General features: G+C 75.3%; 53 protein-coding genes (1 of these 53 running past the window's edge). 40 read left to right on the top strand and 13 right to left on the bottom strand.

The window, feature by feature from the left end:
- On the bottom strand, positions 1-168 hold the beginning of the coding sequence (locus tag EDC57_RS01315) for a M3 family metallopeptidase (RefSeq protein ID WP_123399475.1). 1,887 nt of this gene lie to the left of the window's left edge; the window shows 168 of its 2,055 coding nt (coding positions 1-168); its start codon is at positions 166-168; the stop codon falls past the left edge of the window.
- Between the two features lie 69 nt (positions 169-237).
- On the opposite strand from EDC57_RS01315, the gene gorA reads away from it, so the two are divergent.
- Positions 238-1,584 carry a glutathione-disulfide reductase gene (gorA, locus tag EDC57_RS01310; RefSeq protein ID WP_123399473.1) on the top strand — a complete coding sequence of 449 codons (1,347 nt, stop codon included), beginning with the start codon at positions 238-240 and terminating at the stop codon, positions 1,582-1,584.
- Between the two features lie 10 nt (positions 1,585-1,594).
- Positions 1,595-2,131 carry a gamma carbonic anhydrase family protein gene (locus EDC57_RS01305; RefSeq protein ID WP_123399471.1) on the top strand — a complete coding sequence of 179 codons (537 nt, stop codon included), beginning with the start codon at positions 1,595-1,597 and terminating at the stop codon, positions 2,129-2,131.
- Here the strand turns inward: EDC57_RS01305 and aroE are convergent.
- Complete coding sequence (gene aroE, locus EDC57_RS01300; protein ID WP_123399469.1) at positions 2,125-2,955, bottom strand: shikimate dehydrogenase; 831 nt, start codon at positions 2,953-2,955, stop codon at positions 2,125-2,127. The genes EDC57_RS01305 and aroE overlap by 7 nt on opposite strands.
- Positions 2,956-3,034: 79 nt before the next feature.
- Between aroE and ppx the strand changes: the two genes are divergently transcribed.
- The 5 genes from ppx to EDC57_RS01275 are packed head-to-tail and all read left to right on the top strand — an operon-like array spanning position 3,035 to position 8,943.
- On the top strand, positions 3,035-4,546 hold the full coding sequence (gene ppx, locus EDC57_RS01295; RefSeq protein ID WP_342768964.1) for an exopolyphosphatase: 1,512 nt from the start codon (positions 3,035-3,037) through the stop codon (positions 4,544-4,546).
- Positions 4,547-4,602: 56 nt separating this feature from the next.
- Positions 4,603-5,553, top strand: coding sequence for a glycine--tRNA ligase subunit alpha (gene glyQ / locus EDC57_RS01290; RefSeq protein WP_123399467.1), 951 nt, complete (start codon positions 4,603-4,605; stop codon positions 5,551-5,553).
- Positions 5,546-7,624: a glycine--tRNA ligase subunit beta gene (gene glyS / locus EDC57_RS01285; protein ID WP_123399465.1), complete on the top strand. Its 2,079-nt coding sequence runs from the start codon at positions 5,546-5,548 to the stop codon at positions 7,622-7,624. Before glyQ ends, glyS begins: the two co-directional genes overlap by 8 nt.
- A 12-nt stretch (positions 7,625-7,636) precedes the next feature.
- On the top strand, positions 7,637-8,188 hold the full coding sequence (gene gmhB / locus EDC57_RS01280) for a D-glycero-beta-D-manno-heptose 1,7-bisphosphate 7-phosphatase (protein WP_123399463.1): 552 nt from the start codon (positions 7,637-7,639) through the stop codon (positions 8,186-8,188).
- A complete protein-coding gene (locus EDC57_RS01275) occupies positions 8,179-8,943 on the top strand; it encodes a lysophospholipid acyltransferase family protein (protein ID WP_342768963.1) in 765 nt (254 codons plus the stop codon). The genes gmhB and EDC57_RS01275 overlap by 10 nt, the downstream gene beginning before the upstream one ends.
- A gap of 9 nt (positions 8,944-8,952) precedes the next feature.
- Here the strand turns inward: EDC57_RS01275 and gyrB are convergent, their stop codons facing one another.
- From gyrB to dnaA, 4 genes are all read right to left on the bottom strand, one after another.
- Entirely contained in the window at positions 8,953-11,361 is a 2,409-nt protein-coding gene (gene gyrB / locus EDC57_RS01270; RefSeq protein WP_123399461.1) for a DNA topoisomerase (ATP-hydrolyzing) subunit B, read from the bottom strand.
- Between the two features lie 31 nt (positions 11,362-11,392).
- A complete protein-coding gene (recF, locus tag EDC57_RS01265) occupies positions 11,393-12,457 on the bottom strand; it encodes a DNA replication/repair protein RecF (RefSeq protein ID WP_123399459.1) in 1,065 nt (354 codons plus the stop codon).
- A 3-nt stretch (positions 12,458-12,460) separates the two neighbouring features.
- Positions 12,461-13,564 (bottom strand): DNA polymerase III subunit beta, encoded by a 1,104-nt coding sequence (dnaN, locus tag EDC57_RS01260; RefSeq protein WP_123399457.1) that lies wholly within the window; start codon positions 13,562-13,564, stop codon positions 12,461-12,463.
- A 191-nt stretch (positions 13,565-13,755) separates the two neighbouring features.
- The gene (dnaA, locus tag EDC57_RS01255) at positions 13,756-15,093 is read right to left on the bottom strand and encodes a chromosomal replication initiator protein DnaA (protein WP_245995097.1); all 1,338 of its coding nucleotides are present in this window, start codon (positions 15,091-15,093) and stop codon (positions 13,756-13,758) included.
- A gap of 202 nt (positions 15,094-15,295) precedes the next feature.
- Here dnaA and rpmH point away from each other — a divergent pair, with 202 nt between their 5' ends.
- From rpmH to mnmE, 5 genes are read left to right on the top strand one after another with little or no spacing between them, the layout of a single operon-like run.
- A complete protein-coding gene (gene rpmH, locus EDC57_RS01250) occupies positions 15,296-15,430 on the top strand; it encodes a 50S ribosomal protein L34 (protein WP_123399453.1) in 135 nt (44 codons plus the stop codon).
- Positions 15,411-15,800 (top strand): ribonuclease P protein component, encoded by a 390-nt coding sequence (gene rnpA, locus EDC57_RS01245; protein WP_123399451.1) that lies wholly within the window; start codon positions 15,411-15,413, stop codon positions 15,798-15,800. The genes rpmH and rnpA overlap by 20 nt, the downstream gene beginning before the upstream one ends.
- Positions 15,785-16,033: a membrane protein insertion efficiency factor YidD gene (yidD, locus tag EDC57_RS01240; RefSeq protein WP_123399449.1), complete on the top strand. Its 249-nt coding sequence runs from the start codon at positions 15,785-15,787 to the stop codon at positions 16,031-16,033. The genes rnpA and yidD overlap by 16 nt, the downstream gene beginning before the upstream one ends.
- Positions 16,026-17,630 carry a membrane protein insertase YidC gene (yidC, locus tag EDC57_RS01235; RefSeq protein WP_123399447.1) on the top strand — a complete coding sequence of 535 codons (1,605 nt, stop codon included), beginning with the start codon at positions 16,026-16,028 and terminating at the stop codon, positions 17,628-17,630. The genes yidD and yidC overlap by 8 nt, the downstream gene beginning before the upstream one ends.
- A complete protein-coding gene (mnmE, locus tag EDC57_RS01230) occupies positions 17,591-18,976 on the top strand; it encodes a tRNA uridine-5-carboxymethylaminomethyl(34) synthesis GTPase MnmE (protein ID WP_245995095.1) in 1,386 nt (461 codons plus the stop codon). The genes yidC and mnmE overlap by 40 nt, the downstream gene beginning before the upstream one ends.
- A 7-nt stretch (positions 18,977-18,983) precedes the next feature.
- On the opposite strand, the gene EDC57_RS01225 is transcribed toward mnmE, so the two are convergent.
- The 3 genes from EDC57_RS01225 to EDC57_RS01215 are packed head-to-tail and all read right to left on the bottom strand — an operon-like array spanning position 18,984 to position 22,739.
- Entirely contained in the window at positions 18,984-20,903 is a 1,920-nt protein-coding gene (locus EDC57_RS01225; protein WP_123399445.1) for a transglutaminase TgpA family protein, read from the bottom strand.
- On the bottom strand, positions 20,891-21,808 hold the full coding sequence (locus tag EDC57_RS01220; RefSeq protein WP_123399443.1) for a DUF58 domain-containing protein: 918 nt from the start codon (positions 21,806-21,808) through the stop codon (positions 20,891-20,893). Before EDC57_RS01220 ends, EDC57_RS01225 begins: the two co-directional genes overlap by 13 nt.
- A 1-nt stretch (position 21,809) precedes the next feature.
- Positions 21,810-22,739, bottom strand: coding sequence for an AAA family ATPase (locus EDC57_RS01215; protein WP_123399441.1), 930 nt, complete (start codon positions 22,737-22,739; stop codon positions 21,810-21,812).
- 60 nt (positions 22,740-22,799) lie between these two features.
- Here EDC57_RS01215 and EDC57_RS01210 point away from each other — a divergent pair, with 60 nt between their 5' ends.
- The 28 genes from EDC57_RS01210 to EDC57_RS01075 all read left to right on the top strand — a co-directional run bounded on the left by EDC57_RS01210 (position 22,800) and on the right by EDC57_RS01075 (position 53,468).
- Complete coding sequence (locus EDC57_RS01210) at positions 22,800-23,957, top strand: cation:proton antiporter domain-containing protein (protein WP_123399439.1); 1,158 nt, start codon at positions 22,800-22,802, stop codon at positions 23,955-23,957.
- A 39-nt stretch (positions 23,958-23,996) separates the two neighbouring features.
- Positions 23,997-24,977 (top strand): metallophosphoesterase family protein, encoded by a 981-nt coding sequence (locus tag EDC57_RS01205; RefSeq protein ID WP_123399437.1) that lies wholly within the window; start codon positions 23,997-23,999, stop codon positions 24,975-24,977.
- Positions 24,974-26,959, top strand: coding sequence for a PAS domain-containing sensor histidine kinase (locus EDC57_RS01200; protein WP_123399435.1), 1,986 nt, complete (start codon positions 24,974-24,976; stop codon positions 26,957-26,959). The genes EDC57_RS01205 and EDC57_RS01200 overlap by 4 nt, the downstream gene beginning before the upstream one ends.
- Before the next feature lie 52 nt (positions 26,960-27,011).
- Positions 27,012-27,860, top strand: a complete 849-nt coding sequence (locus tag EDC57_RS01195) for a DMT family transporter (RefSeq protein ID WP_123399433.1) — start codon at positions 27,012-27,014, stop codon at positions 27,858-27,860.
- Entirely contained in the window at positions 27,857-29,722 is a 1,866-nt protein-coding gene (gene mnmG, locus EDC57_RS01190) for a tRNA uridine-5-carboxymethylaminomethyl(34) synthesis enzyme MnmG (protein WP_123399431.1), read from the top strand. Before EDC57_RS01195 ends, mnmG begins: the two co-directional genes overlap by 4 nt.
- Before the next feature lie 84 nt (positions 29,723-29,806).
- A complete protein-coding gene (gene paaI / locus EDC57_RS01185) occupies positions 29,807-30,262 on the top strand; it encodes a hydroxyphenylacetyl-CoA thioesterase PaaI (RefSeq protein WP_170165002.1) in 456 nt (151 codons plus the stop codon).
- A gap of 4 nt (positions 30,263-30,266) precedes the next feature.
- On the top strand, positions 30,267-32,105 hold the full coding sequence (locus EDC57_RS01180) for a thiamine pyrophosphate-dependent enzyme (protein ID WP_123399427.1): 1,839 nt from the start codon (positions 30,267-30,269) through the stop codon (positions 32,103-32,105).
- A complete protein-coding gene (locus EDC57_RS01175; protein WP_123399425.1) occupies positions 32,102-32,713 on the top strand; it encodes an indolepyruvate oxidoreductase subunit beta in 612 nt (203 codons plus the stop codon). Before EDC57_RS01180 ends, EDC57_RS01175 begins: the two co-directional genes overlap by 4 nt.
- Positions 32,697-33,347: a 16S rRNA (guanine(527)-N(7))-methyltransferase RsmG gene (gene rsmG, locus EDC57_RS01170; RefSeq protein WP_123399424.1), complete on the top strand. Its 651-nt coding sequence runs from the start codon at positions 32,697-32,699 to the stop codon at positions 33,345-33,347. The genes EDC57_RS01175 and rsmG overlap by 17 nt, the downstream gene beginning before the upstream one ends.
- A 61-nt stretch (positions 33,348-33,408) precedes the next feature.
- The gene (locus tag EDC57_RS01165) at positions 33,409-34,188 is read left to right on the top strand and encodes a ParA family protein (protein WP_123399422.1); all 780 of its coding nucleotides are present in this window, start codon (positions 33,409-33,411) and stop codon (positions 34,186-34,188) included.
- An 11-nt stretch (positions 34,189-34,199) separates the two neighbouring features.
- Entirely contained in the window at positions 34,200-35,045 is an 846-nt protein-coding gene (locus EDC57_RS01160) for a ParB/RepB/Spo0J family partition protein (RefSeq protein WP_123399419.1), read from the top strand.
- A gap of 39 nt (positions 35,046-35,084) precedes the next feature.
- A complete protein-coding gene (locus EDC57_RS01155) occupies positions 35,085-35,534 on the top strand; it encodes a CBS domain-containing protein (protein WP_123399417.1) in 450 nt (149 codons plus the stop codon).
- A 161-nt stretch (positions 35,535-35,695) separates the two neighbouring features.
- Positions 35,696-36,034, top strand: coding sequence for an ATP synthase subunit I (locus tag EDC57_RS01150; protein ID WP_123399415.1), 339 nt, complete (start codon positions 35,696-35,698; stop codon positions 36,032-36,034).
- 18 nt (positions 36,035-36,052) lie between these two features.
- Positions 36,053-36,922 (top strand): F0F1 ATP synthase subunit A, encoded by an 870-nt coding sequence (atpB, locus tag EDC57_RS01145; RefSeq protein WP_123399413.1) that lies wholly within the window; start codon positions 36,053-36,055, stop codon positions 36,920-36,922.
- 42 nt (positions 36,923-36,964) lie between these two features.
- Positions 36,965-37,204, top strand: coding sequence for a F0F1 ATP synthase subunit C (gene atpE, locus EDC57_RS01140; protein ID WP_123399411.1), 240 nt, complete (start codon positions 36,965-36,967; stop codon positions 37,202-37,204).
- A gap of 46 nt (positions 37,205-37,250) precedes the next feature.
- The gene (locus EDC57_RS01135; protein ID WP_123399409.1) at positions 37,251-37,721 is read left to right on the top strand and encodes a F0F1 ATP synthase subunit B; all 471 of its coding nucleotides are present in this window, start codon (positions 37,251-37,253) and stop codon (positions 37,719-37,721) included.
- 12 nt (positions 37,722-37,733) lie between these two features.
- A complete protein-coding gene (locus tag EDC57_RS01130; protein ID WP_123399407.1) occupies positions 37,734-38,270 on the top strand; it encodes a F0F1 ATP synthase subunit delta in 537 nt (178 codons plus the stop codon).
- A gap of 14 nt (positions 38,271-38,284) precedes the next feature.
- On the top strand, positions 38,285-39,826 hold the full coding sequence (gene atpA / locus EDC57_RS01125) for a F0F1 ATP synthase subunit alpha (protein ID WP_123399405.1): 1,542 nt from the start codon (positions 38,285-38,287) through the stop codon (positions 39,824-39,826).
- Between the two features lie 8 nt (positions 39,827-39,834).
- A complete protein-coding gene (atpG, locus tag EDC57_RS01120; RefSeq protein WP_123399403.1) occupies positions 39,835-40,701 on the top strand; it encodes a F0F1 ATP synthase subunit gamma in 867 nt (288 codons plus the stop codon).
- A gap of 47 nt (positions 40,702-40,748) precedes the next feature.
- The gene (gene atpD / locus EDC57_RS01115; RefSeq protein ID WP_123399401.1) at positions 40,749-42,128 is read left to right on the top strand and encodes a F0F1 ATP synthase subunit beta; all 1,380 of its coding nucleotides are present in this window, start codon (positions 40,749-40,751) and stop codon (positions 42,126-42,128) included.
- Positions 42,129-42,168: 40 nt separating this feature from the next.
- Positions 42,169-42,594: a F0F1 ATP synthase subunit epsilon gene (locus EDC57_RS01110; RefSeq protein ID WP_123399399.1), complete on the top strand. Its 426-nt coding sequence runs from the start codon at positions 42,169-42,171 to the stop codon at positions 42,592-42,594.
- Positions 42,595-42,658: 64 nt separating this feature from the next.
- Complete coding sequence (locus tag EDC57_RS01105; RefSeq protein WP_123399397.1) at positions 42,659-43,150, top strand: FKBP-type peptidyl-prolyl cis-trans isomerase; 492 nt, start codon at positions 42,659-42,661, stop codon at positions 43,148-43,150.
- Positions 43,147-44,529, top strand: a complete 1,383-nt coding sequence (glmU, locus tag EDC57_RS01100) for a bifunctional UDP-N-acetylglucosamine diphosphorylase/glucosamine-1-phosphate N-acetyltransferase GlmU (RefSeq protein ID WP_211331848.1) — start codon at positions 43,147-43,149, stop codon at positions 44,527-44,529. Before EDC57_RS01105 ends, glmU begins: the two co-directional genes overlap by 4 nt.
- Positions 44,530-44,570: 41 nt before the next feature.
- Complete coding sequence (glmS, locus tag EDC57_RS01095; protein ID WP_123399395.1) at positions 44,571-46,397, top strand: glutamine--fructose-6-phosphate transaminase (isomerizing); 1,827 nt, start codon at positions 44,571-44,573, stop codon at positions 46,395-46,397.
- Between the two features lie 157 nt (positions 46,398-46,554).
- Positions 46,555-47,925 (top strand): KamA family radical SAM protein, encoded by a 1,371-nt coding sequence (locus EDC57_RS01090; protein WP_245995094.1) that lies wholly within the window; start codon positions 46,555-46,557, stop codon positions 47,923-47,925.
- Positions 47,926-47,932: 7 nt separating this feature from the next.
- Entirely contained in the window at positions 47,933-48,847 is a 915-nt protein-coding gene (locus EDC57_RS01085; RefSeq protein ID WP_123399394.1) for a PfkB family carbohydrate kinase, read from the top strand.
- Positions 48,844-51,081 (top strand): HAD-IIB family hydrolase, encoded by a 2,238-nt coding sequence (locus EDC57_RS01080; protein WP_123399392.1) that lies wholly within the window; start codon positions 48,844-48,846, stop codon positions 51,079-51,081. The genes EDC57_RS01085 and EDC57_RS01080 overlap by 4 nt, the downstream gene beginning before the upstream one ends.
- Positions 51,078-53,468: a sucrose synthase gene (locus EDC57_RS01075; protein ID WP_425454780.1), complete on the top strand. Its 2,391-nt coding sequence runs from the start codon at positions 51,078-51,080 to the stop codon at positions 53,466-53,468. The genes EDC57_RS01080 and EDC57_RS01075 overlap by 4 nt, the downstream gene beginning before the upstream one ends.
- A 5-nt stretch (positions 53,469-53,473) precedes the next feature.
- Here the strand turns inward: EDC57_RS01075 and EDC57_RS01070 are convergent, their stop codons facing one another.
- The 4 genes from EDC57_RS01070 to EDC57_RS01055 are packed head-to-tail and all read right to left on the bottom strand — an operon-like array spanning position 53,474 to position 55,133.
- Positions 53,474-54,004 carry a DUF3106 domain-containing protein gene (locus EDC57_RS01070; RefSeq protein WP_123399388.1) on the bottom strand — a complete coding sequence of 177 codons (531 nt, stop codon included), beginning with the start codon at positions 54,002-54,004 and terminating at the stop codon, positions 53,474-53,476.
- Positions 53,994-54,200 (bottom strand): hypothetical protein, encoded by a 207-nt coding sequence (locus EDC57_RS01065; protein WP_123399386.1) that lies wholly within the window; start codon positions 54,198-54,200, stop codon positions 53,994-53,996. Before EDC57_RS01065 ends, EDC57_RS01070 begins: the two co-directional genes overlap by 11 nt.
- Entirely contained in the window at positions 54,190-54,519 is a 330-nt protein-coding gene (locus EDC57_RS01060) for a hypothetical protein (protein WP_123399384.1), read from the bottom strand. Before EDC57_RS01060 ends, EDC57_RS01065 begins: the two co-directional genes overlap by 11 nt.
- Positions 54,516-55,133, bottom strand: coding sequence for an RNA polymerase sigma factor (locus EDC57_RS01055; protein ID WP_245995093.1), 618 nt, complete (start codon positions 55,131-55,133; stop codon positions 54,516-54,518). The genes EDC57_RS01060 and EDC57_RS01055 overlap by 4 nt, the downstream gene beginning before the upstream one ends.
- Between the last annotated feature and the right edge of the window lie 238 nt (positions 55,134-55,371).

The raw sequence follows: 55,371 nt of genomic DNA, 5'->3' as shown, positions 1-55,371 counted from the left end.
CAGCGGCACCACCAGGGACGCCCAGGTGGGCCGCACCTGGCCGGCCAGCTCCGCCACGCGACGGCGGTTCTCCGCCAGCACCTGGTCGATGGCGGGCTCGGCGTGCTCGGGCCGGATGGCGTCGAAGGGCGGGTAGGGGGCGTCGCGCAGCAGGGGGTTGTCGCTCATGGGCGGCTCCGGGGACCGGCACGGCCGCCCAGTATACAATCGGCACTCCACGGCACCGGAGGGTGGAGCATGCCCGAGCAGTTCGACCTCATCGCCATCGGCGGCGGCAGCGGCGGCCTGTCGGTGGCCGAGCGCGCCGCCGCCCACGGCGCCCGCTGCGCCCTCGTCGAGCGTGCCCGCCTGGGCGGCACCTGCGTCAACCTCGGCTGCGTTCCCAAGAAGATGATGTGGTACGCCGCCCACGTCGCCGAGACCCTGGAGGACGCGCGCGGCTACGGCTTCGACGTCGAGCTCCGCGGCCACGACTGGAAGGCGCTGAAGGCGGCCCGCGACCGCCACATCCAGGGGATCAACGACTGGTATCGCAACTACCTCGCCGACAGCGACATCACCCTCGTCGAGGGCGAGGCGCGGCTGGTGGACGCGCGCACGGTGGAGGTGGACGGGCGACGGCTGGCGGCCGAGCACATCGTCCTCGCCCCGGGCGGGCGCCCCGCGGTGCCGGCGGTGGAGGGCGCCCAGCTCGGCCTCACCTCCGACGGCTTCTTCGCCCTCGAGGCGCTGCCGCGCCGCGTCGCGGTGGTGGGCGCAGGCTACATCGCGGTGGAGATCGCGGGGGTGCTCAACGCCCTCGGCGCCGAGGTCACCCTGCTGCTGCGCGGCGAGCAGCTCCTGCGCCGCTTCGACCCCATGCTGCGCGAGGCCCTCATGGAGGAGATGCTCGCGCAAGGCGTCAACATCATCCCGCGGGCCCAGATCGGGTCCCTGCGCCGCGACGGCGACGGGCTCGCCATCTGCTGCGTCCAGGGCCAGGTGCTCGGCGGCTTCGACGCCGTCATCTGGGCCATCGGCCGGCGGCCCAACACCGAGGGCCTCGGCCTCGAGGCCGCGGGGGTGGAGGTGGACGCCGACGGCCACATCCCCGTGGACGCCTACCAGAACACCAACGTCCCCGGCATCTACGCCGTCGGCGACGTCACCGGCCGCGCCATGCTCACGCCGGTGGCCATCGCCGCCGGGCGGCGGCTCGCCGACCGCCTCTTCGGCGGCCGCCCCGACGCCCGCCTGGACTACGAGCTCATCCCCACGGTGGTGTTCAGCCACCCCCCCATCGGCACCGTGGGCCTGTCCGAGGACGAGGCCCGCGACCTCCACGGCGAGGCGGTCAAGTGCTACACGACCCGCTTCACCCCCCTCTACCACGCCCTCTCCGGACGCGACACCCGCACCGCCATGAAGCTCGTGTGCGTGGGCGCGCAGGAGCGGGTGGTGGGCCTGCACGTCATCGGCCGAGACGCCGACGAGATCCTGCAGGGCTTCGCGGTGGCGCTGCGCATGGGCGCCACCAAGGCCGACCTCGACCGCACCGTCGCCATCCACCCCACCAGCGCCGAGGAGCTGGTGACCATGCGCTGAGGGCACCGCCGTGACCGTGGCCGCCTTCGCGGGGCGCAGCCCCCGCATCGACCCCGAGGCCTTCGTCCACCCCCTCGCCTACGTCGTGGGCGACGTCACGGTGGGCGCCGCCAGCTCGCTCTGGCCCGGCGTGGTCGCCCGCGGCGACGTCCACGCCATCCGCATCGGGCGGCGCACCAACGTCCAGGACGGCACCGTGCTCCACGTCACCGGCCCCCACGGCGACCGCCCCGGCCACCCCCTCGCCATCGGCGACGAGGTCACCATCGGCCACCGCGCCGTGGTCCACGGCTGCACCGTGGGCAGCCGCGTCCTCGTGGGCATCGGCGCCATCGTCCTCGACGGCGCCGTGATCGAGGACGAGGTGATCGTCGGCGCCGGCGCCCTCGTGCCGCCCGGGGCCCGCCTCGCCTCCGGCCATCTCTACCTGGGCTGCCCGGCGCGGGCGGCGCGCCCCCTGCGCGCCGACGAGCGCGAGGGGCTCGCCCGCTCCGCCGAGCACTACGTCGCGCTCGCGCGGCGCCACGCGGAAGTAAGCGCCTACTGACCCGCGGCGCCGCCCCTGAGGGCCGCGAGCACGGGGGCGGTCTCGGGCCGCACCCCGCGCCAGAGGGCGAAGGCCTCGGCCGCCTGCTCCACCAGCATGCCGAGGCCGTCCTCGGCGCGCAGGCCCCGCCCGCGCGCCCAGGCGACGAAGGGGGTGAGGCCGTCGCGGGCGTAGGCGAGGTCGTAGCAGAGGGGCGCGCCCGCGAGCACGACCTCGTCGAGGGGCGGCACCTCGCCGGCGAGGCTGGCCGCGGTGGCGTTGAGGACGAGGTCGTAGGGCCCCGGGGGGATCGCCGCGAGGCCGCAGGCGCGGACGCGGCCGAGGCCGCCGAAGGCCCGCTCCAGGGCGCGCGCCCGCGCCTCGGTGCGGTTGGCGACGACGATCTCGGCCGCGCCCTCGAGCAGCAGCGGGCCGAGCACCCCGCGGGCGGCGCCGCCGGCGCCGAGAAGGAGGATGCGGGCGCCGCCGAGGTCGAGGCCGAGCCGCTGCGTGAGGTCGCGCACGAGCCCGGCGCCGTCGGTGTTGTCGCCCACCACCGCGCCGCCGGCCTCGAAGGACAGGGTGTTCACCGCCGCGGCGCGCTGGGCGCGCTCGCTCACCCGCGCGCACAGGGCGTAGGCCTCCTCCTTGAAGGGCACGGTGACGTTGGCGCCGCGGCCGCCGGCGTCGCGGAAGGCGAGCACCGCCTCGCGGAAGCCCCCCACCGGGGCCTCGACAGCCTCGTAGGTCAGGTCCTGCCCCGTGGCCGCGGCGAACAGCGCGTGGATGCGGGGCGAGAGGGAGTGCCTCACGGGGTTGCCGAACACGGCGTAGCGGTCGCTCATGGTGCCCCTCCGGGTGACGCGGCCCGGCCGCAGCGGCTAAGCTGGCCCGCCAGTATAGACCCTGGGAGGGAACGGCGCGGTGGCCGTCGCCCCGATGCCCGCTGCGCGGCGCACCCTCGCCGCCGTGGACCTGGGCTCCAACAGCTTCCACCTGGTGATCGCCCGCGCCGAGGGCGGCACCCTGCGGGTGCTCGACCGCCTGCGCGAGATGGTCCAGCTCGGCGCCGGCCTCGACGACGACGGGCGCCTGCGCCCGCAGGCCGAGGCGCGCGCCCTCGCCTGCCTCGAGCGCTTCGGCCAGCGCCTGCGCACCATGGCCCCCGGCACGGTGCGGGCCGTCGGCACCAACGCCCTGCGCCGCGCCCGCCACCCGGAGGGCTTCCTCGCCCGCGCCGAGGTCGCCCTCGGCCACCCCGTGGAGGTGGTCTCCGGGATCGAGGAGGCCCGCCTGGTCTACCTGGGCGTCGCCCACACCCTGCCCGACCCGCACCTGCGCACCCTGGTGGTGGACATCGGCGGCGGCAGCACCGAGCTGGTGATCGGCGAGGGCTACCGGCCGCTGGAGCTGGAGAGCCTCTACATGGGCTGCCTGAGCTGGAGCGAGCGCTTCTTCCCGAAGGGGCGGATCGGCGAAGAGGCCATGCGCGAGGCCGAGCTCGCGGCGGAGGTGGAGGTGGAGGGCGCGCTGGGGCGGCTGCGGCGGCTCGGCTGGGCGCGGGCGGTGGGCTCCTCGGGGACGGCGCGGGCCGCCCTCGCCGCCGCCCGCGCCCTCGGCTGGGCGCGGGGGGGGCTGACGGCGCAGGCCCTCCGGCGGCTGCGCCGCAGCCTGGTGGAGGCGGGCCGCGTCGAGGCCCTGCGTCTTCCGGGGGTGCGCCCCGCCCGCGCCCGCGTGCTCCCGGGCGGCATCGCGATCCTGCATGCGGTCTTCGAGGTCCTCGGGCTCGAGGAGATGACGGTGTCGGCGGGGGCGATGCGGGAGGGGATCCTCTACGACCTCCTCGGGCGGCTGCACGACGAGGACGCGCGCGAGCGGGCGGTGGCGGCGATGATGCGCCGCTACCACGTGGATCCCGAGCAGGCGGCCCGCGTCGAGGCCACCGCCGAGGCCCTGCGCCGCGGCGTCGCCGCCGCCTGGGGGCTCGCCGACCCGCAGGCCCCGCGGCTGCTCGCCTGGGCGGCACGCCTGCACGAGGTGGGCCTCGCCGTCGCCCACGCCCAGTACCACAAGCACGGCGCCTATCTGGTGGCCCACGCCGACCTCGCCGGATTCTCGCGCCAGGAGCAGGAGGCGGTGGCGGCGCTGGTGCGGGGCCACCGGCGCAAGTTCCCGCGGGCGGTCTTCGCCGCCTTCCCCAAGGGCGAGCGGCGCCGGCTCGAGCGCCTGTGCGTGCTGCTGCGCCTTGCGGTGCTGCTGCACCGGGACCGCGCCGGCGGCGGCCCGCTGCCCCGCCCCGAGGCCCGCGGCCGCCGCCTGCGGCTGCACTTCCCCCCGGGGACGCTGGCGCGCCGCCCCCTCACCGCGGTGGCGCTGGAGCAGGAGCGGGCGCTGCTCGCCGCCGCCGGCTGGAAGCTCGCGGTGGAGGAGGGCTGAGGGGCGCGGGCGCCCTCCGGTATACTGTGCGGCCTTGGTTTGCCCGGGGGGAGCCGATGAGCGGGCAGGTGCGCGCCGAGGAGATCGCGCGGCGCTACGACCTCTCCACGTTCCAGGGCTTGGTCCAGGCCCTGCAGGCCTACTGGGGGGCGCTGGGCTGTGTCCTGGTGCAGCCCTACGACATGGAGGTGGGGGCCGGGACCTTCCATCCGGCCACCTTCCTGCGCGCCATCGGACCCGAGCCCTGGGCCGCGGCCTACGTCCAGCCCTCGCGCCGGCCCACCGACGGCCGCTACGGCGAGAACCCCAACCGCCTGCAGCACTACTACCAGTACCAGGTGGTGATCAAGCCCTCGCCGCCGGACATCCAGGAGCTCTACCTCGCCTCCCTGCGGGCCCTGGGCATCGACCCCCTGGTGCACGACATCCGCTTCGTGGAGGACAACTGGGAGTCGCCGACCCTGGGCGCCTGGGGGCTGGGCTGGGAGGTCTGGCTCAACGGCATGGAGATCACCCAGTTCACCTACTTCCAGCAGGTGGGCGGCCTCGACTGCCGGCCGGTGACGGGGGAGATCACCTACGGGCTCGAGCGCATCGCCATGTACCTGCAAGGGGTGGAGAGCGTGTTCGATCTGGTCTGGTCGCGCGGGCCGCTGGGGACCGTCACCTACGGCGACGTCTACCACCAGAACGAGGTGGAGCAGTCGGCCTACAACTTCGAGCACGCCAACGTGGAGGCCCTGTTCGGCTGGTTCGAGACCTGCGAGGCGGAGTGCCGGCGCCTGCTGGAGCTGGGCCTTCCCCTGCCCGCCTACGAGCAGGTCCTCAAGGCCTCCCACACCTTCAACCTCCTCGACGCCCGTCGCGCCATCTCGGTCACCGAGCGCCAGCGCTACATCCTGCGCGTGCGCGCGATGGCGCGGGCGGTGGCCGAGGCCTACCACGCCGCCCGCGAGCGCCTGGGCTTCCCCATGCTGCGGGCGGCGACGGAGGCGGCCCATGGCTGAGCGGCGCGACCTGCTGGTGGAGATCGGCACCGAGGAGCTGCCGCCGAAGGCGCTGGCGGGGCTGGCGCAGGCCCTTCTCGAAGGGGTCGTGGCGGGGCTCGACGAGGCCGGCGTCGGCCGCGGCGAGGGCCGCTGCTTTGCGACCCCGCGGCGGCTGGCGGTGCGCGTCGCGGCGGTGGCCACGGCCCAGCCCGACCGCGTCGTGGAGCGGCGCGGCCCGGCGCTGCGCGCCGCCTTCGACGCCGAGGGGTGCCCCACCCGCGCCGCCGAGGGCTTCGCCCGCGCCTGCGGGGTGGCGGTGGAGGCCCTCGAGCGCCTGGAGACGCCGCAGGGGGCCTGGCTCGTGCACCGGCGCATCGAGCGGGGCCGTCCCACCGCCGAGCTCCTGCCTGGGATCGTCTCCCGCGCCCTCGACCGCCTCCCGGTCCCCAAGCGCATGCGCTGGGGCGACCTGGAGGAGGCCTTCGTGCGGCCGGTCCACTGGATCGTCCTCCTCCTCGGCGGCGAGGTGGTGCCCATGCGCCGCTTCGGGATCGCCTCCGGCCGCGCGAGCCGCGGCCACCGCTTCCACCACCCCGGCCCCGTGGAGCTCGCCGCACCGGCCGAGTACGAGCAGCGCCTCGAGACCGAAGGCCGCGTCCTCGTCGACCTCGCGCGGCGCCGCGCCCGCATCCGCGAGCAGGTGGAGGAGGCGGCGCGGGAGGCCGGCGGCCGCGCCCTCGTGGACGAGGCCCTGCTGGACGAGGTCGCGGCGCTGGTGGAGTGGCCGGTGGCGGTGGCGGGGCGGTTCGAGGAGCGCTTCCTCGCGCTGCCGCGGGAGGTCCTGGTGAGCACCATGCAGGACCACCAGCGCTACTTCCCGGTGGAGGGGGAGGACGGCGGCCTCCTGCCCTGGTTCGTGACCGTGGCCAACATCGAGAGCCGCGATCCGGCCCGGGTGCGGGAGGGCAACGAGCGGGTGATCCGCCCGCGCCTGGCCGATGCCGCCTTCTTCTGGGAGCAGGACCGCCGCCGGCCCCTGGCCGCGCGCCGCGAGGCCCTCGCCGGCGTGGTCTTCCACGAGCGCCTGGGGAGCCTGCTCGAGCGCAGCGACCGCATCGCCCGGCTCGCCGCCGCCATCGCCGAGCGCCTCGGCGGCGACGCCGACGCCGCGCGGCGCGCCGGCGAGCTCGCCAAGTGCGACCTCGTCACCGAGATGGTGGGCGAGTTCCCGGAGCTTCAGGGGATCATGGGCCGCTACTACGCGCTGCACGACGGCGAGCCGGAGGCGGTGGCCGAGGCCATCGCCGAGCACTACCGCCCGGCCCACGCCGGCGACCGCCTACCGGCCACCGCGGCCGGGCGCGCCCTCGCCCTCGCCGACCGCATCGACACCCTGGTGGGCATCTTCGCCGCCGGCGAGCGCCCGAGCGGCGAGAAGGACCCCTACGGCCTGCGCCGCGCCGCCATCGGCGTGCTGCGCATCCTCATCGAGGGGGAGCTGGCGCTGGACCTGCGCGAGCTCCTCGCCGAGGCCGCGGCGGGGCTCGCCGGGCGGGTGCCGGCGCAGGAGGTGGTGGACGAGGTCCTGGACTACTGCCTGGAGCGGCTGCGCGCCTACTACGCCGAGGCGGGCTGCGGCGCCGACGCCTACGACGCGGTGCGGGCGGTGCGCCCCACCGCGCCGCTGGACTTCCACCGCCGCCTCGAGGCGGTGGAGGCCTTCCACGGGATGGAGGCGGCGGCCGCCCTCGCCGCCGCGCACAAGCGCATCCGCAACATCCTGCGCAAGGCCGCCCCCGCGCCGGAGCCGGGATGGGACGATGGGCTGCTCGCGGAGGAGGCTGAGCGCGCCCTCGCCGACGCGCTCGCCGCCTGCCGCGAGGCGCTGGCGCCGCTCCTCGCCGCGGGGCGCTACCGCGAGGCGCTGGAGCGCCTGGCGGCGCTCCGGCCGGCGGTGGACCGCTTCTTCGACGAGGTCCTGGTGATGGCCGAGGACGAGGCCGTGCGGCGCAACCGCCTGGGTCTGCTGGCTGCCCTCGGCCGGCTCCTCGACAGCGTCGCCGACATCTCGCGCCTGCGCACCGCCTGAGGGGCCCGCCCCGTGGCCCTGGTGATCCTCGATCGGGACGGCGTCCTCAACCACGACTCCGAGGCCTTCATCAAGTCGCCGGCGGAGTGGGTGCCGATCCCGGGCAGCCTCGAGGCGGTGGCGCGCCTGCACCAGGCCGGGCACACGGTGGTGGTGGCCACCAACCAGTCCGGGATCGCGCGGGGGCTGCTGGATCTGGAGGCGCTCACCGCGATCCACGCCGTGATGCGGCGGGCGCTGGCGGCGGTCGGCGCCGCCGTGGATCTCATCCTCTTCTGCCCCCACGGCCCGCGCGAGGGTTGCGCCTGCCGCAAGCCGCGGCCCGGGATGCTGCTGGAGGCCGCCGCCCGCACCGGGCTGCCCCTCGCCGGGGCGCCGGTGGTGGGGGATGCGGCGCGCGACCTCGAGGCCGCGCGCGCCGCCGGGGCGACCCCGGTCCTCGTGCGCACGGGCAAGGGGGCGGCCACCGAGGCCGAAGGCGGACCGGAGCTCGCCGGGGTGGCGGTCTTCGACGACCTCGCGGCCTTCGTGACGCACTGGCTGGGGGAGGCCCGATGCGGCTGATGCAGCTCCTGCGCTCGGCGCTCTTCCAGCTCTTCATGGTGGTCACGGTGCTCCTGTGGGCGCCCGCGGTGGTGCTGCTGGCCCCGGCGCCGTATCGCTGGCGCTACGCGGTGGCGCGCTCCTGGGCGCGGATCAACATCGCCGCCGCGGCGCGCCTCTGCGGCATCCGCTACCGCGTCCGCGGCGCCGAGCACCTGCCGCCCGGGCCCGCCATCGTCTTCAGCAAGCACCAGTCGGCGTGGGAGACCCTGGCCCTGGTGGTGCTGCTGCCGCCGCAGACCTGGGTCCTGAAGCGGGAGCTGCTGTGGATCCCGGTCTTCGGGTGGGCGCTCGCGCTGCTGCGGCCGGTGGCCATCGACCGCTCCGCCGGGCGGCGCGCGGTGGAGGCCATCGTCCGCCGCGGCCGCGAGCGGCTGCGCCAGGGGCTCTGGATCGTGGTCTATCCCGAGGGGACACGGGTGGCGCCCGGGACGCGGCGCCGCTACGGCATCGGCGGCGCCGTCCTCGCCGAGCGCACCGGCGCCCCCGTGGTGCCGGTGGCCCACAACGCGGGGCTCTTCTGGCCGCGGCGCGCGCTCCTGCGCCGCCCCGGCACGGTCGAGGTGGTGATCGGCCCGGTGATCGAGACCCGGGGGCTCGCCGCGGCCGAGATCAACGCCCGCGCCGAGCGCTGGATCGAGACCGAGTCGGCGCGCCTGCTGCCGCCGGAGCTCGCCGCGCGCGTCGAGGCGCTCCCCGCCGGGCGGCGCGGCTGAGGCGCAGGCTCAGACGTCGAGGTTGGCCACGAGCAGGGCGTTGCGCTCGATGAAGGCGCGGCGCGGCTCCACCTGATCGCCCATGAGGGTGCTGAAGATCTCATCCGTCGCCACGGCATCCTCGATCCGCACCTGCAGCAGGCGCCGCGTCTCCGGATCCATGGTGGTCTCCCAGAGCTGCTCCGGATTCATCTCGCCGAGCCCCTTGTAGCGCTGGATGTGCTGGCCGCGGCGGGCCTCGGCGAGCAGCCACGCGTAGGCCTCGCGCAGATGGGCGACGGCGGCGCGGCGCTCGCCGCGCGCGACGAAGGCGCCGGGCTCGAGCAGGCCGTCGAGGCGCCGCGCGAGGGCGGCGATGGCGGCGTACTCGGCGGAGTCGAAGAAGTCCGCCGGCAGCACGGCGCGCTGGCGCACGCCGTGGGCGGTGCGCTGGATCGCGAGTCCGTGGCGGTCGTCCTCGAGCACCGGCAGGAGCCGGTAGCGGGTGGTGGGATCGCAGCCGGCGTTGACCGCCGCCTCCAGGGCGCGGGTCCAGGCGGCGAAGGCCTCGGCATCGCGCTGCAGCGCCTCGTCCACGGGGGCGACATCCAGGAGCCGCTCGAGTAGCAGCGGGTCGTGGCGGCGGCGCAGGCGCTCGACGATGCGGTGCACGCGCTGGTAGTCGCGAAGCAGCGCCTCGAGGGCGGACGGCGCCAGGGCCGGCGCCTCGGCCGCCGGGTGGAGGCGGGCTCCCTCCAGGGCCTGGGCGAGGAGGTAGTCCTGCAGCTCGGCGTCGTCCTTGACGTAGTGCTCCTGCTTGCCCTTCTTCACCTTGTAGAGGGGCGGCTGGGCGATGTAGACGTGGCCGCGCTCGATCAGGGCCGGCATCTGGCGGTAGAAGAAGGTCAGGAGCAGGGTACGGATGTGGGAGCCGTCCACGTCGGCGTCGGTCATGATGATGATGCGGTGGTAGCGCAGCTTGTCGGGGTCGAACTCCTCCGGGCCGATGCCGCAGCCGAGGGCGGTGATCAGGGTGGCCACCTCCGCCGAGGACAGCATCTTGTCGAAGCGGGCCTTCTCGACGTTGAGGATCTTGCCCTTCAGCGGCAGCACCGCCTGGTAGCGACGGTCGCGGGCCTGCTTGGCCGAGCCGCCGGCGGAGTCGCCCTCCACCAGGAAGAGCTCGGAGGCCGCGGGATCCTTCTCCTGGCAGTCGGCGAGCTTGCCGGGGAGGCCGGCGACGTCGAGGGCCCCCTTGCGGCGGGTCATCTCCCGCGCCCGCCGCGCGGCCTCGCGGGCACGGGCGGCGTCGATGATCTTGCCGACGATGGCGCGGGCGTCCGCCGGATGCTCCAGGAGGAAGTCGCGCAGGTGCTCGGCGACCGCGGCCTCCACCGGGGCGCGCACCTCGGAGCTCACCAGCTTCTCCTTGGTCTGGGAGGAGAACTTCGGGTCGCGCACCTTCACCGAGAGGACCGCCGTGAGCCCCTCGCGGGTGTCCTCGCCGCTCAAGGGGGCGGCGAGCTTCTTGGCCAGGCCCTGCTCCTCGATGTACTGGTTGAGGGTGCGGGTGAGGGCCGCGCGCAGCCCGGCGAGGTGGGTGCCGCCGTCGCGCTGCGGGATGTTGTTGGTGTAGCAGAAGACGCTCTCCTGATAGCCGTCGTTCCACTGCATCGCGACCTCGATGCCGATGCCCGCGCGCTCGGTGGCGACGTGGAAGACGGTGGGGTGGACGGGCGTCTTGTTGCGGTTGAGGTGCTCGACGAAGGCGCGGATGCCCCCCTCGTAGGCGAAGACGTCCTCGCGGTCGGTGCGCTCGTCGCGCAGGACGATGCGCACCCCCGAGTTGAGGAAGGAGAGCTCGCGCAGCCGCCGGGCGAGGATGTCGTAGTGGAACTCGGTGCTGGAGAAGACCTCGCGGCTCGGCCAGAAGCGGATCTCGGTGCCCCGCCGGGGGGTCTCGCCGACCACCTCCAGGGGGCCCTGGGGCTCGCCCATGCGGTACTCCTGGCGGTAGACGCGCCCGTCGCGGCGGATCACCAGGCGCAGCCGCTCGGAGAGGGCGTTCACCACCGAGACGCCGACGCCGTGCAGCCCGCCCGAGACCTTGTAGGCGTTGTCGTCGAACTTGCCGCCGGCGTGCAGCACGGTCATGATCACCTCCGCCGCCGGGCGCCCCTCCTCGGGATGGATGTCCACCGGAATGCCGCGGCCGTCGTCCCGCACCGTCACCGAGCCGTCGCTGTGCACGGTGACCTGGATCTCGGTGCAGTAGCCGGCGAGGGCCTCGTCGACGGCGTTGTCCACCACCTCGAAGACCATGTGGTGGAGACCGGTGCCGTCGTCCGTGTCCCCGATGTACATACCCGGCCGCTTGCGCACGGCGTCGAGGCCGCGCAGGACCTTGATGCTGCTGGAGTCGTAGGTGGCGTGGGTCATCGTGGCGCGGAATTCCAGGAAAGACGCGTCATTATAGCATCGGCCGGACGCGGCCCTGTTCCACGTGGAACCACGCCGCCGGCGCCTCGGGAGGGATCGCGGCACGCTCCGTGGTGGTGATCCAGACCTGGACCCGAAGCTCGCGCAGCAGCGCCAGCACCGCCGCGCGGGCGGCGGCGTCGAGCTCCGAGGCGAACTCGTCCACCAGAACCACCGGCGGCTCCCGTCCCAGCTCCCGCGTGAGCAGGACCTGACCCAGGACGAGGGCGTAGGCGAGACGCCGCGCCTGGCCCCTGGAGGCGAGCCGCCGCGCCTCTGCCCCCGCCCAGCGCACGGCGAGGTCGGCCCGGTGCGGACCGGCCTGCGTGCTCCCGAGGAGCGCATCCCGCGCCCGCCCGGCGGCGAGCGCCTCGGCAAGGGCGCCGCGCCAGCCCGGCTCCAGCGCCAGCGTCACCTCGGCCCCCGCGAGGAGCCTCACCCCCAGCCTGCGCACCGCCTCCGCCCACCCCGCCACGTAGCGCGCGCGCGCCGCCGCCACCGCCTCCGCCGCCTCCGCCAGCGGCGCCTCCCAGGCCGCGGCCGCGGCGAGATCTCCGCTGCGCAGGGCGGCGTTGCGCTGGCGCAGGGCGCGCCGGTAGCGGCGCATCCACACCGCGTAGCCCGGTTCCACGTGGAACACGCCCCAGTCCAGGAGCTCGCGCCGCAGCGCCGGCGGCCCCTCCACCAGCTGATAGCTCTCGCCGAGGATCCACACCACGGGCAGCCGCCCGAGGAGCGCCCCCGCCCCGCGGTGGCTCCGCCCCTCCACGCGAACGGTGGTGCCGGCGCGGTCGCGGCGCAACCCCAGCCGCTCCCGCCGCCCCTCTTCCCCCTCCACCTCCGCCGCCACAGTGGCCGCCCCGGCGCCGCGGCGCACCAGCGCGAGCCCCCGCGGATCCCGGAAGGACCGTCCCCGTCCCAGCAGCGCCAGCGCCTCCAGGAGGCTGGTCTTGCCCGCCCCGTTGGCCCCCCAGAGGACGTTGATGCCCGACCCGGGCTCCAGCCGCGCCGCCTCCAGGATGCGCAGGTCGCGGACCTGGAGCGCCCGCACCCGCATCGGCTACAGCCGCATCGGCATCACCACGTAGCGGCTGTCCTCGCCCCCCACGGGCACGATGAGGGCGCTGCTGTTGGCGTCGGTGAAGTGCATGCGCACCCGCTCGCCCGGCAGGGCGTTGAGGGCGTCGAGGATATAGGCGGCGTTGAAGCCGATCTCCAGCGGATCCCCCTCGTAGGCCACCTCCAGCTCCTCCTCCGCCTGCTCCTGCTCCGGGTTCTGCGCCTCCATCCGCAGCACCCCGTCGCCCATACGGAAGCGCACCCCCCGGAACTTCTCGCTGGAGAGGATCGAGGCCCGCAGCAGCGCCTCGCGCAGGGCCTCCCGGTCGGCCTCCAGGAGCCGCTCGCCTCCCGCCGGCAGCACCCGCTCGTAGTCCGGAAAGCGCCCGTCGATGAGCCGGCAGGCCAGCCGCAGCCCCGGCTCCTCCAGCTCCAGGTGGGTGCTGCCGAGCCCCAGGCGGACGGTGCCGTCCTCGCCCTCGCCGAGGATCCGGGCCAGCTCCGTGACCCCCTTGCGCGGTACGATGACCTGCATCTGCTCCTCCACCCCGGTCTCCGCCGGCCGCTCCGCCAGCGCCAGCCGGTGCCCGTCGGTGGCCACCGCCCGCACCGCCCCCGGCCGCAGCTCCAGGAGCAGCCCGTTGAGGTAGTAGCGCACGTCCTGGTGCGCCATGGCGAACTGGGTCCGCTCGATGAGCTGGCGCAGCGTCGCCCGCTCGAGCTCGAGGCTGCGGACCGTGGCGCCCGCCTCGAAGCGCGGGAACTCCTCCGGCGGCAGGCTCACGAGGACGAAGCGGCTGCGCCCGGCCCGCACCACCACGCGCCCGTCCGCCGCCTCCAGCCGCATCACCGCCCCTTCCGGCAGGCTGCGGCAGATCTCGTGCAGCTTGCGCGCCGGCACCGTGACCTCGCCCGGGACCTCGGTGTGCACCGCCACCTCGGCCATCATCTCCAGCTCCAGATCCGTTCCCACGAGGGTCAGCCGCTCGCCCTCCGCGCGGCACAGGAGATGGCCGAGGATGGGCTGGGTCTGGCGGCGCTCCACCACCGCGCTGAGCCGCTGCGCCGGGCGCAGCAGGGTATCGCGCACCACCTCGATCTTCATTTCTTCTTCCCCCAAGAGCGTTCGTTGTATTCAGGTCCCGGCGAGGTCGGTGGACAACCCCGCGTTCTCCTTTTCGATCAACGAGTTCGGTGCCTCGGGGCGGGCCCCCGATGCTGTGCGCCGGCGTTGTCCGTCCTGTGGACAGGCTGTGACTGCCCGCGGGGCGCGCCGTCCTCCACCGGTTGTCCACATCATGCGCTGAGGATCCTCAACAGGTTGCGGTAGTCCTCGGCGAGCTGCGGCTCGCGCTCCACCAGCTCGCGCACCTTGCGGCAGGCGTGGAGCACGGTGGTGTGGTCGCGGCCGCCGAAGGCGGCCCCGATCTCGGGCAGGCTGTGGCTGGTGAGCTCCTTGGCCAGCGCCATCGCGATCTGGCGCGGCCGTGCGATGGAGCGGGTGCGGCGGGCCGAGGTGAGGTCGGCGACGCGGATCTTGAAGTAGTCGGCCACCGTGCGCTGGATGTTGTCGATGGTGATGCGCCGCTCGTGCACCGCGAGCAGGTCGCGCAGGGCCTCGCGGGCGAACTCCAGGGTCACGCCGCGGCCGGTGAAGCGGGCGTGGGCCACCACCCGCCGCAACGCCCCCTCCAGCTCGCGGACGTTGGAGCGGATGTGCTTGGCGATGAAGAAGGCCACCTCGTGGGGCAGCTCCATGCCCATCTGCTCGGCCTTGGCGGCGAGGATCGCCACCCGCGTCTCCAGCTCCGGGGGCTCGATGGCCACCGTCAGGCCCCAGCCGAAGCGCGACTTGAGCCGCTCCTCCAGGCCCTCCACCTCCTTCGGGTAGCGGTCGCAGGTGAGGATCACCTGCTGGCGGTTCTCCAGCAGGGCGTTGAAGGTGTGGAAGAACTCCTCCTGCGAGCGCTCCTTGCCGGCGAAGAACTGGATGTCGTCGATGAGCAGCGCGTCCGCGCCGCGGTAGAACTGCTTGAACTCGTTGATCCGGTTGTGCTGCAGGGCGCGGATCATGTCCCCGACGAAGCGCTCGGAGTGCAGGTAGATGACCCGCGCCTCGGGGCGGCGCCCGCGCAGGGCGTTGCCCACCGCGTGCATGAGGTGCGTCTTGCCGAGGCCGGTGCCGCCGTAGATGAAGAGCGGGTTGTAGGCGGTGCCGGGGTTCTCCGCCACCTGCAGCGCCGCCGCTCGCGCCACCTGGTTGGACTTGCCCTCGACGAAGGTCTCGAAGGTGAACTCCGGGTTGAGGGTCCCCTCGGCCCAGCCCGCGCCGTCGCGGCCCCGCCCCTCGCCGGGCGCCTCGCGCGGGGGCTGCGCCGCCGCCGAGCCCACCTCCAGGCGCACGGTGGGGGCCGCCTCGCCGCCGAGCCCGCGCAGATGGCGCTGGATCTGTTCCAGGTAGTGCTCGCGCACGTGGTCGAGGACGAAGCGGTTGGGGGCCAGGAGCCGCAGCGCCGCGCCGTCCCCCACCGCCTGCAGCGGCCGGATCCAGGTGTTGAACTGCTGGGCCGAAAGCTCGCCCTCGAGGCGCGCGGCGCAGCGTTTCCAGAGCGAGACGCCGTCCTGGTGCTCCACGATGCGGGGCCCCCGTCCGCCGAGTCCTGAGGTGGGTCGCCGGCGCCTCCGGCGGGCGCCTTCGAGGCCGCCCATCTTAGGGCAAAGCCCGCCGCCTTGGCCAGCCGGCCCCGGCGGCTGCGGTTGACCCGCCGCCGCGCGCGCCGCTACCATTCCGCCCTTTTCCGAGCACGGCATTGGCAGAGGGATTCCGGGGAACGCCATGAAGCGAACCTTCCAGCCCAGCAACATCCGCCGCAAGCGCACCCACGGCTTCCGCGCCCGCATGCGCACGAGGGCGGGGCGGCGCGTGCTCGCCGCCCGCCGTGCCAAGGGGCGTGCGCGGCTCACCCCCTGAGGGCGACGCCCGGGCGGCACCGAGGCGGCGTCTCCCGCGTGCGGCGCGCCTGCGCAGCCGGGGCGAGTTCGAGCGCGTCTTCGCCGCGGCGCGAAGGCGGGCCTCGGCCCGCTCCTTCACCGTCCTCGCCCTTCCCAACGGCACCGCCCAGGCGCGGATCGGCCTCGCGGTCTCGCGCCGCGCCGCCCGCCGCGCCGTGATGCGCAACCGCATCCGCCGCATCGTGCGCGAGAGCTTCCGCCTCCACCGCCACCGCCTCGGCGGCCTCGACTGCGTCGTCATCGCCCGCCCGGGGGCGGCCGAGCGGAGCAACCGCGAGCTCTTCGGCGAGCTGGAGCAGCTGTGGCAGCGTCTGTGCGACAGGGCCTGACCCGCATCGCGACGGCGCCCCTTCGCGCCTACCGCTACGCCGTGAGCCCGCTGCTCGGGCCCCGCTGCCGCTTCGAGCCGAGCTGCTCGGCCTACGCCATCGAGGCGCTGGAGCGGCACGGCCCGGCGCGGGGCGCCTGGCTCGCCCTGAGGCGGCTGCTGCGCTGTCACCCCTTCCACCCGGGGGGCTACGATCCGGTGCCCCCGGCCCCCGACAGGAGCGCCGATGGATAACCAGCGCCTGTTCCTCTTCGTCGCCTTCTCCCTCGTCGTCCTCCTGCTCTGGGAGGCCTGGCAGCGCGACTACGCCCCGCGCCCGCAGGCCCCGGCGCCGGTCGCCGAGGCCCCGCGCGCCGCCGAGCCGCCGGCGCCTTCCGCGCCGCCGCAGACCGCCCTGCCCCGCGGCGAGCGGGTGCGGGTGGTCACCGACGTCCTCGACCTGGAGATCGACACCCTCGGCGGCGACCTGCGCCGCGCCGACCTGCGCCGCTACCCGGTGAGCCTCGACCGCCCCGAGGTCCCCTTCCGGCTCCTCGACGACGCCCCGGAGCGGCTCTTCGTCGCCCAGGCGGGCCTCGTCGCCGCCGACCTGCCGCGGCCGCGTATTCCCTACCGCGCCGAGGCCGCCACCTACCGGCTCGCCGACGGCCAGGACCGGCTCGAGGTGCGGCTGCGCTGGCAGGGTCCCGGCGGGCTCGAGGTGGACAAGGTCTACACCTTCCGCCGCGGCAGCTACGTGGTGGAGCTGGCCTTCGAGGTGCGCAACCGCGGCGCGGCCCCCCGCACGGTGCGGCCCTATCTGCAGCTGCAGCGCGTCCCTGTGGCGCAGGGCTCGCGCTACACCGGCGCCTACACCTTCGCCGGCGCCGCCTACTACAGCCCCGAGACCAAGTACGAGAAGCTCGATTTCGAGGACATCGCGCGCGGCGCCCAGCCCCAGCCCGCCGAGCTCACCGACGGCTGGGTGGCCATGGTCCAGCACTACTTCTTCGCCGCCTGGATCCCGCCCGGCGGCACGCCGCACCGCTACTACACCCGGGCCGTGGGCGACGGGCCGCGCTACCTCATCGGCGTCACCGCCCCGGATCTTCAGGTCCCGCCCGGGGGGGCGGCCCGCTACGCCGCCCGCGCCTACGTTGGGCCCAAGCTCCAGGAGGTCATCCCGGAGGTGGCCGAAGGGCTCGAGTTCACGGTGGACTACGGCCTGCTGACGGTGCTCGCCAAGCCCATCTTCTGGCTCCTGCGCCACATCCACGACCTCGTCGGCAACTGGGGCTGGGCGATCGTGATCCTGGTGGTGCTCCTCAAGGCGGCCTTCTACAAGCTGTCGGAGGCGAGCTACCGCTCCATGGCCAACATGCGCCGCCTCGCGCCGCGCCTGCAGGCCCTGCGCGAGCGCTATGGCGACGACAAGCAGCGCCTCAACCAGGCCATGATGGAGCTCTACAAGAAGGAGCGCATCAACCCCCTCGGCGGATGCCTCCCGATCCTGGTGCAGATCCCGTTCTTCATCGCCCTCTACTGGGTCCTGCTGGAGAGCGTGGAGCTGCGCCACGCCCCCTTCGTCCTCTGGATCCGCGACCTCTCGGCGCGCGACCCCTACTTCGTGCTGCCCATCCTCATGGGCGCCACCATGTTCCTGCAGCAGCGGCTCAACCCGCAGCCGCCGGACCCGATCCAGGCCCGGATCATGATGGCGATGCCGGTGGTGTTCACGGTGTTCTTCCTCTTCTTCCCCTCGGGCCTCGTCCTCTACTGGCTCGTCAACAACCTCCTCTCCATCGCCCAGCAGTGGGTGATCACGCGCCGCATCGAGCAGGCGAGCCGCTGAGCCCGCCCGCGGGCGAGACCATCGCCGCCGTCGCCACCCCGCCGGGGCGCGGCGGCATCGGTGTCGTCCGCGTCTCGGGCCCGGCGGCGGGGGCGGTGGCGCGGGGTGTGCTCGGGCGGCTGCCGCCGCCGCGCACGGCCTGGCTCGCCGCCTTCCGCGACGCCGACGGGGCCGTCATCGACCGCGGCCTCGCCCTGTGGTTCCCGGCGCCGCGCTCCTACACCGGCGAGGACGTGCTGGAGCTGCACGGGCACGGCGGTCCGGTGGTGCTGGACCTGCTGCTCGCCCGCTGCCTCGCCCTCGGCGCGCGCCCCGCCCGCCCGGGCGAGTTCACCCTGCGCGCCTTCCTCAACGGCAAGCTGGATCTGGCCCAGGCCGAGGCCGTCGCCGACCTCATCGACGCCGCCAGCGCCGAGGCCGCCCGCGGCGCCCTGCGCAGCCTCGAGGGCGCCTTCTCGGCCGAGGTGCGCGCCCTCGCCGAGGCCCTCGCCGCCCTGCGCGCGGAGGTGGAGGCGGGCCTCGACTTCGCCGACGAGCCCCTGGAGCTCGCCGCGGAGGCCGAGACCGCGCGCCGCCTCGCCGAGCTGGAGGCCCGCTGGCGGCGGCTCCGCGCGCGCGCCGCCGAGGGGGCGGCCCTGCGCGAGGGGCTCGTGGTGGCCATCGTGGGGCGGCCCAACGTCGGCAAGTCGAGCCTGCTCAACGCCCTCGCCGGGCGCGAGACCGCCATCGTCACCCCCATCGCCGGCACCACCCGCGACGTGCTCCGCGAGCAGATCCTGGTGGAGGGGGTGCCCCTGACCGTGCTCGACACCGCCGGCCTGCGCGCGGCCGACGATCCGGTGGAGCGCGAGGGGGTGCGCCGCGCCCGCGCCGCCCTCGAGGGGGCCGACCACGTCCTCCTCGTGGTGGAGGACGGCGCCGCCCCCGCCGCCGCCGAGGCCGAGGCGGCCGAGGCCGCGGCGGGGCGCCTCACCGTGGTCTGCAACAAGATCGACCGCACGGGGCGCGCGCCGGGGCCCGCGGAGCACCCCTTGGGGCCCGCGGTGGCGGTCTCGGCACGCACCGGGGCGGGCCTCGAGGCGCTGGCGCGCCGCCTCGCCGCGGTGGCCGGCCGCGGCAGCGGCACGGAGGGGGTCTTCCTCGCCCGCCGCCGCCACCTGGAGGCCCTCGACCGCGCCGGCGCCGCCCTCGCCGCCGCGGCGCACCGCCACCGCGAGGGTCTCGCCGACCTCGTCGCCGAGGAGCTCGCCCAGGCGCAGCGGGCCCTCGGCGAGATCACGGGCGAGGGCGTCGACACCGAGGCCCTCCTCGGGCGCATCTTCGCCCGCTTCTGCATCGGCAAGTAAGGCCGCCTCAGGGGCGGAAGGCGCGCACCGCCCGCGCGAGGCGGGCGAGCGCCGACGGCGTCGGCCCCGGTCCATAGCGGGCGGCGACGTAGGCCGCCACCACCGCCTCCACGCACCGCCGCCGCGCCGGCAGCGCCGCCGCCAGGCGCCGGCCGTAGTCCAGCGGACCCTCGGTGGGCCGGCGGGGCAGGCCCGCGGCGGCGGCGCGGGCGCAGAACCGGACCCAGAGCGCCTGGGCGGGGTCCGCCGCGGTGCCGCGGCGGGCGAGCACCAGCCAGGCCGCGGCGGCGAGGGCGAGGGCGGCACCGGCGGCGAGCAGCGCCGCCAGCCCCTGCCACAGGGGGAGGCCGGCGAGGCCGAGGCGGCCGGCGAGGCGCCCCTGCAGCTCGGGGCCGTAGCCCAGGACCCAGTAGGTCCAGGCGGCATCGGCGGCATCGCGCAGCCGCGTCCAGGCCGCCGCGAGCCCCGCCGGGGCCGCGGCCACGAAACGCACCGCCCCCGCCGCCGACGCCGGGTCGATGGCGCGCTCCAGGCGCAGGGGGGCCACCGCGGCGGTGGGGTCGACCCGGATCCACCCCCCGTCCGCGGGGGCCACCTCCACCCAGGCGTGGGCGTCCGACTGGCGCACCACCAGATCGCCGCTGAGGGGGTTGGCCTCGCCGCCGAGATAGCCCACCACCACCCGCGCCGGGATCCCCGCCGCGCGCATGAGGAGGGCGAAGGCGGCGGCGTAGTGCTCGCAGAAGCCCCGCCGCGTGCGGAAGAGGAAGTCCTCCACCGGATCGGGCCCGAGGGGGCCCGGGCGCAGGGTGTAGACGAAGCCCTCCGTGCGCAGCCAGTCGAGGGCCGCCTGCACGGTGCCGCGGTCGTCCCCGCCGCGCGCCCGCAGGGCCTGGGCCAGGGCGCGCACCCGCGGCGAGAGCCGCCGCGGCAGGCGCATCGCGTAGGCCCGCTGCGCCGCCGTGGGCGTCGCGCCTTCCCCACCCACCAACGACTCCGCGCGGTAAGTGAGCACCCGCTCCAGGGGCCCTGGGAGGGCGAAGGTGGCGCCCGGCCCGGGTGTTGCGGCGCGCACCGCGAGGGGCCGGTCGAGGGCCGGCAGCCAGCGCTGACCGTGGGGGAGCAGGGTCACGGTCTGGCCCAGGCGCCGCCCGCCGCGCGGGGCCGGCTCCGACCCGGGCGGGCGCCCCTCCCACCAGCGCCGGCCGTCGGTGGCCCAGAACACCGCCGCGCGCCAGTAGCGCGCCGCCGGCACCGGGCCGTCGAGCCGCACCCGCAGCGCGACGGCGTCGGAGCGGGCGAGCTCGGCCACCCGGCCGAGCACGAGCTCGCCGCCGAGGCCCGTGCGCGCCGCCGCCTGCCGCTCGCCCCAGAGCGGGCCGCCCAGGCGGGGAAAGAAGAGGAAGACGACCAGCGCCAGGGGCAGCGCCTGCAGGAGCAGCGCGCCGGCGCGGGCGAGGTGGGCGCGCGGGCGCTCCTGCGGATCGTGGATCCCGGCGAGCGCCGCGAGCAGCAGCCACAGCACCGCCGGCGCCGCCAGCGGGCGGGGCAGCTCCGGGTCGTGGAGGAAGGCCACCGCCGCGAGCAGCGCGCAGCTCAGCACCACCACCACGGCGTCGCGCCGGCGCTCGAGCTCCAGCAGCTTGAGTGCCGCCCCCGCCACCAGCAGGGCGCTCCCGGCCTCGAGGCCGCGCAGGGTCCCGTGCGCCGCCGCCACCGCCGCCAGCGCCGCCAGCGCCGCCGCCGTGCGCAGCCGCCGCCCCGGCAGCGGCCAGCCCCGCCGCGTCGCCGCCGCCCGCCACAGCGCCACCGCCGCGAGCCCCGCCGGCAGCGCCGGCGGCACCGTGCCGGCGAGGACGGCCGCGGCCGCCAGGGCCGCGGCGGCGCTCCACCCCACCGCCGCCGGGGAGAGGCTCAGCGCGGCCATCGTCCCAGCCGCTCCAGGCAGCGGCGGCGGTGGACCGCGCCGCGGCCGGGCGGGATGCGCGCCCCGGGCAGGGCGAGCCCGTAGGCGAGGCCCGCGGCCTCGGCGTCCAGGACCCAGCGGCAGAGGCGGGCGAGGCGCGCCTCCGCGTCCCCCGAGGCCGCCTCCCAGGTCAGCCACAGGGTGCCGCCGGCGGGGGCGGCAAAGCGCTTCAGGTGCAGCCCCCGCCCCCGCGCCGCCAGCGGCCAGTGCACCCGGCGCAGGCTCTCGCCGTCGCGCCAGCGGCCGAGGTCGTGGAAGGCCCCGCCGCCGCCCTCCGCGTCGGCGCCGCCCTCGGCCTCGCCCGCGCCCCCGGGCGGCAGCCCGGCGGGCGGCGCCGGCCGCGGGTAGACCACCGCCTCGGCCCCGGTCTCGGCATAGCCCCAGGCGCGGAAGAGGCCGAGGGGCCGGGTCGTCTCCAGGCGTACGCGCCCGAGGGCGAGCATGCCGCGCCGCGGCGCCGGCACCGCCAGCACCGCGGCCGCCTCGCCCTCGGCGGGCACCGCCACCTCCGCCGCCACGCCGCCCGCCGCCACCCGCACCCGCCGCGGCCGTCCCCCGCCGTCGAGGCGCAGGCGGAAGCGCTGGCGCCCGCCGGCGAAGGCCTCCCCCGCCGGTTCGGCGGCGATCCCGACCCCGGCGAGCTCGCGGTAGGTGTGGAGGATGGCCACCACCGCCACCGAGGCGAGGAGGAAGGTGAAGGCGAGGGCGGCGTTGTTGTTGTAATGCAGGCCGAGGAGCAGCAGCGCCGCCAGCGCCGGCGCCAGCAGCAGGCCCTCGCGCGTGGGCAGGATGTAGACCGTGCGCCGCCCGAGGCGGGCGCGGCCGGCGCGGGGCCGGGCGGGGCGGGCGAGCGCCGCCAGGCCCACCCTAGGGGATCGCCACCGCATCGAGCAGGGCCGCCGCCGCATCCTCCCCCTCGGTGCCGGCGGCGAGCCGGTGCGCCGCCACCGGCACGAACACCGCCTGCACGTCCTCGGGGAGCACCGCGTCGCGGCCCTCGAGCCAGGCCCAGGCCCGCGCCGCCGCCATCAGGGCGAGCCCCGCCCGCGGCGACAGCCCGGTGCCGCCCTCGCCGCGGCTCGCCTGCAGCAGGGCGTGGACGTAGGCGATGAGGGGCGGTGCGGCGTGGACGCGGGCCGCCGCGGCCTGGGCCGCGCGCACCGCGGCGGCGTCGAGCACCGGCTCCAGCGCCGCCACCGCCCCCTGGCGGGGGCCGAGGCGCAGCAGCTCGCGCTCGGCCTCCGGGGGCGGATAGCCCAGGCGCAGGCGCATGAGGAAGCGGTCGAGCTGCGACTCCGGCAGGGGGTGGGTGCCGGCGAGGTGGAAGGGGTTCTGGGTGGCGATGACGAGGAAGGGCCGGGGCAGGGGCCGGGTCTCCCCATCGGCGCTCACCTGCCGCTCCTCCATCGCCTCCAGGAGCGCGCTCTGGGTGCGGGGGCTCGCGCGGTTGACCTCGTCGGCCAGCAGGACGTGGGTGAAGACCGGTCCCGGCACGAACTCGAGGCGGCCCTCGCGCAGGATCGGGCCGCCCGTCACGTCCGCAGGCAGGAGGTCGGCGGTGAACTGCACCCGGCGGAAGGCGAGCCCCAGGACCCGCGCCAGGGCCTGGGCGAGGGTGGTCTTGCCCATCCCCGGCAGGTCCTCCAGCAGGAGGTGGCCGTCGGCGAGCAGGCAGGCCAGCGCGAGGCGCACCGCCCGCGCCTGGCCCAGCACCAGCCGCTCCACCGCGGCGCGGGAGCGGCCGAGGCGCAGGCGCAGGGCCTCGGTCTCGGCGGGGGCTGCGCGGGGCGTGCCCATGGCGGGGATTATAGGGCCGGGGAAGGGGCTATGATGGGGCGAGCGCGGAGGAGGCAGGCGATGGAAGGCGGGCTCGTCGCGTCCATGTTCGTGATCTTCACCGGGGGGGCGGTGCTCGCCACGCTCGCCCTCTTCGCCCGCCAGGCCCTGCCCGTGGCCTACATCGCCCTCGGCCTCGTCGCCGGCCCCTGGGGGCTCGCCTGGGTGGACGATCCGGCGCTCATCGGCCGCATCGCCGACATCGGCATCCTCTTCCTGCTCTTCCTCCTCGGCCTGGACATGCAGCCGCAGGACCTGCTCCACCTGCTCGGCAAGGCCACCGCGGTGACCCTGGGCTCGAGCCTGGCCTTCCTCGGCCTCGGCGCCGGCGCCGCCCTCGCCTTCGGCCTCGCCGCCGGCGAGGCCGCGGTGGTGGGGGCGGCGTTCATGTTCTCCAGCACCATCATCGGCCTGAAGCTGATGCCCACCACGACCCTGCACCACCGCCACACCGGCGAGCTGGTGATCGCGGTGCTGCTGCTGCAGGATCTGCTCGCCATCGCCGTGCTGATCCTGCTCGAGGGGCTCGGCGGCGGCGCGGCGGTGCTGCTGCGCATCGGCCTCGGGCTGCCGGCGCTGGCGGCGGCGGCCTTCGCCATGCAGCGCTGGGTGCTGCTGCCGCTGCTGCGCCGCTTCGACACCATCCAGGAATACGTCTTCCTGCTCGCCATCGGCTGGTGCCTGGGGGGGGCGGAGCTGGCGGCGCTGCTCGGGCTGTCGCACGAGATCGGCGCCTTCATCGCCGGGGTGGCCCTCGCCTCGAGCCCCATCGCCCTCTTCATCGCCGAGCGCCTCAAGCCGCTGCGGGACTTCTTCCTGGTCCTGTTCTTCTTCTCCCTCGGCGCCGGCTACGACCTCGGCCTCCTCCCCCGGGCCCTGCCCCTGGGGCTCGCGCTGGCCCTGCTCGCCGTCGCCGCCAAGCCCCTGGTCTTCGCCCTCCTCCTGCGCCGCATCGGCGAGCCGCGCGGGCGCTCGCGGGAGGTGGGCATCCGCCTCGGGCAGATGAGCGAGTTCGCCCTCCTCATCTCCGTCGCCGCCGCCGGTGGCGGCGCCCTCGCCCCGCTGTCGGCCTCGGCGCTTCAGCTCGCCACCCTCCTGAGCCTCGTCCTCTCGTCCTATGTCATCGTCCTGCGCTACCCCTCCCCCATCGCCGTGGACGACCGCCTGCGGCGCGACTGAGCTTGCGCCGCCGGCGGCGGCGGCGTAGGTTGCGCGGCCATGGAGCCCGTCCCCGGCCGCCACTGCCCCGCCGCCTTCGGCCTGCGCGCCCGCGACCTCGCCGCCGCCGAGCCGCTGGCGGCGACCACCGTCCTCGTCGCCGGGGGCCTCTACGGCAACCGCCACGCGCTCGCGGCGCTGCAGGCGCGGGCCGCCGCCGAGGACGGGGCCGAGCTGATCCTGGCCGGCGATCTGCACTGGTTCGACGCCGAGCCCGAGGCCTTCGCCCGCCTCGAGGAGGCGGCCCGGCGCCATCGCGCCGTGGCCGGCAACGTGGAGCTGATGCTCGCCGATCCGGCGGGCGGCGACGACTGCGGCTGCGCCTACCCGGGGCACGTGGACGCCGCCACCGTGGCCCGCTCCAACGCCATCATGGCGCGGTTGCACCGGGCCGCGGGCGCGGTGCCCGGGGCGCGGCAGCGGCTCGCGGCGCTCCCGCGCTGGCTGGTGCTGGCGGTGGGGGGGCTGCGGATCGCCGTCGTCCACGGCGACCTGCGCTCGGTGGCGGGCTGGGACTTCGCCCTCGAGCACCTGGCCCCGCCGGGGAACGCGGTGCGGGCGCGCCTCGGCGCCCGCCGGCACACCACCGCGGAGACGGTGCGCGCGCTCTGCCGCGAGGCCGACGTCGCCGCGGTGGCCTGCGCCCACACCTGCCTGCCCTGCCTCGCCCGCGCCGACGGCGTGGTGGTGATCAACAACGGCGCCGCCGGCATGCCCTGCTTCCGCGGCCGACGCGAGGGGGTGGCGACGCGGATCTCGGCCGCCGGCCCCGCGGCCGACGCCCTCTACGGGGTGGAGCTCGGCGGCGTGCGCCTCGAGGCGGTGCCGGTGCCCTACGATCACGGCGCGTGGCTGGCCGAGTTCGACGCCCTGTGGCCGGCGGGCAGCGCCGCCGCCGAGGGCTATCGGGCGCGCCTCGTGGCGGGTCCGCCGCTCGCGCCCGCGGAGGCGGTGCTGGCGCTCGCGGGGACGGCGGCGTGAGCGGGTCGGCGGAGGCGATCGCCCGCGCCCTCGAGGCCCACCGCCGCCTCGGCGCGGTGCTCGCCCGCGGCGGCGAGGCGCAGGCGCAGCTGGTGGCGGTGCTCGGCGTCCTGCGCGAGGTCTTCGACGCCGACCGCACCTGGCTGCTCTATCCCTGCGATCCGCAGGCCCCCGCCTGGTGGGTGCCGGTGGAGGTGACGGTGCCGGAGTACCCGGGCGCCTTCGCCGCGGGGGAGGAGGTGCCCATGGACGCCACCGGCCGCGCCGTGTTCGCGCGGGTGCTGGCCGCCCCCGGGCCGGTGGTCTTCTCCCCCATGCCCGCCGGGAGCGACTGGGTGGTGCGCTATCGCATCCGCGCCCAGATGCTCACGGTGGTGCGCCCGCGCTACGGCGCCCCCTGGCTGCTCGGGCTGCACCAGTGCCGCGAGGTGCGCAGCTGGAGCGCCGAGGAGCAGGCGCTCTTCGCCGAGCTCGCCGGGCGCATCGCCGATCTGCTGAGTCTCGTCCGCATGGGCGAGGACCTGCGCCGGCGCGAGGCGCGGCTGCAGCTCGCCCTCGAGGCCGCGGGCGAGGCCCACTGGGAGTGGGACCTCGACGCCCGCGAGGGCTATCTGAGCCCGCGCTTCGTCGGCCTCTACGGCGACCCGGCGGCGGGGCTGCGCGGGTGGCTGCGGCGGGTCCACCGCGACGACCGCCGGGCGGTGGTGACGGCGCTGCGGGCGCACCTCGCCGGGGCGAGCCCGGGCATCGACGTCGAGTACCGCTTCCGCGGCGCGCAGGGCTGGCGCTGGCTGCACACCCGCGGGCGGCTGGTGTCGCTGCCCGGCGCCGCGCCGGGGCGGGTCCTCGCCGGCACCCATGCCGACGTCACCGCGCGCAAGGAGGCGGAGCTCGCGCTGCGGGCCGAGAAGGAGCGGGCGGCGCGGGCCGAGCGGGCGAAGTCGCGCTACCTCGCCGCCGCCAGCCACGACCTGCGCCAGCCGCTGCACGCCCTGCACCTGCTCCTCCAGGCCCTGGAGCGGCGCAGCGCGGCGCCCGAGGTAGGCGAGATCGCGGCCGAGATGCGGGCGAGCCTCGCCGCGATGCAGCAGCTGCTGGACACGGTGCTGGAGGTGGCCCGCCTCGAGGCGGGCGCGGTGCGCGTGCGCCGCGAGGACCTGCCGCTCGAGCCCTTCCTCGAGGCGCTGCAGATGCGGCTTGCGCCGGCCGCCGCCGCGCGCGGCGTCGCCCTCCACCTCCACCTGGTGCCGGCGGTGCTCGACACCGACCCCGTGCTGCTGGGCTCGATCCTGCAGAACCTGCTCGCCAACGCGGTGCGCCATGCCCGCCGGCGGGTCATGCTGGCGGCGCGCTGGGGCCGCACCCACGTGCGCCTCGAGGTGCGCGACGACGGGCCCGGCATCCCCCGCGCCGAGCGCGGGCGCATCTTCGAGGAGTTCTACCGCGGCCGCGGCGCCGAGCGCGGGCCGGGGGCGGGGCTGGGGCTGGGGCTCGCCATCGCCCGCCGCAGCGCCGATCTGCTCGGGCTCGCCATCCGCCTGCGCAGCGCCGAGGGCCGGGGCAGCGCCTTCGCCATCGCCGTGCCGCGGGCGCAGCCGGCGCGCCCGGCGGCGCCGCCGCCGCGCGTCCACGGCGGCGGCCGCCTCGCACTCGTGGCCGACCCCGACCCCGTCCAGGCGCAGGCCCTCGGCCGCCTCCTCGAGGTCTGGGACTTCCGCGTCATCGTCGCCACCGGCGGCGCCGAGGCGGTGGCGGCCGCGGGCTGGGAGCCGCCGCTGCTGGTGGTGAGCGCGGCGCGCCTCGCCGACGGCTGGGATGCCGAGGCGCTGCTCACCCGGCTTGCCGCCCAGGGGCCGCTCAAGGCCGTGGTGCTCGGCGACGAGGGCGGGGCCCCGGGCCCGGACCGTTGCCTGCTGCCGCGCCCGCCGGAGCCGGCGCAGCTGGCCGAGGCCCTCGCCCGGCTCCTCGGCGAGCGCGGTTGACAGGCGCCCGGTGCCGGCGCAGATTGGCCGCCCCTCGGCGGACGGAGGCGGCATGGCGACGGGCCAGGGCAGGGCACTGGCGGGGCTCGTGACCGGGGCGCTGGCGATCGCGCTGGCGCCGATCCTGGTGCGCCTGAGCGAGGTGGGGCCGGTGGCCACCGCCTTCCACCGCGTCGCCCTCGCCCTGCCGCTGCTGCTGCTGTGGGCGCGCGGCGGCGCGCGGCCCGGCCCCGGGGCATGGCTCGCCGGGGCCCTCTTCGCCGCCGACCTCGCGGTCTGGCACCTCAGCATCGGCCTCACCACGGTGGCCAACGCGACCCTCTTCGCCAACGCCGCCCCGGTGGTGGTGACCCTGCTCGCGTGGGGGCTGCTGGGGCAGCGGCCGCGGCCGCTCTTCCTCGCCGCCCTCCTCTGCGGCATGGCCGGGGTGGCGCTCCTCATGGGCGGGGCGGGCCCCGCCGGGCGCCTCGCCGGGGATCTGCTGGGCCTGCTCACCGCGGTCTTCTACGGCGGCTACATCTTCGCCGTGGCCCGCGCCCGCAGGCGCGACGGCACCGCCGCGGTGATGGCCGCGAGCGCGGCGGTGAGCGCGGCGCTGCTGCTGCCGCTGGCGTGGGCGAGCGGCGAGCGCGTCCTGCCGCAGACCGCCGCCGGGTGGGCGGTGCTGCTGGCCCTGGCCTGGCTCACCCACGCCGGCGGCCAGGGGCTCATCACCTGGGCGCTGGCCCATCTGCCCGCCGCCTTCTCGGCGGTGGTGCTGCTGGTGCAGCCGGTGGCGGCGGCGCTCATCGCCTGGCCGCTCTTCGGCGAGCCGCTGGGGCCGGTGGAGGCCGCCGGGGCGGCGCTGGTGCTCGCCGGCATCCTGCTCGCGCGGCGGGCCAGTCCGGGGGCGGCGCCGTGAGGGGGGACGGGCGCTACGACGTGGTCGTGGTGGGCGGCGGCCACGCCGGCACCGAGGCGGCGCTGGCCGCGGCCCGGGCCGGGGCCGAGGTCCTGCTCCTCACCCACAACCTCGACACCGTCGGCCAGATGAGCTGCAACCCGGCCATCGGCGGCATCGGCAAGGGCCATCTGGTGCGCGAGATCGACGCCCTCGGCGGGCTCATGGCCCGTGCCGCCGACCGCGCCGGGATCCAGTTCCGCATCCTCAACGCGCGCAAGGGCCCGGCGGTGCAGGCGACGCGGGCCCAGTGCGACCGCACCCTCTACCGCCTCGCGGTGCGCCGCGCCCTGGAGACGGCGCCGCGCGTGGCCCTGCTGCAGCAGGCGGTGGAGGACCTGGTGGTGGCGGGCGGCGCGGTGCGCGGCGTGGTCACCGCCCTGGGGCTGCGCTTCGAGGCCGCGGCGGTGGTCCTCACCGCCGGCACCTTCCTGGGGGGGCGCATCCACGTGGGCCTCGCGCAGCGCCCCGGCGGGCGCGCCGGCGACCCGCCGGCCGAGGCCCTGGCGCGGCGGCTGCGCGAGCTGCCCCTGCGGGTGGGGCGGCTCAAGACCGGCACCCCGCCCCGCATCGCCCGCGCCAGCATCGACTTCGACCGCCTCGAGGTCCAGCCCGGCGACGAGCCGGTGCCGGTCTTCTCCTTCCTCGGCCGGCCCGAGGAGCACCCGCCCCAGGTCCCCTGCCACATCACCTGGACCACCGCCGAGACGCACCGGATCGTGCGCGGGGCGCTACACCGCTCGCCCCTCTACACCGGCCGCATCGAGGGCGTGGGGCCGCGCTACTGCCCGAGCATCGAGGACAAGGTGGTGCGCTTCCCGCAGCGCGAGCGCCACCAGGTCTTCCTCGAGCCCGAGGGGCTCGACAGCGGCGAGATCTACCCCAACGGCATCTCCACCAGCCTGCCCTTCGACGCCCAGGTGGCGCTGGTGCGCTCCATCCCGGGCCTCGAGCGGGCCCACCTGACGCGCCCCGGCTACGCCATCGAGTACGACTACTTCGACCCCCGGGACCTGCACCCCTGGCTCGAGTCGCGCCACCTCCCGGGGCTGTTCCTCGCCGGTCAGGTCAACGGCACCACCGGCTACGAGGAGGCCGCCGCCCAGGGGCTCGTCGCCGGCGTCAACGCGGCCCGCCGGGCGCGGGAGCTGGAGCCGTGGTGGCCGCGGCGCGACGAGGCCTACATGGGGGTCCTCGTCGACGACCTCGTCACCCGCGGGGTGACCGAGCCCTACCGCATGTTCACCAGCCGGGCCGAGTACCGGCTGCGCCTGCGCGAGGACAACGCCGACCTGCGGCTGACCCCGGCGGGGCGGGCGCTGGGGCTGGTGGACGATGCCCGCTGGGCCGCCTTCGAGGCCCGCCGCGAGGCCCTCGAGCGCGAGCGCGCCCGCCTGCGCGCCACCATCCTGCCGCCCGCCGCCCTCGCCGCGGCCGGGATCGAGGCCCCGCCGGGGCAGGGCCTGTCGCTGGAGGCGCTGCTGCGCCGGCCGGGCTGGGACTACCGCCGGGTGACGGCGCTGCCGGGGGCGGGACCGGCGGTGGCCGACCCCGCGCTGGCGCGGCAGGTGGAGATCGAGGTCAAGTACGAGGGCTACCTGCGCCGCCAGGAGGCCGAGGCCGAGCGCCTGCGCCGCCACGAGACCCTGCGCCTGCCGCCGGACCTGGACTATGCGGCGGTGGCCGGTCTCTCCAACGAGGTGCGCGAGGTGCTCGCGCGGGCGCGGCCGGCGACCCTGGGCCAGGCCGCGCGCACGCCCGGGGTGACGCCGGCGGCGGTGGCCCTGCTCCTCGTCCACCTGCGCGCGCGCGGGCTGCTCTGACGCCCGGGTTCCCGCCCCCGCGGAAAGGGTTGCGGGGCCAACTGCTGCATGCGCACAATAGCCCTCCCTTTCCTGACGAAAGCGGTGGGCCGCGTGGGGGACGAGGAGCGGGCGCAGGCCACGGCCGAGGCAGTGGCGCGCTGGATGTGCCGGGAGGATCGGGTCGCGCGCCGGCTCGGCGTCGAGCTGCTGGCGAGCGGTCCGGGCCGCTGCCGCCTCGCCCTCACGGTGGACGAGGACATGCTCAACGCCCACGGCCTCACCCACGGGGCCGTCACCTACGCCCTCGCCGACATCGCCTTCGCCGTCGCCAGCAACAGCCGCGGCCGCAGCGCCGTGGCGCTGGCCACCAGCATGAGCTACCCGGCGGCGAGCGGCGCCGGCGACCGCCTCCTGGCCGAGGCCGTGGAGGAGAGCCTCGGCGGGCGCACCGCGGTCTACCGCGTCGAGGTCCGCCGCGACGACGGCACCCTCGTCGGCCTCTTCAGCGGCACCGTCTACCGCCGTTCCGACCCCGTCCCCGTGGCAGAGGAGCCCTGATCCCATGCACGCCGCCGTCCATGCCGCCCCCGCCACCCGCCTCCTGCTCTCGGGCAACGAGGCCGTCGCCCGCGCCGCCTGGGAGGCGGGCGTGCGGGTCGCCGCCGCCTACCCCGGGACCCCCTCCACGGAGATCCTGGAGTGCCTCGCGGCCTATCCCGACCTGCACGCGCAGTGGTCCACCAACGAGAAGGTGGCCCTGGAGGTGGCGATCGGGGCCTCGCTGGCCGGGAGCCGGGCCCTCGCCGCCATGAAGCACGTCGGCGTCAACGTCGCCTCCGACGCCCTCATGACCCAGACCCTGCTCGGCGCCCGCGGCGGCCTCGTCCTCGCGGTGGCCGACGACGTCGGCATGTCCTCGTCCCAGAACGAGCAGGACTCGCGCTTCTGGGGCCGCTTCGCCCACCTGCCGGTGCTCGAGCCCGCCGACGCCGAGGAGGCCTACGCCTACACCCGCGAGGCCTTCGCCCTCTCCGAGCGCTTCGAGACCCCGGTGATCCTGCGCCTGACCACCCGCGTCTGCCACGTCAAGGGCCTGGTCACGGTGGGGGCGCGGGAGGCGGTGCCGGCGCGCGGCTTCGAGCGCGACCCCGCCCGCTACGTCATGGTGCCGGCGCACGCCCGCCGGCGCCTGCCCATCATGCTCGAGCGCGAGGCGCGCCTTGCCGAGCACGCCGAGGCGAGCCCCCTGAACCGCCTCGAGGACGGCGCCGACCGGCGCGTCGGCTTCGTCGTCTCGGGGCCGGCCTACCTCGCCGTGCGCGAGGCCTTCCCCGAGGCGCCGGTGCTCAAGCTGGGGCTCAGCCACCCGCTGCCGGTGGGGCTGGCGCGCCGCCTGGCGGAGAAGGCCGAGCGCGTGGTGGTGGTGGAGGAGACCGAGCCGCTGGTGGAGCAGGAGCTGCGCGCGGCCGGGCTCGAGGTCACGGGCAAGGCGGTCCTGCCGCGCATGGGGGAGCTCTCCGCCGACGTCGTGGGGCGCGCGGTGCGCGCCTGGCTGGGCGAGCCGGTGGAGGAGCACGCGCGGCCGGCGCCGGTCATCTTCCCGCGCCCGCCCACCATGTGCCCGGCCTGCCCGCACCTGGGGGTGTTCTTCACCCTGTCGCGGCTTCGCAACGTGATCATCAGCGGCGACATCGGCTGCTACACCCTCGGGGCCGGCCATCCCTGGAACGCCCTCGACACCACCATCTGCATGGGGGCCTCGCTGAGCGTGGCCCTCGGCCTCGACAAGGGCCGCGGCGAGCAGGACCGGGGCCGGCACGTCGTCGCCGTGATCGGCGACTCCACCTTCCTGCACATGGGCATGCAGGGGCTGCTGGACATCGTCTACAACCGCGGCGACGTCACCGTGCTGATCCTCGACAACCGCGCGGTGGGCATGACCGGCGGGCAGGACCACCCCGGCACCGGCCGCGATGCCCGCGGCGAGGAGGCCCCGCGGGTGGACTTCGCGGCCCTGGTCCGGGCCCTGGGGGTGCCCGCCGAGCGCGTCCACGAGGTGGATCCCTACGAGCTGCCGACGCTGTTCCGGACCCTGCGCGCCGAGATCAAGCGCGGCGGCCCCTCGGTGATCATCACCAACCGCCCCTGCGTGCTCATCGACGCGTACCGGCCGACGCCGCCGCTGCGCGTGGACGAGGCGCGCTGCACCGGCTGCGGCAACTGCCTCGACGTGGGCTGCCCGGCGATCCTGGTGACGCGGCGCGAGCGGGCGGTGAAGCCCTCGGGCAAGGAGGTGGAGCTCGCCTTCGTGCGCATCGAGAGCCTGGCCTGCACCGGGTGCAACCTCTGCGTCGGCACCTGCGCCCCGGACGCCATCGTCCCCATGGAGGGGCGGGCATGAGCCGGGTCACCAACGTCCTCGTCTGCGGCACCGGCGGCCAGGGGGTGATGACCGCCGCCGAGGTCCTGGCCGAGGCGGCCATGGCCGCAGGGCTCGACGTGCGCAAGACCGAGGTCGCGGGCATGGCCCAGCGCGGCGGCGTGGTCACCTCGCACGTGCGCTTCGGCGCGCGCGTGCTCGCCCCCGCCATCGCCCCCGGCACCGCCCACGTGCTCCTCGCCTTCGAGGCCGCCGAGGCGGTGCGCTGGGCCGGGCACCTGGCCGCCGACGGGATCGCCATCGTCAACACCCTGCGCCTCGCCCCGCCGGTGGTCTCCAGCGGCCTCTACAGCTATCCGGAGGATCCGCTGCGGCTGCTGGAGGAGGCGGGGGTGCGCCACTTCGCCTTCGACGCCGGCGAGGTCGCCCGCGGGCTCGGCGACCTGCGGCTCGCCAACACGGTGATGCTGGGCGCGGCCGCGGACCACCTCCCGCTGGCGCCGGAGCTGCTGCGCGAGGCGGTGCTGGCCCGCTTCCGTGCCCGCAAACCGGCGCTCGTGGAGGCCAACGCGCGCGCCTTCGACGCCGGCCGGAGGCTCGCCGCCGCCGACCGTGCCGTCGGCGCCTGAGCCCTGGCGGGGGGCGGCGCGGGCGCGCCTCGACGAGGGGCTGGCCGCGCTGGGCCTGGCCCTGCCGGCGCCGGCGCGGGAGGGGCTCCTCGACTACCTGGCGCTGCTTGCGCGCTGGAACCGCGCCTACAGCCTCACCGCCGTGCGCGACCCGGTGGAGATGGTGACCCGCCACCTCCTCGACTGCCTCGCGGCGCTGCCGCACCTGCCGCCCGGCGCCCTCTGCGACCTCGGCAGCGGCGCCGGCCTGCCCGGGATCCCCATCGCCCTCGCCGAGCCCCACCGCCCGGTCACCCTGCTCGAGGCCTCGGCCAAGAAGGCCCGCTTCCTGCGCCACGCGGTGCTCGCGCTGGCGCCGGACCGCGTGGCGGTGGCCTGCGCCCGCGCCGAGCGCTGGCGCCCGCCGCGGCCCTTCGCCGTGGTGGCGGCGCGGGCGGTGGGGGAGCTTGCGGCGCTGGCGCGTCTCGCCGGGCCCCTGCTGGAGGCCGGCGGCGTCCTCGCCGCCCTCAAGGGGCGGCACCCGGCGGAGGAGCTCGCCGCCCTGCCCGCCCCCTGGCGCGTGCGCGCGGTGCATGCGCTGGCGGTGCCGGGGCTTGCCGCGGCGCGGCACCTGGTCCTGCTCGAGCGCCCGTGAGCGCGGCCGGTTCGTGGTAAAGTCAGGCCCCGCACGGAAGGGGGCAGCGCGGAAGGCCGCCATGGCACGGGTCCTCGCCATCGCCAACCAGAAGGGCGGGGTGGGCAAGACCACCACCAGCGTCAACCTCGCCGCCTCGCTGGCGGCGACGCGGCGGCGCGTCCTGCTCGTGGACCTCGACCCCCAGGGCAACGCCACCATGGGCTGCGGCGTCGACAAGCACGCCCTCGAGCGCACCGTGTGCGACGTCCTCCTCGACGGCGTGCCGCTGGCCGAGGTGGTGGTCCCGGCCGGGGAGGCGGGCTTCGCCCTCGCCCCGGCCAACGGCGACCTCACCGCGGCGGAGGTGGAGCTGCCGCGGCGCGCGGGCGGGGAGGCGCTGCTGCGGGCGGCGCTGGCGCCGGCGCGGGGGGCCTACGACTACGTCCTCGTGGACTGCCCGCCCTCCCTCAGCATGCTCACGGTCAACGCCCTGGTCGCCGCCGACGGCGTCCTCATCCCCATGCAGTGCGAGTACTACGCCCTCGAGGGGCTCAGCGCCCTCGTGGGCACCATCGAGCGGATCCGCCGCGGGCCGAACCCGGGCCTGCGCATCGAGGGGCTGCTGCGCACCATGTTCGATCCCCGCAACAATCTCGCCACCGAGGTCTCGCGCCAGCTCATCCAGCACTTCGGCGAGCGCGTCTACCGCACGGTGATCCCCCGCAACGTCCGCCTCGCCGAGGCCCCGAGCCACGGCCTGCCGGTCCTGCTCTACGATCGCCGCTCGCGCGGCGCCGTCGCCTACCTCGCCCTCGCCGGCGAGATGCTGCGCCGCGCCGAGCGGGCGGCGACGGCCTGAGGGCGGCGGCGATGGCCCGCAGGCGGCTCGGCCGCGGCCTCGACGCCCTCCTCGGCGCGACCGGCGCGGCGGTGGCCGAGCCGCAGCCGGGGGAGCGGCTGCGCAGCCTGCCGCTGGACCGGATCCGGCCGAGCCCCTTCCAGCCCCGGCGTGCGTTCGACCCCGCGGCGCTGGAGGAGCTTGCGGCCTCGATCCGCGCCCAGGGCGTGGTCCAGCCCGTGGTGGTGCGCCCGGCCCCCGGCGGTGAGGGCTACGAGCTCGTCGCCGGCGAGCGGCGCTGGCGGGCGGCGCAGATGGCGGGGCTCGCGGAGGTGCCGGCGGTGGTGCGCGAGGTGGACGACCGCGCCGCCATGGCCATGGCCCTGATCGAGAACGTCCAGCGCGAGGACCTCAACCCGCTGGAGGAGGCCCTGGCGCTGCGGCGGCTGGTGGACGAGTTCGGCCTCACCCACCAGGAGGCGGCCGAGGCGGTGGGGCGCTCGCGGGCGGCGGTGAGCAACCTGCTGCGCCTGCTGGAGCTGCACGAGGCGGTCAAGGCGCTGCTCGCCCAGGGGGCGCTGGAGATGGGCCACGCCCGCGCCATCGCGGGCCTGCCCCCGGCGCGCCAGCCGGAGGCCGCCCGCGAGGTGGTGCGCCGCGGGCTCAGCGTGCGCGAGACCGAGCGGCTGGTGCGCAGGATGCTGGCGCCGCCGCGGCCGGCGCCGAGGCCGGACCCGGACGTCGACCGCCTCCAGCGCGAGCTCTCCGAGCGCCTGGGGGCCCGCGTCGAGCTCAAGGGGGGCGGCCGGCGCGGCCGCCTCGTCATCCACTACACTTCGGTGGAGGAGCTCGAGGGCATCCTCGAGCGGCTGCGCTGACCGGAACCGAGGTCCCGGAGAGGGGAAAGGAAGGACGCGATGCTGGTGCAAGACGCCATGACCCGTGCGGTGCGCACGGTCACCCCCGAGACCCGCCTCTACGAGGTGGCGGCCCTCATGTGCATCAACCGCATCAAGGGGCTCCCCGTGGTGGAGGACGGCGACCGCATCGTCGGCATCATCGCCGAGCGGGACGTGCTCCACCGCATGTTCCCGCGCCTCGACGAGCTCATGGCCGAGCAGGGCCCGATCTCGTTCGAGGAGATGGAGTCGCAGTACCGCGAGGTGGTCAACCTCGAGGTGCGCGACGTCATGAGCACGCGGGTGATCACGGTGCCGCCGGACTATCCGCTGCTCAAGGCGACCTCGGTGATGGTCTCGCACCGCTTCCGCCGCATCCCGGTGGCGGTGGACGGGCGGCTGTGCGGGATGCTGAGCATCGGCGACGTGCACAAGGCGCTCTTCCTCAAGCACATGCGCCTGAGCTGAGCCGACCCCCCCCCTTGGAGAGGAGGGGGCGCCCCGGTGGGGATATCCCCACCGGATCGGCTCATACAATCCGCTTATCGACGGATCCGTTGACCTTGGGGGGCGGGGTTCTTATACTGCGCGGCCGCTGACTTCGGCGCGGGGGGGCGCCCGAATCCCCGATGGGCAGGGTTCTTCTCGCACAGGCGGCGCTGGCGCTGCTCGCGGGTGCCCTGTTCGCCGCGCGGTCGGGGGCCGAGGCGGGGCTTGCGGCCGTCTACGGCGGCGCCATCGTGGTCCTCAACGGGCTGCTGCTGCGCCGCCACCTGGCGGCGATCCGGCCCGAGGCGGCGGCGCGGGGCGCCGCGACGCTCTACCTCGGCCTGGTGCAGCGGCTGGTGCTGGCGGTGGGGCTGCTGGCGGTGGGCCTGGGGCTCCTGGAGCTGGCCCCGCTGCCGCTGGTGGCGGGCTTCATCGCCGCCCAGTTCGGGTATCTGTTCAACATCGGCGCCGAGCGCTGAGGGAGCGGAAGGCGAGCCATGGCTGCGGAGACCGGGCTGACCGCCGGCGAGTACATCAAGCACCATCTGACCAACCTCACCTTCGGCCTGCACCCGGAGCACGGCTGGTCCCTCGCCCATGACGCCGAGGAGGCGGCGGCCATGGGCTTCTGGGCCATCCACCTCGACAGCATGTTCTGGTCGCTGCTCCTCGGGCTCGTCTTCGTGGGCCTGTTCCGCAAGGTGGCGCGGGAGGTCACCTCGGGCGTGCCGGGGCCGCTGCAGAACTTCGTCGAGGTCCTGGTGGAGTTCGTCGAGAGCAACGTCAAGGGCTCCTTCAGCGGCGGGCCCAACCCGCTCATCGCGCCCCTCGCCCTCACGATCTTCGTGTGGGTGTTCCTGATGAACCTGATGGACCTGATCCCGGTGGACCTGATCCCGTGGATCGCGACCCACCTCGGGATCCACTTCCAGCGCGTGGTGCCGAGCACCGACCCCAACATCACCTTCGGCCTGTCGCTGACGGTGTTCGCGCTGATCGTCTACTACAGCGTCAAGATCAAGGGCGTGGGCGGCTTCGTGGGCGAGCTCACGGGGATGCCCTTCCAGACCAGCAACCCCCTGCTCAAGCCCCTCTTCATGCCGGTCAACCTGCTCCTCGAGGGCGTGAACCTGCTGGCCAAGCCGTTCTCGCTCTCGCTGCGACTGTTCGGCAACCTCTACGCCGGCGAGATGATCTTCATCCTCATCGCGCTCATGTACAGCGCGGGCGTCGGCCTGGCCGTGTTCGGCGGGGTCCTGCAGTGGGTGTGGGCGGTCTTCCACATCCTGGTCATCACCCTGCAGGCCTTCATCTTCATGGTGCTGACCATCGTCTACCTGGACATGGCCCACGCCGAGCATCACTGACCGTTTCGGAGTCGTTCACTTCCCCAGCGAAGGAGACAGAAGATGGAGATGGCAAACGCTCTGCTGGTCATCGCCGCGGCGATCATGATGGGCTTCGGGGCCGTGGGTGCCGCCATCGGCATCGGCGTGCTCGGCGGCCGGTTCCTCGAGGGCGTGGCGCGCCAGCCCGAGCTCGTCCCCGTCCTGCGCACCCAGTTCTTCATCGTCGTCGGCCTCACCGACGCGGTGCCCATGATCGGCGTCGGCCTCGGCATGTACGTCCTCTTCGCCCTCGCCGGCTGAGGCCGCGCGAGGCTCGATTCAGGCGGACGGCCAGCGGGGTCACGGGATGAACATCAATCTCACCCTCATCGGCCAGATGATCGCCTTCGCGGCGTTCGTCTGGTTCACCATGCAGTACATCTGGCCGCCCATCGTCAAGGCGCTGGAGGAGCGGCGCAGCCGCATCGCCGACGGCCTCGAGGCCGCCGAGCGCGGGCGTCGCGAGCTGGAGCTGGCGCAGGAGCGCGCCACCCAGATCCTGCACGAGGCCCGTCAGGAGGCCGCCGACATCCTCGGCAAGGCCCAGCGGCGTGCCGCCGAGATGGTGGACGAGGCCAAGGAGGAGGCGCGGCGCGAGGGCGAGCGGCTGGTGGAGGCGGCGCGCGCCCAGATCCAGCAGGAGATCGCCCAGGCCCGCGAGGAGCTGCGGCGCCAGGTGGCCACCCTCGCGGTGGAGGGCGCGGCCCGCATCCTGCGCCGCGAGGTGGACGCCAAGGCCCACCAGGCGCTCCTCGACGAGCTCGCCGGGCAGCTCTGAGGAGGCGGGGGGATGGCCGAGCTCATCACCGTCGCCCGCCCCTACGCCCGCGCCGTGTTCGAGCTCGCGCGCGAGCGGGGTGAGCTGGAGCTGTGGTCGCGGCGCCTGCAGGACCTGGCGGCGGTGGCTGCCACGCCGGAGGTGGCGGCGCTGGTGCGCAGCCCCCGGGTGGGCAAGGAGCGGGTCTACGCGCTGCTCGTGGAGCTGGTGGGCGAGCAGCTCGGCGCCGAGGGGCGCAACCTCCTGCGGCTGCTGGTGGAGAACCGGCGGCTCGCGCTCCTGCCCGCCATCGCCGAGGCCTACGAGGCGCTGCGCATGGAGGCCGAGGGCCGCGTGCGGGCGGAGGTGGTCAGCGCCCGGCCCCTCGAGGAGGCGCAGGCCGAGCGCATCCGCGCCGCGCTGGAGCGGCGGCTGGGGCGCAAGGTGGAGCTCGGCCACCGGGTCGACGAATCGCTCATCGGCGGCGCCGTGATACGCGCCGGGGATCTGGTCATCGACGGCTCCGTGCGCGGCCGCCTGCAGCGGCTCGCGGCGGAGCTGGCGGGCTGAGAGGAACCAACGCCATGCAACTGAACCCTTCCGAGATCAGCCAGCTCATCAGGGAGCGGATCGAGGACTTCGAGTCCGTCGCCGAGGCGCGCAGCGAGGGCACCATCGTCAGCCTCACCGACGGCATCGTGCGCATCCACGGCCTCGCCGACGTCATGTACTACGAGATGCTGGAGTTTCCGGGCGACGTCTTCGGCATCGCCCTGAACCTCGAGCGCGACTCCGTCGGCGCGGTGGTGCTCGGCGACTACAAGCACCTCTCGGAGGGCGACTGGGTGCGCTGCACCGGCCGCGTGCTGGAGGTCCCGGTGGGCGAGGGCCTGCTCGGCCGCGTGGTGGACGCCCTCGGCCGTCCGATCGACGGCAAGGGGCCGATCGAGTACGAGACCACCTCGCCGGTGGAGAAGGTCGCCCCGGGCGTGATCTGGCGTCAGTCGGTGAGCCAGCCGGTGCAGACCGGGCTCAAGGCCATCGACTCCATGGTGCCCATCGGCCGCGGCCAGCGCGAGCTGATCATCGGCGACCGCCAGACCGGCAAGACCGCGATCGCCATCGACACGATCATCAACCAGAAGGGCACGGGCATCAAGTGCATCTATGTCGCCGTCGGCCAGAAGGCCTCCTCCATCGCGCAGGTGGTGCGCAAGCTGGAGGAGCACGGCGCCATGGAGCACACCATCGTGGTGGCGGCGAGCGCCGCCGAGTCGGCCGCGCTGCAGTTCATGGCCCCCTACGCGGGCTGCGCCATGGGCGAGTACTTCCGCGACCGCGGCGAGGACGCGCTCATCATCTACGACGACCTCACCAAGCAGGCCTGGGCCTACCGCCAGGTCTCGCTGCTGCTGCGCCGTCCGCCCGGCCGCGAGGCCTACCCCGGCGACATCTTCTACCTCCACTCGCGCCTGCTGGAGCGCGCCGCGCGGGTCAACGCCGAGTACGTGGAGCGCTTCACCGAGGGCAAGGTCAAGGGGCGCACGGGCTCGCTCACCGCGCTGCCCATCATCGAGACCCAGGCGGGCGACGTCTCCGCCTTCGTGCCCACCAACGTCATCTCCATCACCGACGGGCAGATCTACCTCGAGACGGACCTCTTCAACGCCAACATCCGCCCCGCCATCAACGCCGGCCTCTCGGTCTCGCGTGTGGGCGGCGCGGCGCAGACCAAGATCATCAAGAAGCTCGGCGGCGGCGTGCGCCTGGCGCTGGCGCAGTACCGCGAGCTCGCCGCCTTCGCCCAGTTCGCCTCCGACCTGGACGAGGCCACGCGCAAGCAGCTCGAGCGGGGCCAGCGCGTCACCGAGATCATGAAGCAGAAGCAGTACTCGCCGCTGAGCGTCGCGGAGATGGCGCTGTCGCTCTTCGCCGTCAACGAGGGCTACCTGGACGACATCGACCTCGGCAAGGTGGTGGCCTTCGAGGAGGGCCTGCACGCCTACTTCCGCTCCAACCACGCCGAGCTCATGAACCGCATCAACGAGACCTGCGACTGGAACGAGGAGATCGAGCAGGGTCTGCGCAAGGTGGTCGAGGAGTTCAAGGCGAGCCAGGCCTGGTAGGGGGCGAGATGGCCGTAGGCAAGGAGATCCGGACCAAGATCCGCTCCATCCGGAGCACGCAGAAGATCACGCGTGCCATGGAGATGGTGGCGGCGAGCAAGATGCGCAAGGCGCAGATGCGCATGGCCGCCTCGCGCCCCTACGCCGAGCGCATCGCCGCGGTGCTGGGCCACGTGGCCCAGGCGCACCCCGAGTACCGCCATCCCTATCTGGTGGAGCGCGAGCCGCGCCGCGTGGGCTACGTCCTCGTCTCCACCGACCGCGGGCTCTGCGGCGGGCTCAACGTCAACGCCTTCCGCACCCTGCTGGCGGAGATGCGGGCCTGGGACGAGCGCGGGGTGGAGGTGGAGCTCTGCACCATCGGCGTCAAGGGCTCGCAGTTCTTCGCGCGCCACGGCGCCAACCTCGTCGCCCACGCCGAGCGCCTCGGCGACGCCCCGCGCCTCGAGGACCTGCTGGGGGTGGTGGGGGTGATGCTGAAGGCCTACGACGAGGGGCGCATCGACCGCCTGCACCTCGTCTACAGCCGCTTCGTCAACACCATGAGCCAGCGGCCGGTGGTGCGGCAGCTGCTGCCGGTGCCGCCGGCCGAGGACGAGCATCTGCGCCACCACTGGGACTACATCTACGAGCCGGATCCGCGCGAGGTGCTCGATCGACTGCTGCGCCGCTACGTCGAGGCGCAGGTCTATCAGGGCGTGGTGGAGAACGCGGCAAGCGAGCAGGCCGCCCGCATGGTGGCGATGAAGAGCGCCTCCGACAACGCCGAGAACCTCATCGAGGAGCTCGAGCTGGTCTACAACAAGGCGCGCCAGGCGGCGATCACCAAGGAGATCTCGGAGATCGTGGGCGGCGCCGCGGCCATCGGGTCGTGACCCCCACGTCCGGCCGGAAACCAGAGCAGCATCAGGGGTACGCAGACATGAGTGCCGGCAAGATCGTGCAGATTATCGGTGCGGTGGTGGACGTGGAGTTCCCCCGCGGGGAGATGCCCAAGGTCTACGACGCCCTGCGCGTCGAAGAGGGCGGGCTGGTGCTGGAGGTGCAGCAGCAGCTCGGCGACGGCGTCGTGCGCACCATCGCCATGGGCACCACCGACGGGCTGCGCCGCGGCCTCGCGGTGACCAACACCGGGGCGCCCATCAGCGTGCCGGTGGGCAAGCCCACCCTCGGCCGGGTCATGAACGTCCTCGGCGAGCCCATCGACGAGGCCGGCCCGGTGGAGGCCGAGGAGCGCTGGCCGATCCACCGCCCGGCCCCCACCTTCGCCGAGCAGGCGGCGGCGGTGGAGATCCTCGAGACCGGGATCAAGGTCATCGACCTCATCATGCCCATCGCCAAGGGCGGCAAGGTGGGGCTGTTCGGGGGCGCGGGCGTGGGCAAGACCGTGACCCTGATGGAGCTCATCCGCAACATCGCCATCGAGCACTCCGGCTACTCGGTCTTCGCCGGCGTCGGCGAGCGCACCCGCGAGGGCAACGACTTCTACCACGAGATGAAGGAGGCCGGGGTCCTCGACAAGGTGGCGCTGGTCTACGGGCAGATGAACGAGCCGCCGGGCAACCGCCTGCGCGTGGCCCTGACCGGCCTCACCATCGCCGAGTACTTCCGCGACGAGGGCCGCGACGTCCTCATGTTCATCGACAACATCTACCGCTACACCCTCGCCGGCACCGAGGTCTCGGCCCTGCTCGGGCGCATGCCCTCGGCGGTGGGCTACCAGCCCACCCTGGCCGAGGAGATGGGCGTGCTGCAGGAGCGCATCACCTCCACCAAGACCGGCTCCATCACCTCCTTCCAGGCCGTCTACGTGCCCGCCGACGACCTCACCGACCCGTCGCCGGCCACCACCTTCGCCCACCTGGACGCGACCCTGGTGCTCTCGCGCCAGATCGCCGAGCTCGGCATCTACCCCGCGGTGGACCCCCTCGACTCCACCTCGCGCCTGCTCGACCCCAACATCGTCGGCCAGGAGCACTACGACGTGGCCCGCACCGTGCAGGGGGTGCTGCAGCGCTACAAGGAGCTGCGCGACATCATCGCCATTCTCGGCATGGACGAGCTCAGCGAGGAGGACAAGCTGATCGTGGCCCGCGCCCGCAAGATCCAGCGCTTCCTCTCGCAGCCCTTCTTCGTCGCCGAGGTCTTCACCGGCTCGCCCGGCAAGTACGTGCCCCTCAAGGAGACCATCCGCGGCTTCAAGGGCATCGTCGAGGGCGAGTACGACCACCTGCCCGAGCAGGCCTTCTACATGGTCGGCACCATCGACGAGGCGGTGGAGAAGGCCAAGGCGCTGGCGTGACGGGGGCCTGCCCCAGGCCGCCCCGGGAGGGTAGCGTTCCATGTCCATGACCTTCCACGTCGACATCGTCAGCGCCGAGCAGGAGATCTTCTCGGGCACGGTGGAGTTTCTCGCCGCCCGCGCCGAGCAGGGTGAGGTGGGCATCATGCCCCGTCACGCCCCCATGCTCGCGCGCCTGCGCCCGGGCGAGGTGCGCGTGCGCCTGCCGGGGGGCGAGGAGGAGCTCTTCTACGTCTCCGGCGGCATCCTCGAGGTGCAGCCGCACGTGGTCACGGTGCTCGCCGACACCGCGCTTCGCGCCCACGACATCGACGAGGCGGCGGCCCTCGAGGCCAAGCAGCGCGCCGAGCGGCTGCTCGCCGACCGCGAGGCCAAGATCGACTACGCCAAGGCCCAGGCGGAGCTCGCCGAGGCCATGGCCCAGCTGCGCACCCTCGAGGACCTGCGCCGCCGCAAGGGGGGGTGAGGCGCTGGCACCGGCCCCGCGCGATCCGCTACCCTAGCCCCCTGTGCTCCCAGGGGAGGCGGCCATGAAGGCAGGGACGGACGAGGTCCGCGCCGGGCGGGTGGTGGCCCTGCGCTACCGCATCGAGGCCGAGGACGGCACCGTCCTCGAGCGCAGCGACATCCCCGTGCAGTACGTTCACGGCGGCGGCCGCGAGGGGCTGCTCCCCGCCCTGGAGCGCGCCCTCGAGGGCCGGCGCCCGGGGGAGACCCTGCGCGTGGTGCTGCCCCCGGAGGAGGGCTTCGGCGAGGCCGACCCGGGCCTGCGGGTGGAGCAGCCCATCGAGGAGGTGCCCCCGCCCTTCCGGCAGGTGGGTGCCGAGGTGGAGATGGTGAACGACCGCGGCGAGTGGCGCACCTTCCGGGTGACGCGGATCGCGGACGGCCGCGTCACCATCGACGGCAACCACCCCCTCGCCGGGCGCACCCTCGTCTTCCATCTCGTCGTCGACGCCGTGCGCGAGGCCACCCCCGAGGAGCGCGCCGAGGGGGTCGCGCGCTTCGCCCCCATGGCATGAGCGCGCCCCTGCACGTGGTGATCCTCGCCGCGGGCCGGGGCCGGCGCATGCGCTCGGCCCGGCCCAAGGTGCTGCACCGGCTGGGCGGCGAGCCCCTGCTCGCCCACGTCCTGCGCGCGGCGGCGCCCCTGGGCGGGCGCATCCACGTCGTCCACGGCCACGGCGGCGAGGCCGTGCGCGCGGCCTTCGACGGCGCCGAGGTGGCCTGGGTGCACCAGCGCGAGCAGCTGGGCACCGGCCACGCCGTCGCCCAGGCCCTCCCCGCGGTCCCCGACGAGGCCCGCGTGCTGGTGCTCTGCGGCGACGTGCCCCTCATCGGCACCGCGACCCTGCGTGCGCTGCTCGAGGCCGCCGCCGACGGGGTCGGCGTCCTCACGGTGGAGCTCGCCGACCCCACCGGCTACGGGCGCATCGTCCGCGACGCCGCGGGCCGGGTCCGCGCCATCGTCGAGGAGCGCGACGCGGACGAGGCCGTGCGCGCGCTGCGCGAGGTCAACACCGGCATCCTCACCGCGCCCGCATCGCCCCTGCGCCGCTGGCTCGGCGCGCTCTCGCGCGACAACGCCCAGGGCGAGTACTACCTCACCGACATCGTCGGCCTCGCCGTCGCCGAGGGCGTCCCCGTCACCGCCCTGCCCTGCGCCGATCCCTGGGAGGTGGCGGGGGTCAACGACCGCGCCCAGCTCGCGGCCCTCGAGCGGGTGCTGCAGCGGCGGCGCGCCGCCGCCCTCATGGCCGCGGGGGCGAGCCTCGCCGACCCGGCCCGGGTCGAGATCCGGGGCGAGGTGACGGTGGGACGCGACGTGGAGATCGACGTCGGCGTCGTCCTCGAGGGGCGGGTCGTCCTCGGCGAGGGGGCGCGCGTCGGGCCCTTCTGCGTCCTGCGCGACACCGAGGTGGGGCCGGGCGCCGTGGTGGAGGCCTTCTGCCACCTGGAGGGGGCGCGCATCGGAGCCGAGGCCCGCGTCGGCCCCTACGCGAGGCTGCGTCCGGGCGCGGAGCTCGCCGAGGCGGTCCACGTGGGCAACTTCGTCGAGGTCAAGAACGCCCGCCTCGGCCGCGCCAGCAAGGCCAACCACCTCGCCTACCTGGGCGACGCCGAGATCGGGGCGCGGGTCAACATCGGCGCCGGCACCATCACCTGCAACTACGACGGCGCGCGCAAGCACCGCACGGTGATCGAGGACGAGGCCTTCATCGGCTCCGACACCCAGCTGGTGGCGCCGGTGCGGGTGGGGCGCGGCGCCACCGTGGGCGCCGGCTCCACCATCACCCGCGACGTGCCCCCGGGCGGGCTCACCCTCAGCCGCGTGCCGCAGCAGACCGTGCCCCACTGGCAGCGCCCGCGCAAGGACCGCGACCCCGGGGAGCGCGGTTGAGATAGACTCCCGGGCAGGGAGCCGAGGAGGAGGGACGGTCCATGTGCGGGATCGTCGGCGCCATCGCCAGCGGCAACGTCACCCCCATCCTCATGGACGGGCTGCGCCGGCTCGAGTACCGCGGCTACGACTCCGCGGGCATCGCCGTCCTCACCGAGGGCGGGCGGCTCCACCGCATCCGCTCCGTGGGCAAGGTGGCGCAGCTTGCCGAGCGGCTCGCCGCCGATCCCCTCGCCGGCCCCCTCGGCATCGCCCACACCCGCTGGGCCACCCACGGCATGCCCGCCGAGCGCAACGCCCATCCCCACATGAGCGGCGAGCGCGTGGCCGTGGTCCACAACGGCATCATCGAGAACCACGCCGAGCTGCGCGCGCGCCTCGCCGCCGCCGGCTTCCGCTTCACCTCCGAGACCGACACCGAGGTCATCGCCCACCTCCTCGCCCATCTCCTCGACCAGGAGGGCGACCTGCTGCGCGCGGTGCAGCGGGCGGTGGGGGAGCTGGTGGGGGCCTACGCCCTCGGCGTCGTCTGCCCCGACGAGCCCCACCGGCTGGTGGCGGCGCGTGCGGGCAGCCCCCTCGTGGTGGGCCTCGGCGAGGGCGCGGCCTACATCGCCTCCGACGTCTTCGCCCTCCTGCCGGTGACGCGCCGCTTCCTGTTCCTCGAGGAGGGCGACGTCGCCGAGCTCACCCGCGGGGGCGTGCGCGTCTTCGACGCCACGGGTGCGCCCGTGGAGCGCCCCGTGCGGGTGACCGCGGTCTCGGCGGCGGCGGCCGAAAAGGGGCCGTACCGCCACTACATGCTCAAGGAGATCCACGAGCAGCCGGCGGTGATCGCCGAGACCCTCGAGGGGCGGGTGCACCGCGGGCGGCTCCTGGAGGAGGCCTTCGGCCACGAGGCGCGGGCCCTGCTCGACCGCACCCGCGGCGTCCACATCGTCGCCTGCGGCACCTCCTACCACGCCGGGCTGGTGGCCCGCTACTGGCTCGAGGAGCTGGGTGTGCCGGCGCAGGTGGAGGTGGCGAGCGAGTACCGCTACCGCGCCGTGGTGGTGCCCGAGGGCACCCTCTTCGTCACCATCTCCCAGTCGGGCGAGACCGCCGACACCCTGGCGGCCCTGCGTCGGGCCCGCGGCCTGGGCTACGTGGGCAGCCTCACCGTGTGCAACGTGCCGGAGAGCTCGCTGGTGCGCGAGTCCGACGTCGCCGTCATGACCCGCGCCGGCCCCGAGATCGGGGTGGCCTCCACCAAGGCCTTCACCACCCAGCTCGTCGCCCTGCGCCTGCTCGCCATCGCCCTCGGCCGGCGCCGCGGCCTCGACGCGGCGCGCGAGCGCGCCCTCTGCGACGAGCTCGAGGCCCTGCCCCGGCAGGTGGAGGCGGCGCTGCGGCTCGACGAGGCGATCCGCGGCCTCGCCGAGGCCTTCGCCGACAAGAGCCACGCCCTCTTCCTCGGCCGCGGCGTCTTCTACCCCGTGGCCATGGAGGGGGCGCTCAAGCTCAAGGAGATCTCCTACATCCACGCCGAGGCCTACCCGGCGGGGGAGCTCAAGCACGGCCCCCTGGCCCTGGTGGACGCCGAGATGCCGGTGGTGTGCACCCTGCCGCGCGACCCGCTCCTGGAGAAGGTGCTCTCGAACCTGCAGGAGGTGCGCGCCCGCGGCGGCGAGCTCTTCCTCTTCAGCGACGGCGAGGTGGAGATCCCCCTCGACCGCTACCGCAGCCTCCCCCTCACCGACACCTGCCCCTCCACCGCCCCCATCGTCTACACCGTGCCGCTGCAGCTGCTCGCCTACCACGCCGCGGTCCTCAAGGGCACCGACGTGGACCAGCCGCGCAACCTCGCCAAGTCGGTCACGGTGGAGTAGGCGCGACCGCGCCGCCGGGTGTGCTAGGGTATTGGATCCCCGCCCGGTCGGCGGGGGCCCGCGGCGCGCCGCGGGCGGCAGACACCGGCGTGCCGGCCCGCGCCGCGGGCCGGGGGACCCTCCCCCCGAGCGCCGGCCGCAGAAGGAGGGAAGAGACATGACAGGCATCTCCCGTACGGGCCTTGCCCGGCCCGTGATCCGGCCTTCGCCCCGCCGCCTCGAGGTCTACACCGCGCGGCACCTGCCCGCGATCCCGGAGCTTGCGCGCCTCGACCCGGATCACCGCTTCGCCATGGAGGTGGTGGCCCGGGTCCTGCCCTTCCGGGTCAACCGCTACGTCATCGAGGAGCTCATCGACTGGGGGCGGGTTCCGGAAGATCCCGTCTTCCGCCTCACCTTCCCCCAGCCGGGGATGCTCGAGCCGGAGGACTTCCGGCGCATCGCCGCGCTGCTGCGCCGGGGGGCGCCGGAGGCCGAGATCGCCGCCGCCGTCGCCGCGGTGCGCGCGCGCCTCAACCCCCACCCGGCCGGACAGCGCCGGCTCAACGTGCCGCGCCTTCAGGGGCGCCGGTTGCAGGGGCTGCAGCACAAGTACCGCGAGACGGTGCTCTTCTTCCCGGCCCAGGGGCAGACCTGCCACAGCTACTGCAGCTTCTGCTTCCGCTGGCCGCAGTTCGTGGGCGAGCGCGAGCTGCGCTTCGCCGAGCGCGACGCCGCGAGCCTGCAGGCGTACCTGCGCGCCCACCCCGAGGTCACCGACCTCCTGGTCACGGGCGGCGACCCCATGGTGATGCGCACCCAGCACCTGGCGGCCTATCTGGAGCCGCTGCTGACGCCGGCCTTCGCCCATGTCACCGACATCCGCATCGGCACCAAGGCCCTCTCCTTCTGGCCCTTCCGCTTCCTCACCGATCCGGACGCCGACGCGCTGCTGCGGCTGTTCGAGCGCATCGTCGCCGCCGGGCGTCACCTCGCCGTGATGGCCCACGTCAACCACCCCCAGGAGCTCGAGAGCGAGGCCGCGCGCGAGGCCATCGCCCGCATCCGGGCCACCGGCGCCGAGATCCGCACCCAGGCCCCGCTGCTGCGCCACATCAACGACGACCCGGCAGTGTGGGCGCGCATGTGGCGGGAGCAGGTGCGCCTCGGCATGATCCCCTACTACATGTTCGTCGAGCGCGACACCGGCGCCCGCCGCTACTTCGAGCTGCCCCTGGCGCGCGCCCACGCCATCTACCGCGAGGCCATCGCCCGCGTCTCGGGGCTTGCGCGCACCGTGCGCGGCCCCTCCATGAGCGCCACCCCGGGCAAGGTGGAGGTGCAGGGCGTGGCGGAGGTGGCGGGCGAGCGGGTCTTCGTGCTGCGCTTCCTGCAGGCGCGGGATCCCGACTGGCTCCACCGGCCCTTCTTCGCCCGCTACGACGCCGAGGCGACCTGGCTCGACCAGCTCCGGCCCGCCTTCGGCGAGGCGGAGTTCTTCTTCGAGCCGGGGCTGCGGGCCATGGCCGCGCGCGCCGGGGCGGCCTGAGCCGGGGATGGCGGACACGAAGGCAACGGCTGGGGGCGCGGGCCGGCCGGTCCTGATCGGGGAGGTCCTCTTCGACTGCTTCGAGGACGGCTCGGTGGTGCTCGGCGGCGCCCCCTTCAACGTCGCCTGGCACCTGCAGGGCTTCGGGCTGCGTCCCCTGCTGGTGAGCCGCGTCGGCGAGGACCCGCTCGGCGAGCGGCTGCTCGCGGCGATGGCGGGCTGGGGCATGGACACCGCCGGCATCCAGCGCGACCCCCGCCACCCCACCGGGACGGTGCAGGTGCGCCTCGGCGAGGACGGCCAGCCGGCCTTCGACATCGTCGCCGACGCCGCCTGGGACCACATCGATGCCGCGGCCGCCGCGGCGGCGGCGCGCGCGGCCGGCCCCGCCCTCCTCTACCACGGGTCGCTGGCGGCGCGCGCGGCCCCCTCGCGCGCCGCCATCGAGGCCCTGCGGCGTCTCGGCGCGCCGACCTTCGTGGACGTCAACCTGCGTCCGCCCTGGTGGTCGCAGGAGGGGGTCGAGACGCTCCTCGCCGGGGCCCGCTGGATCAAGCTCAACGACGAGGAGCTGGGGGCGCTGGCCGCGGCGGGCGCGGGCGGCCCCGCGGCGCGGGCGCGCCGGCTGCGCGGGCGCTTCGGCGCCGAGGCGGTGCTGCTCACCCTGGGGGCGCAGGGGGCGATGTGGGTGGGGGCGGACGGCGAGTGCCGGGTGGCGCCCCCGCCCGTGGGTGCGGTGGCCGACACCGTGGGCGCGGGGGACGCCTTCGCCGCGGTGGCGCTGCTCGGCCTCCTCGCCGGCTGGCCGGCGCAGGTCCTCGTGGCGCGGGCGGTGGCCTTCGCCGCCGAGGTCTGCACCGTGCGCGGGGCCACCATCGACGACCCCGCCGTCTACCGCCGCCACCGGGAGGCCTGGGCGTGAGCGGGCGCACGGGCCGCCTCACGACCTTCGCCCGCGCCAGCGGGGCCGAGCCCGAGCGGCGCGGGCCCGAGGGCCGCGGCCATGGCGGCGCCGGGCTCTACATCGTCCTCATCAGCCTCCACGGCCTCGTGCGCGGCCACAACCTCGAGCTCGGCCGCGACGCCGACACCGGCGGCCAGATCAAGTACGTGGTGGAGCTGGCGCGGGCCCTCGCCGCCGCGCCCGAGGTCCGGCGGGTGGACCTGCTCACGCGCCAGGTCATCGACCCCAAGGTGGATCCCGACTACGCGCGCCCCGAGGAGGTGCTGGCGCCGAAGGCCCGCATCGTGCGCCTGCCCTTCGGCCCCCGCCGCTACCTGCGCAAGGAGGTGCTCTGGCCCTATCTGGACAGCTTCGTGGACCAGGCCCTGCAGCACGTGCGCCGGGTCGGGCAGCTGCCCGACGTGGTCCACGGCCACTACGCCGACGCCGGCTACGCCGGGGCGCGGCTGGCGGGGCTGCTGGGGGTGCCCTTCGTCTTCACCGGCCACTCCCTCGGGCGGGTCAAGCGCGAGCGGCTGCTGGCGCAGGGCATGCGGCCGCAGGCCATCGAGGCCCAGTACAACATCAGCCAGCGCATCGAGGCCGAGGAGCAGGCTCTGGACGCCGCGGACCTGGTGGTGGCGAGCACGCGCCAGGAGGTGGAGGAGCAGTACGCGAGCTACGACAACCACCACCCGCGGCGCATGGCGGTGATCCCGCCGGGGGTGGATCTGGCCCGCTTCCACCCCCCGCGCCGGGGCGAGGGCGACCCCCCCATCGCCGCCGAGCTGGCGCGCTTCCTGCGCGAGCCGCGCCGCCCCATGATCCTCGCCCTCTCCCGCCCGGACCCGCGCAAGAACCTCGTCACCCTGGTCCAGGCCTACGCCGAGAACCACCGCCTGCGCGCGCTCGCCAACCTCGTCATCGTCGCCGGCAACCGCGACGACATCCGCGCCATGGAGCGCGGCCCGCGGGAGGTGCTGACGGAGCTGCTGCTGGCCATCGACCGCTACGACCTCTACGGCCTCGTCGCCTACCCCAGGCACCACGAGCCCAGCGACGTCGCCGACCTCTACCGCCTCGCCGCCCGCCGGCGCGGCGTCTTCGTCAATCCCGCGCTCACCGAACCCTTCGGCCTGACCCTCATCGAGGCCGCCGCCAGCGGCCTGCCCGTGGTCGCGACCCACGACGGTGGGCCGCGCGAGATCCTGGCCCGCTGCCACAACGGGCTGCTGGTGGACCCCCTGGACGCCGACGCCATGGGCGAGGCGCTGCTCGAGGCGCTCACCGACCGCGCCCGCTGGCAGCGCTGGTCCAAGGCCGGGGTGCGGGGGGTGCACCGCCACTACAGCTGGGCCAGCCACGCCGCCACCTACCTGCGGGCGCTGCGGCGGGTGCTGCGGCGCAGGCCGCGCCGGCGCACCGTGGTGCCGACGCGCTCGCGCCTGCCCATGGTGGAGCGGCTGCTGGTGGCCGACATCGACAACACCCTGATCGGCGACCGCGAGGGGCTCGCCGCCCTCCTCGAGGCGCTCACCGCGAGCGGCGCCCGCGTCGGCTTCGCCGTCGCCACCGGCCGGCGCCTCGACAGCGCGCTGGCGGTGCTGGAGGCGTGGGGCGTGCCGGTGCCGGACATCCTCGTCACCGCCGTCGGCGCCGAGATCCACTACGGCCACTGGATGATCGAGGACGTCTCCTGGCAGCGCCATATCGACTACCGCTGGGACCGCCCGCGGCTGGTGGAGGCCATGGCCGAGCTGCCGGGCCTGCGCCTGCAGCCGGCGAGCGAGCAGCGCCGCCACAAGCTCAGCTACTTCGTCGAGCCCGAGCGCGCCCCCTCCGTGCGCGCGATCCGCCGCCATCTGCGCCAGCGCGACCTCCACGCCAACGTGATCTTCTCCCACGGGCGCTACCTCGACCTCCTGCCCATCCGCGCCTCCAAGGGGATGGCGCTGCGCTACCTCGCGGTGAAATGGGGCCTGACGCCGGAGCGCATCCTGGTGGCGGGGGACTCGGGCAACGACGAGGAGATGCTGCGCGGCGACATGCTGGGGGTGGTGGTGGGCAACTACAGCCCCGAGCTCGAGCGGCTGCGCGGCCGCTCCCGCGTATACTTCGCCGAGGGGCGCTGCGCCTGGGGCATTCTCGAGGGGCTGCGCCACTACCGGTTCCTCGAGGAGGAGATCCGCGTGCCGGAGACGGCCAGCGCATGATGGAGAGCCTCGACGAGTTCGTCGCCGGCCACCGCGACGTCCTTTACCTGCTGCTGCGCCACTACACCGGCCTCGGCCGGCCCTTCCTGCTGCGCTCCGATCTGTGGGACGAGTTCCTCGCCTTCTGCGAGGCCCAGGGGCTGGAGGAGCTGGTGGACTCGCCCCTCGGGCGCGCCATCGCCGGCGCGCAGGAGGCGGTGATCGAGGCGCCCTGGGTCTACGTCGCCCTGCGCCCCTACGTGGCGCGCTGGCGCTATCTGCGCTTCCACCTCGAGCAGGTGCGCCACGAGGAGATCGGGGTGTCGGAGTTCCTCGCCTTCAAGGAGCGGCAGGTGGAGGCGCCGCCGCCCGGGACGTGGGTGCTCGAGCTCGACCTCGGCCCCTTCAACCGGGAGTTCCCGAAGCTGCACGAGAGCCGCTCCATCGGCCGCGGCGTCGAGTTCCTCAATCGCCGCCTCTCGAGCCAGCTCTTCGACGAGCTGGGCCGCGGCGACCGGCGGCTGCTGGAGTTCCTGCGCGTGCACCAGTACCGCGGCCGCCAGCTCATGCTCAACGGCCGCATCCACGACGTCGCCGGGCTGCGCCGGGCGGTGCGCCGGGCCGAGGAGCTGCTGGCGAGCCACCGCGACGACGCGGGCTGGGACGAGGTGGGCCATGCCCTGCAGTTCCTCGGCTTCGAGCCGGGCTGGGGGCGGACCGTGGCGCGCATGCGCGAGACCCTGGGGCTGCTGTCGGACATCCTCGAGGCCCCCGAGCCGGCGACCCTGGAGCGCTTCCTCGGCCGCGTGCCGATGATCTTCAGCATCGCCATCCTCTCCCCCCACGGCTACTTCGGGCAGGCCAACGTCCTCGGGCGGCCTGACACCGGCGGCCAGGTGGTCTACATCCTCGACCAGGTGCGGGCCCTGGAGCGGGAGATGCGCCGCCGCCTCGAGGAGCAGGGCCTCGACATCGAGCCCCAGATCCTGGTGGTCACCCGCCTCATCCCCGAGGCCGAGGGCACCACCTGCGACCAGCGCATCGAGCCCATCGTGGGCACCCGCAACGCGCGTATCCTGCGCGTGCCCTTCCGCGGCCGCGACGGCGAGGTGATCCCGCACTGGATCTCCCGCTTCCAGATCTGGCCCTATCTGGAGCGCTTCGCCGCCGACGCCGAGCGCGAGCTCCTCGCCGAGCTGGGTGGCCGCCCCGACCTCATCATCGGCAACTACTCCGACGGCAACCTCGTGGCGACCCTGCTGGCCCAGCGCCTGCACGTCACCCTGTGCACCATCGCCCACGCCCTGGAGAAGGCCAAGTACCTCTACGCCGACCTCTACTGGCGCGACAACGAGCCCCAGTACCACTTCGCCTGCCAGTTCACGGCCGACCTCATCGCCATGAACGCCGCCGACTTCATCATCACCAGCACCTATCAGGAGATCGCCGGGCGGCGCGAGCAGGTGGGGCAGTACGAGAGCTACAAGGCCTTCACCCTCCCGGGCCTCTACCGGGTGGTGGACGGCATCGACATCTTCGACCCCAAGTTCAACATCGTCTCGCCGGGGGCCGACCCCGAGGTCTACTTCCCCTACAGCGACGAGACGCGCCGGCTGCGCGCCCTGCACCCCGAGATCGAGCGCCTGCTCTACGAGCCGGGGCTGCCCGACAGCCGCGGTGTGCTCGCCGAGCGCGGCCGGCCGCTGCTCTTCACCATGGCGCGGCTCGACCGCATCAAGAACATCACCGGTCTAGTGGCCTGGTACGCGGGCTGCGAGCGGCTGCGTGCGCTGGCCGACCTCGTCGTGGTGGCGGGGCACGTGGATCCGGCGCGCTCCGACGACGAGGAGGAGCGGGCCGAGATCACGCGCATGCACGAGCTGATGGACCGCCACGGCCTCGACGGCAACGTGCGCTGGCTCGGCCTGCGGCTGGAGAAGAACCTCGCCGGCGAGCTCTACCGCTACGTCGCCGACCTGCACGGCGCCTTCGTCCAGCCGGCCCTGTTCGAGGCCTTCGGGCTGACGGTCATCGAGGCCATGGCCTCGGGATTGCCCACCTTCGCCACCTGCTACGGCGGGCCGCTGGAGATCATCGAGGACGGGGTCTCGGGCTTCCACATCGACCCCAACCACGGCGAGCGCGCGGCCGAGATCATGGCCGACTTCTTCGCCCGCTGCGCCGCCGAGCCCGAGCACTGGCGGCGGGTCTCGGAGGCCGCCCTGGCGCGGGTGCGGGCGCGCTACACCTGGGCCCTCTATGCCGAGCGGATGATGACCCTGGCGCGGGTCTACGGCTTCTGGAAATACGTCACCAACCTCGAGCGGGCCGAGACGCGCCGCTACCTGGAGATGTTCTACGCCCTGCAGTTCCGCCGCCTGGCCGATTTCGAGCCCGCCCAGGGCTGAGCGGCTCAGCGCCCGCGCCGCGGCCCGGGGCGGGGAGCGGCGGGCGGCCGGTGCCGCGGCGGCGCCGATTCCCAGCGCCGGCGCAGCGTCCGGCGCCGCTCCGGCGGCAGCCGCCGCCAGCGCTCGCGCAGGGCCTCGCGCCGCTCCGGCGGCAGGGCGCGGAACCAGCGGTAGCGCTCCCGCAGCCGCGCCCGCTGCTCCGGCGGCAGGGCCAGGTAGCGCTCCAGGCGGCGGCGCAGCGCGCGGCGCCGTTCCGGGGGCAGGGCCTTCCACCGCTGCAGCCGCTCGCGCATGAGCGCACGCTCCTCGGGGCCGAGGCGCAGCCACTGGCGCGCACCGGCCAGGAGCCGCTCGCGCCGGGCCTCGGGCAGCGTGTCCCACCGCTCGGCGAGGGGGGCGAGGAGGCGCTGCTCCTCGGGGGTGAGGGCGTCCCAGGACGGGGCCGCGGGCGCCGGCGCCGCCCAGAGGAACAGCAGCAGCATCCCGACCGCAAGACGCCCCGTGGCCGCGGTCGGGCACGGCCGTTCAGCGCGCATCGTCCTCTCTCTCCCTGCCGGACGGCGGGCGAGGCGCCTCCTCCGTCGCCAGCATCTGCGGATCCACCCAGGTGCCGTCCTCGGCGGTGAAGCTGCCGATGAACTCCAGAAGCTCCAGGCTCGGCGGCGGCTCGTCCCCCTCCGGGGGCGGCGCCGCGGCGAGGAGCAGGGCGAAGACCGCCGCCTCAGCCGGCATCGCGGCCCTCCGTCTCCTCGAGCCAGAGGAAGAAGTCCAGCTCCTCGATGAGCTCGGGCGGCGCATCCACCACCACCAGTTCCAGCGCCTCGGCGGGCACGGCCCCGGGCCGGGGCCAGCCCAGCCACAGCGCCGCCGCAGCAAGCCCGGCGGCGACGGCCGCGCCCCATCCCGCCGCGATCCGCCGCCGCGCCGGCGCGGCGAGGGCGCGCCGGCGCGCCGCCTCGAGGCGGGCCCGGGTCGCCGCGTCCGGTCCGGGCGCGGTCTCCAGCAGCGCGCGGGCCCGCCGCGCCAGCGCCTCCATCTGCCGCTCGTTCATGGTCGGTAGGCCTCCAGCAGCGGGCGCAGTGCGGCCAGCGCCCGCGACAGGTGGGTCTTGACGCTGCCCTCGGAGCAGCCCATGGCGCGTGCGGTGGAGGCCACATCGAGCCCCGCCCACACGCGCAGGCGGAAGGCCTGCTGCTGCCGCCAGGGCAGGGTGCGCAGGGCCCGCTCCAGGGCGCGGCGGGCATCCTCGGCGGCGAGCTCCGAGGCCGGGTCGGGGGCGGGATCGGGGGCGGCGTCCCCGCCCGCGCCGTCGGCGAGGCGGAGCCAGCCCAGCCAGCGCCGCCGCGCCGCCTGCCGGCGCTGCCAGTCGCGGATCCCGTTCTCGAGGATGCGGTAGAAGAGGGCCCCCCATTCCTGCGCCGGCCGGTGGCGGTAGCGGCTGGCGAGCCGGATCATGGCCTCCTGCACCAGGTCCAGGGCCTCGTCGCGGTCGCCGGTGGCGAGCTCGGCGTGGCGCAGGGCGCGCGCGCCGACCTCGGCGAAGAAGCGCTCCAGGGTCGCCTGCCGTTCCAGCGGTTCGCCTCCGGCATCCGGGAGGACCTCATGGTAGCAGGGCGGCGGGGCCGGGGACGGGCGTGCGCCGGCCGCGGCCCCATCCCCGGCCACCGCGTCTTCCGCTCAGTTCTGGCGGCGCAGGCGGTCGGCACGCCGGTGCAGGCGCCGCTCGATGCGGTCGCCGCGGCGGTCGAGCCGCGCCTCGATGCGGTCGCCGCGCCGATCCAGGCGCTGCTCGATGCGATCGCCGCGCCGGTCGAGCCGCGCCTCGATGCGGTCGCCGCGCCGATCCAGGCGCTGCTCGATGCGATCGCCGCGCCGGTCGAGCCGCGCCTCGATGCGGTCGCCG

Origin of the sequence: Inmirania thermothiophila (genome assembly GCF_003751635.1) — a bacterium.
Classification (GTDB): Bacteria; Pseudomonadota; Gammaproteobacteria; order DSM-100275; family DSM-100275; genus Inmirania; species Inmirania thermothiophila.
Note: the sequence above shows the minus strand (reverse complement) of the source record. Positions and strands in the feature narration are given on the sequence as shown.

Excerpts from the sequence above, each read along its gene's own strand:
- rpmH (WP_123399453.1), top strand. The coding sequence starts at position 15,296 with ATGAAGCGAACCTTCCAGCCCAGCAACATCCGCCGCAAGCGCACCCAC.
- EDC57_RS01060 (WP_123399384.1), bottom strand. The coding sequence starts at position 54,519 with ATGAACGAGCGGCAGATGGAGGCGCTGGCGCGGCGGGCCCGCGCGCTG.
- EDC57_RS01160 (WP_123399419.1), top strand. The coding sequence starts at position 34,200 with ATGGCCCGCAGGCGGCTCGGCCGCGGCCTCGACGCCCTCCTCGGCGCG.
- aroE (WP_123399469.1), bottom strand. The coding sequence starts at position 2,955 with ATGAGCGACCGCTACGCCGTGTTCGGCAACCCCGTGAGGCACTCCCTC.
- atpD (WP_123399401.1), top strand. The coding sequence starts at position 40,749 with ATGAGTGCCGGCAAGATCGTGCAGATTATCGGTGCGGTGGTGGACGTG.
- EDC57_RS01135 (WP_123399409.1), top strand. The coding sequence starts at position 37,251 with ATGAACATCAATCTCACCCTCATCGGCCAGATGATCGCCTTCGCGGCG.
- EDC57_RS01130 (WP_123399407.1), top strand. The coding sequence starts at position 37,734 with ATGGCCGAGCTCATCACCGTCGCCCGCCCCTACGCCCGCGCCGTGTTC.
- EDC57_RS01215 (WP_123399441.1), bottom strand. The coding sequence starts at position 22,739 with ATGGGCACGCCCCGCGCAGCCCCCGCCGAGACCGAGGCCCTGCGCCTG.
- EDC57_RS01085 (WP_123399394.1), top strand. The coding sequence starts at position 47,933 with ATGGCGGACACGAAGGCAACGGCTGGGGGCGCGGGCCGGCCGGTCCTG.
- yidC (WP_123399447.1), top strand. The coding sequence starts at position 16,026 with ATGGATAACCAGCGCCTGTTCCTCTTCGTCGCCTTCTCCCTCGTCGTC.
- recF (WP_123399459.1), bottom strand. The coding sequence starts at position 12,457 with ATGCGGGTGCGGGCGCTCCAGGTCCGCGACCTGCGCATCCTGGAGGCG.
- EDC57_RS01150 (WP_123399415.1), top strand. The coding sequence starts at position 35,696 with ATGGGCAGGGTTCTTCTCGCACAGGCGGCGCTGGCGCTGCTCGCGGGT.
- atpA (WP_123399405.1), top strand. The coding sequence starts at position 38,285 with ATGCAACTGAACCCTTCCGAGATCAGCCAGCTCATCAGGGAGCGGATC.
- EDC57_RS01070 (WP_123399388.1), bottom strand. The coding sequence starts at position 54,004 with ATGCGCGCTGAACGGCCGTGCCCGACCGCGGCCACGGGGCGTCTTGCG.
- glmU (WP_211331848.1), top strand. The coding sequence starts at position 43,147 with ATGAGCGCGCCCCTGCACGTGGTGATCCTCGCCGCGGGCCGGGGCCGG.
- atpB (WP_123399413.1), top strand. The coding sequence starts at position 36,053 with ATGGCTGCGGAGACCGGGCTGACCGCCGGCGAGTACATCAAGCACCAT.
- EDC57_RS01105 (WP_123399397.1), top strand. The coding sequence starts at position 42,659 with ATGAAGGCAGGGACGGACGAGGTCCGCGCCGGGCGGGTGGTGGCCCTG.
- glyS (WP_123399465.1), top strand. The coding sequence starts at position 5,546 with ATGGCTGAGCGGCGCGACCTGCTGGTGGAGATCGGCACCGAGGAGCTG.
- EDC57_RS01195 (WP_123399433.1), top strand. The coding sequence starts at position 27,012 with ATGGCGACGGGCCAGGGCAGGGCACTGGCGGGGCTCGTGACCGGGGCG.
- dnaN (WP_123399457.1), bottom strand. The coding sequence starts at position 13,564 with ATGAAGATCGAGGTGGTGCGCGATACCCTGCTGCGCCCGGCGCAGCGG.
- EDC57_RS01210 (WP_123399439.1), top strand. The coding sequence starts at position 22,800 with ATGGAAGGCGGGCTCGTCGCGTCCATGTTCGTGATCTTCACCGGGGGG.
- EDC57_RS01275 (WP_342768963.1), top strand. The coding sequence starts at position 8,179 with ATGCGGCTGATGCAGCTCCTGCGCTCGGCGCTCTTCCAGCTCTTCATG.
- EDC57_RS01155 (WP_123399417.1), top strand. The coding sequence starts at position 35,085 with ATGCTGGTGCAAGACGCCATGACCCGTGCGGTGCGCACGGTCACCCCC.
- EDC57_RS01205 (WP_123399437.1), top strand. The coding sequence starts at position 23,997 with ATGGAGCCCGTCCCCGGCCGCCACTGCCCCGCCGCCTTCGGCCTGCGC.
- glmS (WP_123399395.1), top strand. The coding sequence starts at position 44,571 with ATGTGCGGGATCGTCGGCGCCATCGCCAGCGGCAACGTCACCCCCATC.
- EDC57_RS01065 (WP_123399386.1), bottom strand. The coding sequence starts at position 54,200 with ATGCCGGCTGAGGCGGCGGTCTTCGCCCTGCTCCTCGCCGCGGCGCCG.
- EDC57_RS01110 (WP_123399399.1), top strand. The coding sequence starts at position 42,169 with ATGTCCATGACCTTCCACGTCGACATCGTCAGCGCCGAGCAGGAGATC.
- gorA (WP_123399473.1), top strand. The coding sequence starts at position 238 with ATGCCCGAGCAGTTCGACCTCATCGCCATCGGCGGCGGCAGCGGCGGC.
- gyrB (WP_123399461.1), bottom strand. The coding sequence starts at position 11,361 with ATGACCCACGCCACCTACGACTCCAGCAGCATCAAGGTCCTGCGCGGC.
- glyQ (WP_123399467.1), top strand. The coding sequence starts at position 4,603 with ATGAGCGGGCAGGTGCGCGCCGAGGAGATCGCGCGGCGCTACGACCTC.
- EDC57_RS01075 (WP_425454780.1), top strand. The coding sequence starts at position 51,078 with ATGATGGAGAGCCTCGACGAGTTCGTCGCCGGCCACCGCGACGTCCTT.
- atpE (WP_123399411.1), top strand. The coding sequence starts at position 36,965 with ATGGAGATGGCAAACGCTCTGCTGGTCATCGCCGCGGCGATCATGATG.
- EDC57_RS01175 (WP_123399425.1), top strand. The coding sequence starts at position 32,102 with ATGAGCCGGGTCACCAACGTCCTCGTCTGCGGCACCGGCGGCCAGGGG.
- EDC57_RS01180 (WP_123399427.1), top strand. The coding sequence starts at position 30,267 with ATGCACGCCGCCGTCCATGCCGCCCCCGCCACCCGCCTCCTGCTCTCG.
- EDC57_RS01165 (WP_123399422.1), top strand. The coding sequence starts at position 33,409 with ATGGCACGGGTCCTCGCCATCGCCAACCAGAAGGGCGGGGTGGGCAAG.
- EDC57_RS01090 (WP_245995094.1), top strand. The coding sequence starts at position 46,555 with ATGACAGGCATCTCCCGTACGGGCCTTGCCCGGCCCGTGATCCGGCCT.
- EDC57_RS01225 (WP_123399445.1), bottom strand. The coding sequence starts at position 20,903 with ATGGCCGCGCTGAGCCTCTCCCCGGCGGCGGTGGGGTGGAGCGCCGCC.
- atpG (WP_123399403.1), top strand. The coding sequence starts at position 39,835 with ATGGCCGTAGGCAAGGAGATCCGGACCAAGATCCGCTCCATCCGGAGC.